This is a genomic window from Cryobacterium sp. TMT2-4 (assembly GCF_004402575.1).
In the GTDB taxonomy this organism is placed as follows: domain Bacteria; phylum Actinomycetota; class Actinomycetes; order Actinomycetales; family Microbacteriaceae; genus Cryobacterium; species Cryobacterium sandaracinum.
The window spans coordinates 57672-114083 of record NZ_SOGE01000017.1 but is presented as its reverse complement, the minus strand read 5'-3'; the positions used below and the strand labels follow the sequence as shown (position 1 = coordinate 114083).

Genomic DNA, 56412 nt, shown 5'->3' with positions numbered 1-56412 from the left:
GGATGCCCGTCACCTCGCCCGGCTCGACCCATTCGACCTGCTCCTGGTGGAGCAGCCGCTGAAGGAGGACGACCTGCTCGGCCACGCCAACCTGGCGAAACGGATCAGAACCCCCATCTGCCTCGACGAGTCGATCGAATCGGCCCGGGATGCGGCCACTGCCATCACCCTCGGTGCCTGCAGCATCATCAACGTCAAGCCGGCGCGGGTGGGCGGCTACCTGGAGGCCCGTCGCATCCACGATGTGGCGGCCGCGCACGGTGTGCCCGTCTGGTGCGGCGGAATGCTTGAAACCGGAATCGGCCGGGCGGCGAATGTGGCCCTGGCCGGGCTGCCGAACTTCGTGCTGCCGGGGGACACCTCGGCCTCCAGCCGATACTACGAACAGGACCTGACCGCGCCGTTCGTGCTCGAGAACGGGCACCTGCGCGTTCCCACGGGACCGGGCATCGGCGTGGAGGTGCTGACCGATGTGCTGGCCGGCGTCACGGCATCCGTCACTGACATCAGATTTTAGACCTGACGGCTGACGGATGTCCCGCAGCGCAGCGAGCTTGAGCGAGCAGCTAGCCTGAGGGAGAAAGCCTGCACCGCACCGGACCCCTGGAGGACACCAATGCTGTTGACCGCCGACCTGTACGACCAGCGCGGGGAAGACCTGCAATCCGTTTCGCTCCAGTTCCTGAACCTGGGTGGCCTCGCCCGGTTCAGCGGCCCGATCCGCACCGTGACCTGCTTCGAGGACAACGCCCTGCTCAAGTCGGTGCTGTCGACGCCCGCCGCCGGCGAGGTGCTCGTCATCGACGGCGGCGGCTCGCTGAATACGGCGCTGATGGGCGACATGATCGCCGACCTCGCGGTGCAGAACGGCTGGGCCGGCGTGGTGATCAACGGTGCGATCCGCGACCGGGTGGCCATCGGAGGGATGCCGCTGGGCGTGAAGGCCCTCGGCAGCAACCCGCGCAAGAGCTCGAAGGCCGGCGCTGGAGTCACGGATGCCGTCGCCCGGTTCGCCGGCGTGACGTTCACCCCCGGCCGCACGATCTACTGCGACGAAGACGGGATCCTCGTCGAGCGGTGACGCCCAGCGGACGCGACACAGCACGCGCCCGGGCAAGACGCGCGGCGCCACCCGAGGAACCTCACTCAGGTGGAGCCGCTGGTGCGGGGGGCCGACGTCATTGTTGTTCGTTCTGAGTACGCAATTTCAGACCTACTCGGCAACGGTACTTCGTCACCGGTCACCTTGTCACCATCTGCGAGCTAACGATTCGTACCGGCCGGGCGGCGCAGCGCCGCCCGGGCCGGCGACCTCGGCGCAGCTCGGCTCAGCGCGGCGCAGCTCGGCTCAGCGCGGCTCAGCGCGGCGTCGGGCGGTTGGCGCTCACGACCTGGCTGCGCTCGGTGAGCTCGACGACGCGCTGCGTGCCGTCGTCGAGGGTGACCTCCACCTCGAAGGCGTGGTCGAGCGCTCTGCTGCGGCGGAAGTCCGTCACGGTGCCACTGCCGACCTCGGCCAGGGCCGCCTGGCCGGCAGTCGTGCGGTCGACGCTTGCGAGTTCCGCAGCGGTCAGCACGCGGGGTTCGGCCACGGATGCCGCGTCGCCGCTCCAGCTGGGTGCACTCACCCACACGACGGTGAAGGTCTCATCGAGCTGAACCGCGACCTCGACGCCGTTCGGAAGTCGGGTGTCGACCGTGTAGGACTCGGAGGACTCGGAAAGCGCGTGAGACTCGGCGGGGCCGCGCTGGGCATCCGTCACCGTGGCTGGCCCGACCTCGGTCAGGGCCGCGCGACTCGCACGCGCCAGCTCGGTGTCGGTCAGGGTGGTCTCGTCGTCGCCGAGACCCGTGGCGGCCGCGATTCCGGCGGCACCGGCACCCACGGCGACCGTGGCGGCCACCGCAGCCGCGATCCAGGTTGACTGTCGGATTCCGGGCACCCTGATTGCATTCACACCCCCAGTCTGGGGGACTCCGGGCGGCTTGGATGCCACCGTTCCTGCCGCCGCGCCCTCCACCGTGTCAATTTGCCTTAGTGGCTAAACTAAATGCATTCGACGAAAGGTGTGACTCATGTCCGGCTCCTCTCCCACCCCGGCTCGCGATGACTCCACGGGCATCTGATGGGCAGCATCCTCGTCACCGGTGCCTCCGGAACCGTCGGCCGGGCCGTGGCCGCGGCGCTCGCGTCCACCGGCGAGAGCGTCATCTCCGCGGTACGGAACCCGGCCGGCTCCGAATTCGCCCTGGACCCGCCGGCCGGCACACCCCGTGCCTTCGATTTCTCCGACCCGACCGGGTGGGCCGGCGCCTTCGCCGGAGTCGACCGGCTGTTCCTGCTGCGCCCGCCCGCGATCGCGAACGTGGCGGACACCCTGATCCCGGTGATCGACACGGCGCTGGCGCACGGCATCCGCCAGATCGTCTTTCTCTCCCTGCAGGGTGTTCAGTTCAACCCGGCCACTCCCCACCACGCCGTGGAGAAGCACCTGCGGCGTCAGCGGGCCCCGTACACGTTTTTGAGACCGAACTTCTTCATGCAGAATTTGTCGACCGTGTACCGTGACGGCATCCGGGAGCGCGGCGAGATCTATCTTCCGGCGGCCAGGGCGCGCACCGCATTCGTCGACGCCCGTGACATCGGGCGCGTCGCCGCGCGGGTGTTCACCGAGCCGGGGCACCTCGGCAGTGCCTACACGCTGTCGGGCGAGCAGTCGCTGGATTACTACCAGGTGGCGGACATCCTCTCGGAGGTGCTCGGGTGGCGCATCGTTTATGCGCGGCCGAGCGTCGACGACTACCTCTCCCGGTTGGCCGAGCAGGGCGCAGAGGCCGACTTCATCGCCGTGCAGAAGATGATCTACCGGGTGGTGCGCCTGGGGGTTTCCGCGTGCCCGAACCGGGTGATCCGGCGGCTCTCGGGCGATCCGGCAACCACCTTCCGGCAGTTCGCCACAGACCACCGCGACGTCTGGTCGTAGGCCGCACCGGTACCCGCATCGGCACCGGCATCGCGGGCGAACCCGGTGCGCCAGTCGCCACGCCGTCGACACCCCCCTTCGGGGACTGCGTGCTCCCCGTCCCCAGTCGCTAGATTCGAGTCAGCAAAGGGGATTGCGATGACGGTGGACAGTGCCACGATGCAGGAGAGCCTCGCGGCGCTGTCAGTCACCGAGCAGCTGCTGCGGGTTCAGGGGAGCGTGCCCCGACGGTCGCGGTTCGCGGGGTTCTTCGGTCTATCCCCGCACGGCGCTGACAGCATGTCCTGGTATCTCGGGGCCAAAGGAGAGATTGTGGTGGGCTCCATCCTGGCGACGCTCCCACCCGAGTGGACGGCGTTGCGCGCCGTGCCCGTCGGCTCCGCGACCGCCGAGATCGACCACCTCGTGGTCGGACCCGGCGGAATCTTCACGATCACCACGAAGCACCACCCGAGCAATGACATCCGTGTCGCTCGGGACACACTGCGGGTCGACGGCGAGTCCGTGCCGTATTTGCACAACGCCGCATCCGAGGCCGAGCGCGTCACGAGCCTGGTGCGAGAACGGATGCCGCTGGTCGCGCCCGTGCAGCCCGTGATCGTGTTCGTAGACCCTCGGCTGCTCACCATCGAGCAGAAGCCCGAGCAGGTCAAAGTGCTCGACGCGGACGAACTGCGCCGGTGGCTGGTCAGGCTCCACCCCGTGCTGTCGGCCGGTGAGGTGCAGGAGGTGGCGGACCTTCTCGACAGCCCGCACGTGTGGCACGTGCTGCCGGACACAACCCCCGATGATGTGCGCGAGCGGTTCACGGCGCTCGATACGCGGGTGCGATCGGCCGGCATCCGACGGATGCTGTGGGTCCTGTTCGCCGCGGCGGGCGCCATCGCGGCCGGTTACGTCGTGTTCCGGCTCATCGAAGCCGCGCTCGCGACGGCCTGAGCCAGAACGACGCTCCCGAAGCGGGGGCCTACTCGGGCAGGCGGCGGCGGACCTCGTCCGTCAGCGCGTCGAGCGCGGTGCAGATGGCCACCAGAGACTCCTCCACCCCGCGGGGTGTCGCGGCATCCTCTTTGATCGTGTTGATGTGGGTTTCGAGCAGCCCGAGCTGAGTTTGCACGACCTTCATGTTGTTTACCATCCGACCATCGTAGGTGGCCGGTTCGGGCCCGTCCCCAAAGGGAGTGCCACCCGTTGGGGTGAGCCGTTACAATCGACGGTGGGGGATCAGAAAAGATGACGTTGGAAAGTACCAGAATGCGCCAGCGCTTCGCGGCCCAATTCATGATCGAAAAGCTGCTGCGCGAGCAGAGCGGCACTCCTCCACGAACCCTGTGGGCCCGGTTTCTGGGGCGTTCCCCGCTCGGCGTGAACTGTGAGGGCTGGTACCTGGGCGCCCAGGGCGAGATCGTGGTCGGCGAAAAGTTGGCGACGTTGTCGCCGGAGTGGGCGGTCTTCCACGCGCTGCCGATCGGCGGACACGGCTGGGACATCGACCACGTGCTGGTGGGCCCCGGCGGCGTCATCACCATCAATACCAAACAGCACCGCCGCCAGCGCGTGCTCGTGGAGGAACGCAGCGTTCTAGTGGACAGTCGGCCGGTGCCCTACCTGCGTCACGCGAAATTCGAGGCGGAACGGGTCACGACGCTGCTGGAAGACCGCCGTCCGCTCCCGATTCCCGTGATTCCCCTGGTCGTCCTCGTCGGTGCGCGCAGCATCGACGTGCGGTCATCGCCGGTGCCGGTGACGGTTCTCGATGCCGCCGAGCTCGTTCCGTGGCTGACGTCCCTGCCGATCGTGCTGGGCCCGGCGGATCGTCTGCGCGTCATTGAACTGCTCGACGACCCCGACATGTGGATCGATGTGCCGCTGGGTTCCGGCGAGGGCCTGATCGAAAGTTTCTCTCGGCTCGACTCCGAGGTGCGCGCCGCCGCTCTGCAGCGCACGGTGCTGTTGCCGCTCGAGCTGGCGGTGGCAGCGGTGGCCGCCTTCATCGTGCTGAACTCGGCGATGACGTTGGTCGTGGGGATACTCGCGTCCCCGTGAACCCCCGCGACAACCCCCGCGACAGACCCCGTGAGACCATCGAAAAAAACATGATTTCGGGCTCCCTACACCCTGAACCTTAACGCTCGGGGTCATTCTCACAGGCGACAGGCGTACCCTCGTCAGACAGCCTCTCACGAAGGCTGGAAGGGGAGTCAGTGGTGTACATCCGCGTGGAGACCAGCGTCGCGGTGCAACAACTCGCCAACGGTCTGCACGATGCGGGCCGAGATCGTCCTTGGGTTGTGGTGTCGTCGCCGTTCGGCACCAGCCTGCCCGAAATCGGAATCGACCAACTCGCCGGCCAGATCGGCGACGTCGCGCGCGTCTTCCTGATCGAGACGGGCGAGCTCACCCGCCAGCTCGGCGATCTGCTCCCGGCCCAGTTCCAGGTCTACGGCAGCGCCGGCCGTTCCTTCCCCGTCGGCGACGCGTTCGCCGACCTGGCCCGTTCCCGGCTTCGGTTCACGCACGGCGACCCGCAACACGCCACCGATCAGCTGGTGACGGATGCCCTCGCCCACGCGCATCAGGCCGGCCTCTTCGCGCTCGCCCCGGCATCCGTCATCACCGTGGACGGCACCGTCAAGGGGTTCATGCTGGGCGGTTCCCGGGCCCTGGTCGAACTCGACGGCGGCGGCATGGCCACCGTCTGGCAGGAGCTGACCTACCCGCCGGTACCCCTCGACTGGACTTTGCAGACCGGTCAGCGCATCCAGGGCGCGCTCGACGCACCCACCCATCGTCTCAATGTCGAGATCAAGCCGCCCTCCGTGGCCACGATCGCGAAGCGCTACCCGCACGGCAGCATCACGCTCGCTCTGGTGCAGAAAGTCAGTGCGCAGCGGGCGGTTCTGGCCCTGCACCCGCATCTGGCGCTCACGATCACCCGGGCCGATATCTCGGCCAACTCGCTTGACAAGGTCGATGCCCTGCTCTCCGAGGGTGACGTCGTGGCGGCCCGGGTCATCCACCTGCCGAGCGGTGCCCTGCACCTGTGCCTGAGCGACGTCGACGACGACGAAACCGTTCTGCCGTCGCTGTGTGCCGTGCGGAATGGACCTCCCTGGCTGCAGGAAAATCGTCCGCTGCTGCCTCAGGTCGAGGAAGACGCAGGCGCCGCCGCAGTGGTCGAACTCGACAGCCAGTCCGCGCTCGTGGGTGCCTCCGCATCGGCCCGCCGCGCCGCGGGGGTCGCCCGTATCGGCATTTCCGGTGGTTCCGGCGTTTCCGGTGCTGCCGGGGTCTTCGATGCGGCCGGCGTCTCCGGGGTCACGGTCCTGATCACAGCAGGCCCGACATCGGACCGCCTTCACCCGCGCCCATCGCCGGGGCCGGGCCGCGTGCACGCCCTGCGTCCGGTTACAACGGGGGCCACCCCGTTCCGGGTCACGCCCACGCCCATTCCCGCGCCACACTCCGCGCTGCAATCGACCCAGCTGTCCCTCGCCGAGGCGAAGTCCCGCATCGTGCGTCTCGAGAACCAGCTTTCCGAGGCCGGCGCCACCGATTCCGACCTCGCCAAACTGCGCGAGCAGGCCCGCTCCGCACAGTTGCAACTGCGCGATGCCCTCGTCGAACTCGCCACCCTGCGCCACACGGTCGCGGAGCTGCGCGACGACCAGCGGGCCCAACGACGGATGCTGCGCGAATCCCGCCGCACCGTCCCCACCCACTCCGCGGTCAGCGAATACGAGTCGCGGCGAGCCGCCTGGGAGGAACCCTCCGGCTGGGTGCGGCATGAGATCCTCCTCGCCTGGGTCGACCGGGTTCCGGAATCGGACCGCGAGGAATGGAAGCTGCCGCACAGTTACGTGCTGGGGGAGCGGTTCACCGAATCTCTCGCCGGGCTCGACGACGGCCAGCTGGCCAAGGCGTTCAAGGCATCCGTCGACGTGCTCACCGGCCGGGTGAAGACCCTCAAGGGGCGGCACCTGCACGCGCTGCGCCAAGGCGCAGGGCCGGCCGACCCGCACCTGCTGCGCTGGGACGGCGCCCGCTGCATGCGCGTCTCGATCGAGCAGAACACCCCCGCCGCGCGCCGAATGCACTTCTGGCAGCTCCCGGATGGCGGCATCGAGCTGGGCCGCATCGTCACCCACGACGACATGGAAGCCTAGGCCTCGACCGGGACGGACTGCATCAAGCCCATCGTCCGGACGGATTCCCACCCGCTGGTGCACTGGGGTCACTGCGTCACCGGCACTCTGGAAACGGTGTCGGATGACGGCACGGAGGCCGACGCGGGTCAACCCGCAGCAGGGGGTCAACCCGCAGCGTGAGTCGACCGCAGCGTGGTTCGACCGCAGCAGGGAGCCCCGAGCCGGCCTAACCCAGCGCCGCCAGCGCCGACCCGTATTTCACCGCGAGCCTCTTCTGCGCGCTCGCGTCCAACTGTTCCACCCGCCAGGGCTCCAGGTTGTCGGCGATGTCGGCGCGCTTCACGGCGAGAGCGATCGGGTTGGCGCGAATGCCGGCGTAGTAGTCGGCGTCGCTGACGGCATCCGTTCTGGTGAGCACCGTGACGGCCTCGACCATACCGCCCGGGATGCCCGCTTTGAGCAGGTCGTGGCGGGTGATGTTCGAGTCTTCGAGCACATCGTGCAGCCAGGCGGTGGCCTGCTCGAGGGGATCGTTGAGGCGCTCGGAAACGCGACGGGGATGGTCGATGTAGGCGGTGCCGAGCTTGTCGACCTGGCCCAGATGTGCGGTTGTGGCGATTGTTTTTGCCGCGGCGACGTAGGTACCGCCTGTGGTGACCGTCATGGAGACCCCCCTCTTAGCACTACAACAGAGCAGTGTGAGCGGCTCCGCCCACGACTGCAACGTTAGCCCGGGCCTTCGCCCGTTGCTAGGAGTTCGGCGCCGGGAAAGCGCGCTTCGGCATCCGTCACCCCGAGTCTGTGCCGGACGCACCCCTCGATTTGGGGGGCCCTCGAGCGGCGAAAGTTTTAGCCTCGCCGGTTGCGCGCCGAACCTGGCTGATAGGTTTCTTTCAGGTGACCGACTGGTCGCTGGAGTGACGGTCACCTTCACGTCAATCGCAAGGGCACACCCGTCGTGAGGCGGGGTCGCAAAGGCACGGAACCCTCGGGTCAGCCGGCCTACCGAATGAAAAGGAACCGCCCCAGATGAACCTCACCTCCCTCGAGGCCGACACCAGATGCGGCCGTTCAGCCTCGTCTCTGTCGTCTCGTGGCGCGGTGGACACACCTCCGTTTTGTCGTCCCCTTGGGTAGGCGCACGACTGCAACGGTGGAAGCCGGGCGAGATTAGGGATCTCGTCCTGATCTGGCAGTGCGATCGGGAATCGATTCGGGTTCGGTTCCCGATCGCATGCTTGTTTCACTCCCTGGCACGGCCCGCGCTGAGAAGCCCGGCTCGCCGAACCGAGAACGACTGACTCACCCGGGAACACCACTCTCAAGGACTGCACCGACGCAGGCACTGAACCGCACATATGCAGAATCAAGGACCGGTAACAGAACCCGCCGCCGAGCACCTCCGTGCACGCCGGGCCCCTCCCGGTCAACCGGGCCTCTTCGCCGCTCCGATCGCCGAGGCTGGAAGGTTGTGGCGGCCCCGCCGCTGACCAGGCGGGTCACCGCGCCCAGGCTCATGCTCGGACTGTTCAACCTGCGCTGCTGCTGCGCTGGTGCTGCTGCGCTGCTGCGCTGCTGCGCGGGTGCTGCGCCGCTGCGCCCGTGGCGCGCCTCCAGCGCAGCGGAGTAAACCCCGCGCGGGGTTCCGACGCCGCCCGTGAGCCGCCCATCGGCATCCGTCGTGAGCGGAGCCGGTGCGTTCGTGGCTAACTCAGGAGATGCGGGCGGATGCTGCCCGGCAGCCCCGGAAACGCGGGAAAGTTTCGGCCGCGGTGGCGGTTTCTCCTGAGTTGGCCACACTCGCGCGGGCGGCTGTGGACTGGTGCCCGAGAATCGGGCGACGACGGATGCCGCCGAACCGGTTCCCGAATACGGCCGACCGGTGGTTACAGGGCCGGCTTCGTCACAGAGTTGCTCTGCAACGTGACGGCGGTCTGGGCCAGCAACCGGCCGGTGATCGACGCGCCGGTCTTCATCGCGATCATGGTCTTGCTCAGGATCGTGCCCTCGAAGTGCGCGGTGGTGCCGAGCGAAACTGCACCGGCGGTCTGCCAGTACACGTTCTTGGCCTGCACTCCGCCGACCAGGGTCACGTTCTTGGCCGAGGCCAGGTCGATGTTGCCGGCGATCTGGAACACGAAGACGTCGTCCGGGCCGCCGGTGAGGCGCACATCACTGGAGATGGTCACGTCGGTGTTCCACTTGTGGAGGTCGGGCTTGAGCGTGAGACCGTCGATTTCGCCGGCACCAAGGTCGATGAAGTCAGGGTTCGTGCGCCCCGCCGCGTCTGAATAGGCGATTTCCATGTCACCGACGGATGTCCTCAGGAAGCTCGGGTCCGTCACCGCGCACGGCGGACCGGCGGCGTCGACAGTGAAATGGTGCCAGTCATGACCTCAGGGCAGGTCAGCAGCACCGCGTCGCCGGTGATCGGGCTGGCCCCGACGTTGCCGTTGACTGCGGATGCGTAGACGTTCGTCACGCCGGTCTTCGACAGGATCGCGAAGGAGTCCGCCGTGCCGAGCTCGACCGGACTCTGGGGGAGTGAGCCGGCGACGGCCGCTCCGCCCAGTCCGGCGCTGCCGACGCCGACCACGGCGACGACGACAAGCAGTGCCAGAACCCGCCTGCGGGCCGTGGATGCGCGGGCTAGGGAAGTGCCGACGGATGATTCGTAGAAGTGGAACATGGTGGTACTACCTGTCGCCAGTCCCGCACGATGCGGGTCTGGGACAGGGCCGCTGTGGGAGCGGTCCCCGACGCTACACGTCGGGTTTCTTCGCGCCGACAGGGCCTACCAGGGCCGACTTCACCCCGAATAGAGCCCCCGGTCCCACGGCAAGCGGGCGTCCTCCACGCACACCATCGCACGCCCCACGGGACCGCTTCCAACGAATCGAATCTGTCTGAATCCGGGACTAGGGGCAGTTTTCACGCACTCCGCCAACAGGGGTTCCGGCCTCCTGAACTTCACCCAATCGTTGCCTACACGCCATCACCTCCGGCTTCGATGCGCTCCTCGAAGGTGAAGCCGCGCTTCTCCTTCTTGCGCACATCCGTCACGTAGCGACCGAGGTTCGCGCTCATCGCGGCGACCTCACTCGACGCGGCAGCGAAGGTCATGGAGCTGGCGGAGTCGAAGCCGAGTGCGGCCCCGGTGAGCACGGCGTCCTGGTTGGCGCCGAGGAACACGAAGTCCCAGCTGTACGATTCGGTCTGCCGGTTGATCAGCGCGCGCACGGCATCCGCGGAGTATTCGCTGCTCGAGTTCTCGCCGCCGTCGGTCACGACCACGACCTGCACGGTGCCGGGACGCGCGTGCTCGGGCAGCACCCGCAGCGTCTCGCCGAACTCCGTGACGGCGATGCCGATCGCATCGTGCAGCGCCGTCATGCCGCGCGGGTCGAGCTCGACGGTGATATCGCTCGGGTCGGCGAGGGTGTGGGTGTGCTCGATTTCGTCGTCGAAGGTCACGATATCCACGGTGAGCAGGCCCGGCTCGGCGGCCTGTGCGGCAAGCATCGCGGTCAGGCCGCCGACCATGTCGTCACGGATGCCGGACATCGAGCCGCTCCGGTCGATCACGAGAAGCAGAGCGGTGTAGTTGGGATCAGTCATCTGTACCTCCTGGTTGAGGCTCCCTCGTGGGGAGTACTTCAGAGTCTCAGGAGCCACTGACAGTGCCGGCGGTGGTGCGGTGGTGCGGCGGTGGTGCCGGCGGCGGTGCGGCAGTGGTGCGGTGCGGCAGTGGTGTGGTGCGGCGGTGGTGCCGGCGGCGGTGTGGCAGTGGTGCGGTGCGGCGGTGGTGCGGTGCGGCTCTGGCCATCCGCTGCCGAGCTCGACACCTTCGGTCGAGTGCGACAGGTCTGCGGGCCGAACTCGACCGGAACTGTCGTTCCCGCGAGCCCGCAGGCCTGCCCAGCCTGGCAAGCACGGATGCTCGACGTCGAACCAATTCGACGGAGATTCTGGCGAAAATTCGGCTTTCCGGTGTGTTTGGGATGGATTTTGGCAAAATCTCCGTCGAATTCGTTCGGGGCGCGGTTCAACGAGCCGGAGACACTTTCGGGGGGAGTAGGTTGCCATCACGTGGCGCAATCCGCGTGACACGCGGCCACGCGGCCACGCGGCCACGCGGCCGTAGGGCCGTAGAGCCGCAGGGCCGTAGATCACCGGGTCGCAGAACTCACAGAGGGGTGGAAGAACAATGCTCGAGAGCAGTGTGGTGTGGTTCAACGAGATCGGACTGGGTGACATTTCGCAGGTCGGCGGCAAGAACGCGTCGCTGGGCGAGATGGTCCGTGCCCTCAGCGACGATGGCGTGAAGGTGCCCGACGGATTCGCGACGACCGCGAACGCCTATCGCGCGTTCATCGCGGCGAACGGGATCGAGCCGGCACTGCGGCGCCAGCTCGACCTGTTCCACGACGGCCGCGCCTCGCTGCGCGTCACGGGCGAGGCCCTGCGCGAACTGTTCCTGGGGGGTGAGTTTCCCGCGGACATTGCCGACGGCATCCGTGCCTCGTATCGGGAACTGTCGGAGAAGGCCGGGCATCCGAACCTGCCCGTGGCCGTGCGCAGCAGCGCCACCGCCGAAGACCTGCCCGACGCCAGCTTCGCCGGTCAGCAGGAGACGTTCCTCAACGTGACGGGCGAGCGCGATCTGCTCGACGCCTGCCGCCGCTGCTACGCCTCGCTCTTCACCGACCGGGCGATCAGTTACCGCGAGGTCAAGAAATTCGACCACCTCGAGGTGGCGCTCTCGATCGGCGTGCAACAGATGATCCGAGCCGACGTCGGCGGCTCCGGGGTGATGTTCTCCATCGACACCGACACCGGCTTTCCGGGCGTGGCCGTGATAAGCGCCGCCTGGGGGCTCGGCGAAACGGTGGTGCAGGGCACGGTCAATCCCGACAAATATCTGGTGTTCAAGGCGCTGCTCGACCAGCCCGACTGCACGCCCATCATTGAGAAAACTCTCGGCGAGAAGGCCCGCAAGATGGTCTACGCAAAGGGCGGCAGCGCCCGCACCCGCACCATCGACACCCCCGATCGGGAGCGACAGGCGTTCGTGCTGACCGACGCGGAGATCGTGAAGCTGGGCCGTTGGGCCGTGATCGTGGAGAACCACTACGGCCGGCCGATGGACATGGAATGGGCCAAAGACGGCCTGACCCGCGAACTGTTCCTGGTGCAGGCGCGCCCGGAAACCGTGCACTCGCAGGCGAGCGGCACCCGGTTCACGGTGAGCACCCGGACCGAGACGGGGCCGCTGCTGGTGACCGGGGTCGCGATCGGCGACAGCATCGCGAGCGGCGTGGCCTGCGTGATCAAGGACCCCGCCGACATCGAGAAGTTCGTCGACGGCGCCATCCTGGTCACCGAGATGACCGATCCGGACTGGGTGCCGATCATGACCCGCGCGGCCGGCATCGTCACCGACCACGGCGGTCCCACCAGCCACGCCGCGATCGTCAGCCGCGAGCTGGGCGTGCCAGCCGTCGTCGGCACCGGGATCGCAACCGACACGCTCACGGATGGCCAGATGATCACGATCTCCTGCGCCGAGGGCGACGAGGGCTACGTTTTCGAGGGCAAGCTGGCTTTCGAAACCGAGGAGATCGACCTTGGCACCGTGCCGAAAACCCGCACCAAGGTCATGGTCAATATCGCCAGCCCGGCCGCCGCCTTCGAGTGGTGGCGGTTGCCTGCCGACGGCGTGGGGCTGGCCCGGATGGAATTCATCATCAACAACCTGATCAAGATCCACCCGATGGCGCTCGTTCACCCGGAGCAGGTGACCGACCGGGCCGCCATCCGTCAGATCGAGGAGCTCACCCGGGGATATATGGACCCGAAGGAATACTTCGTGCAAACGCTCGCACTCGGTATCGCGAAGCTGACCGCGCCGTATCATCCTGACCCCGTGATCGTGCGGATGAGCGATTTCAAGACCAACGAATATGCGCACCTGATCGGCGGGTCGGTCTTCGAGCACTCGGAGGAGAACCCGATGCTCGGCTTCCGTGGCGCCTCCCGCTACTATGACGAGCGCTACCGGGAGGGCTTCGCCCTCGAGTGCCGGGCGATCAAGCAGGTGCGGGAGAAGATCGGCTTCGACAACGTGATCGTGATGGTGCCGTTCTGCCGCACCGTGACCGAGGCCGACCGTGTGCTCGCGGTGATGGCGGAGAACGGGCTGGTGCGCGGCGAGTCCGGACTACAGATCTACATGATGTGTGAGATTCCGGCCAATGTGATCCTGGCGGAGCGTTTCGCCACCCGGTTCGACGGCTTCTCGATCGGCTCCAACGACCTTACCCAGCTGGTGCTGGGCGTCGACCGCGACGCCGAGGACCTCGCCGCCCTCTTCGACGAACGCGATGACGCCGTGAAGCAGATGATCCGCGAGGCCATTCAGAAGGCCCACGCCGCCGGGATCAAGATCGGCATTTGCGGGCAGGCGCCGAGCAACTACCCCGACTTCGCGGCCTTTCTGGTGGAGGAGGGCATCGACTCCATCTCGCTCAACCCGGACAGCTTCCTCAAAACCGTGGGCCGAATCGCGCAGGCGGAGCGGGACCACGACACGGCGTAGGAGGGATGCGCCGGACTAGGGACACGCCGTCGGAGGGGCGCGGCGGCAGAGGGCGCTTTGTCGCGCAGGAGAGGCGGCAGCAGAAGACGGATGCCGGTGCGCGGCATCCGTCTTCGTGTGACGTGTTCGATGTGGTTAGCGCTCGGCCTCGTCGAAGTCGTCGAGCACGGCCTGCTCGTATGCGGCCTCGGCGGCTTCCGCCTTCTCACGGGCGTCGGCGACGCGCACGCTGATCTCGTGCTCGGATGTGCGCAATCGTGCGGCCGCCCGCGGGCTGGCCGTGTCGAGCAGGTCCTCGAGGGTGTCGGGGTCGAGGTGCACGGCAGCCAGCGCGTCGACTTCGGACCGGGCGACGGCGGCCGTGCTCCGAAGGATGCGAAGCCTCGATTCCTGCACGAACTTCCGCGAGAGGCGGTCGGTGGCCTCCGCGGGGGTCCGTTCGACGGGAACCATGCTCTGCTCGGACCCGTTCTGGTTGGTGTTGTACCGCTCGGCCCCGTCGCCGCTTTCCGTGTTGCTCATCGTGTCTCCTTTTTTCCGCTGGCAGCCTAGCGCGGCAGGTGTCTGCGGCAAATGGGAGCGGCGGGCGGGGCCTGCGGGGTGCGTGTTGGCGTCGGCGGGGCCACTCCCTCGTGACACTCGACCGCACGTGTCGGTTTCGGCACCGGAGACCCGCTGCTGCGCTGAGAGTCGCCGTTGCTGCCCAGCGTCGCCGGTAGAGCGGCGTCATTGGGCAGAAACGGCGACGCTGGGCGGTTCGCGGACGAGACGGACCGCCGAGTGATCGGAACGCGGCCCGAGGAGACGGCCCGCGCCGCCCGCTCAGCGGCTAGCGCCCGCCCGGGGCGGCGCCGGACCAGGCATTCCGCAGCAGCAGAGTCAGGTCGTCGGGGGTGACCGCGCGCGGGTTCGACGCGGGAACGGCCGGCAGGACCAGTGCCACGGCCCGGGCGATGTCCGACTCCTGAAACCCGAAGTCCCGCAGCGCAGTCGGTGCGTGCAGGCTGTCCCGCAGGGCGAGTAACCCTTCGACGGCGGTGCGCGAGCCCAGGGCGGCGGCTATCCGCGCCTCGGCCTCGGTGGCGGCGGGCGCGTTGAGGGCGACCACATGCGGCAGCACGATGGCGTGCGTCTGCGCGTGCGGCAGCCCGAAAGTCCCGCCCAGCACGTGACAGATCGTGTGATGCAGGCCCGAACCGGCGCTGGAGAACGCGCTCGCCGACAGATACGCGCCATAGAGGGCATCCTTCCGGGCGGCCAGGGCTCCGTGGATGCCGCCGCCCCCCAGAACCGGATCGCTCCCCGATGTGTCCGAGCCGGCCGCCTCCGCGGTGTGCGGTCCGACCCCGGGAGCCACGGCGATTCGCGGCAGGGCGTGGGCCAGCATTCGGATTCCCTCAGCGGCGAGCAGCGCGCTGACCGGGTTCGCGCCCGGGGCCCAGAAGGCGTCGACGCCGTGGGCGAGGGCGTTCAGCGCGCTGGACACGCTCAGCTCGCGAGGGAGGGACAGCGTGAGGTCGGCGTCGTAGATCACGGTGCCGGGCAGGACCCTCAGATCGAACCCGGTGGTCTTCACCCCGTTTTCGACCAGCCCCCAGACCGCGGTGGCCTCCGAACCGGAATAGGTGGTGGGCACCGCCACGATCGGCAGTCCGCCGGTCCGCTCGCTGCGCAACGCGAGAATCTTGGCCAACCCGATCGCCGACCCGCCGCCGAGGGCAACGATCACGTCGACGCGAGCCGCCTGGGCCGCCCGATGGGCGCGCTCGGCCGACTCCGCCGGAACGTGCTGCACGACCTCATCGAACACCAGCACCGAACGGATGCCGGCGAGCACCGCCGCGGACCGCTCCAGTTCCCGCCGGGTCGCGATCATCATCACGCGCGGGGCGCCGGGGGTGCCGCTGGCGCCCAAGGTGCCCGCCGTAGCGATTACGCTCGCCGTGCTGGTGCCGGTGCCGCCGGCCTGCCCCGTGGCCGGCTGCTCGCCGAGCACCTTGCCGAGCACCTCGCCGAGCAGCTCGCCGGCCCGCCCGGTGCCGAAGAGCACGCGCTGTCGCTGCGTTCGATACTCGAAATCGAGGTCCGGCTCGACGGGCTGCTCCCTCACGGCACGCCTACGCGCGCGTCTGCATGGGGCGGGCCAGCCAAGCTCGGGCGGCGGCGACATCCGTGGCGGCGATGCCGTGACCGCCATCGCGCAGCTCGCGGTCGACCTGGGCGCCGCGCCCGATGAGGGTGGCGACGGCCCGGTCGGCGCTCGCGAGCGGGGCCATCAAGTCGGAGCGTCCGTTGAGCATCAGCACCGTCGTGTCGGCGAGGTCCGTGGCGAGCGCGCGATCGTCGAGCGGGAACATGCCGGAGAACGCGACGACCCGGTCGAGAACGTCGGGGTGCAGCAGGGCCGTGGCCAGGGCGATGTTGGCCCCGTTGGAGAAGCCCACGGCGATAATGCGGCGCCCGTCGAGGTCGTAGTGCTGCCGGGCTTGGGCGATGAAACCCGCCAGTTCGCCGGCCCGCAGCACCACGTCCTCGACATCGAACACGCCCTCGGAGAGGCGGCGGAACCAGCGCAGCATGCCGCCCTCGGTGACGCGACCGCGCGGGGCGAGCACGGTCGCGCCGGGGTCGAGCGCGTCGGCAAGGGTGAGGATCTCCTGCTCATCGCCGCCGGTGCCATGCAGCATCAACAGCACGGGGGCGGAGACATCCGTGGGGTCTGAGCCGGGCGGGCCCGAGTCGCCGGATGCCGTCGGCGAACCCGCCCGGAAAACGTGCACCCAGTCGAGATCGGTCTGTGGGGAGTCGCGTTGCTCGGTCATCGAGGGTCCTACTTCTCCGCGACGAGGGCCGGGTTGTTCTCGCTCGGCAGGGTGATCGGAACGACGGCGCGCTCGATCTGGTCCCGGCTGGGCTCGAGCCACGGCGGCAGCTTGAGCGAGCGGCCCAGTTCCAGCAGTGGCTCGTCGATGTCGAAGCCGGGGGTGTCCGTCGCGATCTCGAACAAGACGCCGCCGGGCTCGCGAAAATAGATCGACGTGAAGTACTGCCGGTCGAGGATCGCCGTCACGCCGTAGCCGCGCGCGACGAGTTCCTGGCGCCACTGCTCCTGCGTGGTCTTGTCCGGCACCCGGAACGCGATGTGGTGCACGCTGCCGCCGGCGGTCAGGCCGACCTGCCCGTTCGGGTCGGCGAGGATGTCCACGATGTTGCCGGGGGCTCCGTCGCCGGCACCCACCCGGATGCGGTCGGTTGTCTCCTCGATCACGTGCATGCCGAGGTCGCGGGTGAGCACCTCGACGGTGCCGGTCGGGTCGGCGACGGTGAGCACCGAGGAATGCTGGCCGCGCACCGCGTACTCGGCGGGCACGGATGCCGAGTCCCACGGATTGCGCGGATCAACCGTCGACGAGGCCACGAGGTCCAGCTGCAGGCCGTCGGGGTCACGCAGGGAGAGGCGTTCCTCGTCTGCGGAGCGGCGCACGAATTCGGATTCGACGCCGAGTTGCCTGAAGTGGCCGGCCCACCAGCCGAGGCTGCCGGCCGGCACCGAGAAAGCGGTGGACGTGGACTGGCCCGAGCCGGGGCGCCCGCTGGAGATGCCCGTCCAGGGGAAGAAGGTGAGCAGCGAACCCGGGCGGCCCGCGTCATCCCCGTAATAGAGGTGGTAGGTGCCGGGGTCGTCGAAGTTGACCGTTTTCTTTACGAGCCGCAGGCCGAGGCCGGTCACGTAGAAGTCGATGTTGCGCTGCGGTGCACCGGCAATCGCGGTGACGTGGTGCAGTCCGGAGGTGTGCGGAGTCACGGGGTCCCTTTCTGGCGGGAAGCTGGTCGGTGTGCTGTTGGCGTCGAGTCTGGCATGCGCTTTCTGAGCTGCGCAGTCCGGCGTGATGCCGACTTCTATGCAAACACATGTTTCTGTGGATTCATTCCCAGGCACGTGCAGCTCCCGCGCGAGGGCGAATGCGCCGCTCGGGCCGCCTCGGGCCGGGCCGACGGGACTACTCTCCCGGGCCGACATCCCAGGAACGCTCCGGCAAGTCCTCGAGCCAGTTCCCGACCGAATCGTCGTTCGCCAGGGAGATGCTGCTCTCAGCGGGACACGCCAGCCCCGGCGGAACCGAGCACGACGCCTCGGAGATCAAATCCCGGCCGTCGACATCCTTCGGCGGTTGTGCACCCGCGTTCCCAAACATCGAACCCCCTCAGTCGGCTTTTCCGGTGCGGTCGCCGGGGTCCGGGGCAACAGTTTGAAGCTACGCTCGCGGAGGATTCGCCGTCAAGCACTTCGAGAAACGGATGCTGCCGCGATTCTGCCGCCGCCCCGTTCCGCCGTCTCCGCGCTGGCGCTGACCCGCGCCCCGGGAACCCGCCCGGAGGCCAACGGAGACCGCAGCCGGGCCAGGGCCTGCAGCTCGATCTGCCGCACCCGGTCGTAGGACACACCGAAGTGCGCTCCGATCTCCCGCCGGGGCTTCGGGATGTCGCCGCCAAGGCCGTACCGCATGCTCAGGACGCTGGCTTCGCGGTCGGGCAGGAGGGAGAGGTGGCAGGCGAGGCGCTCCAGCAGGAGGATGCGGCCGGCGGCGTCGCACGGGTCGAGCGCCGCGACATCCGCAATGGTGTCGCCGAAGGGCACGTTCTCGAGGCCGCTGCCGAGGTCGGCCCAGACCGGGGCGTCGATCGACCGCGGCTGGCCGGTGCGGTTCCGCAGCGTCAGGATCTGTTGCGTGGTGAGCCCGCTGGCCTGGCCGAGTTCCGCGATGGTGCCGTCGCGGCCGAACTGCTGCCGCAGCCGGTGCTGCACCTGGTTGAGGGCGGTGAGCGCCTCGACCTGGTAGGCCGGGAGACGGATGGTTCGGGCCTGGTCGGCCAGCGCGCGTTGAATGCTCTGGCGGATCCACCAGGTGGCATAGGTCGAGAACTTGAAACCGCGGGTGTGGTCGAAACGCGGGGCCGCCCGGATCAGGCCGAGATTGCCTTCCTGGATCAGGTCGAGGAGGTCGAGCCCGCGGCCGGTAAAGTGCCGGGCCACGGACACCACCAGCCGGAGATTCGCGCAGATCAGGTGATTCATGGCCCGCCCGCCGTCGGCCGCGAGCCAGCGGAGCTCCTCCCCGAGGTCGGCGGCCCCCTCGCCGGAAGCATTCGGCCAAAGCCGTGAGAGTCTCTCCGCTGCGAGCAGCCCGACCTCGATGCGCTGGGCGAGCTCGATCTCATCCGTCTTGGTCAGGAGCGGCACACGGCCGATCTCGTGCAGGTAGGCGCCCACGGAATCGGCGGAGAAGCGGTGACGGGAACGGGAACGACTCGCGGCGATGGTCATGCCGGTACCGTAGGCGCGGGCCGGAATCGGGACCTCGGGGCCGACACAGCGTGTGCAGAATCACCGCACGGGTCCGGCTGTGCAGGAACCCCGTGCGCCGACCGACCTCGAACGGGGAGTTTCGCTCGGGGCCCGGATCGACCATGATGAGCGGGCAGAGCCGCATCGAGTGGAGGGACGCGACTATGAGTGATGCAGAGTCAAACGATTCCGGCGAGAACTTTCTGCCCGGCCGTGACGGCGACAGCGGCGGCGGCAGCGGTGACGACAGCGGTGATAGCGGCGGCGACAGCGGCGACAGTGGCGGCGTCAGCGAGAGCGAGGTCGACGGCTACGAGGTCTACCACCCGCCGGCGGACCGCTTCCTCACCGCCCAGATGTGGTGGATCGCGAGCGAACTGGTGCGGCGGCATCCGCATCTCCGCATCTCCGGGGTGGAGGTCGACGAGGCCGACCGCCTCCTGATCGTGCATGACGAGCAGGACGGCATGAGCGTGCAGTGGGACCTCGAGGGCGGCTGCAAATTCCTGGTCGACGGGGTGGTGCAGAAAATCAGCTGGATCCAGATGCTGGCCGCGCTCAACCCGCACACGATCGTCAAGCGTATCGAGGTGGCGACCGGACTCGGCATCCCGAAGACCACACCGGCCACGTCCGCCCGGGCGCTGACCTACCGGGTGATCGCCAGCGCGCTGGCCACCGCGACCAACGACCGGTACGAGTGGTACGCGGTTCCGGCGCCCATGCTGCACGACGAAGATCCGGAAAACCCCGGATGCGAGTTCTTCCGCGACTTTCCGTCCACCGTTCGGGCGCGGGCCGAGTATGTCGCGATGACCCTCGATGAGTTCGAGGCGGGCGGTCGCAGCGTGTACTTCTACCAGCCGTTCTGGGCGCTGCTGCGCGACCTTGAGCCGATCGCGATCTTCGACTCTGCCGGGGTGGTGCACACGACCTCGGGCGCCACGGCACTGATGCCCCTGTATGAGAGGCTCGACCGCAAGCTCGCGCTCGTGACCGCGCGCGTGCTCGCCGACTACTTCCCCTGAATTGGGCGCGGGCACTCGGGCAGGCGAGCTGGCCTCCGCTGCGGAGAGGGCGAGCGAGCCGGTTAGCGGATGCTGCCGAGCTGGGTCAACTTCGCGTGCAGAGTCGAATCGCTGGGCTCCACCACGTGGGTGCCGTCCGGGAACAGGATCACCGGGATCTGGGTGCGGCCGCTGATCGCGTGGGCACGGTCGGCGCCGTCCCCCACGAGCAGGAGGTCGACGTAGTCGTAGTCGACGTTCAGCGTATCGAGCAGTTTCTTCGAGCGGCGGCAGTCGCCGCACCACTCCGCCCCGAACACGGTCAGGCGCTGGGCGTCGGAAACAGGGGGAGCGGCGAGGTCGGTCATGAACCCATCCTAGGTCGGCACCCTGAGTGCCCCGCGGGTCGGCGTGCGTGCGCCTCGTTTTGGGGCAGAGGGCCATCGTCGATGCCCTCGAGAACCGGGTTTTTGAGGCAGGCCGACTGCTAGGTTCAGTCTGAGCACGAACAGTTGGGGGACTGAACATGCATTCAGACCAGGATGCCGCACAAGACTCAGGGGGACAACCGGCCATCGACGTGCCACGACCAGCAGCGCCTCACGCAGCGCCGGCGCCAGAACAGGCGCCAGAACCAGCGCCAGATCCAGCGCCAGAACCAGCGCCAGAACCAGCGCCAGAATCCTCGATCGACGACCTCCTCGCCGACTGCGAGCGATCGAGCGCGAGCGGGAGCCATCTCGACGGTGTCGGGCAGGCCGAGGCGGTGCTGGCCCGGGCCGGCGCGACACTGCTGCAGCAGGCGAAGGCCCGTGAACTGCTGGCGCTGCATCGGCTGCGACTGGGCGACTATGAGGCATCCGTTCAGCAGGGACTGTTGGCGCTGGAGTTCCTGGACGGCACCGGCGATCTGCTGCGGCAGTCCAAGGTGCACTGCACCCTGGTGCTGGCTTACAGCGACACGGGGCTCTACGAACCGGCGCTGCGCCACGTGCTCGCGGCAGTGGAGACGGCCCGCGGCAGTGGCAGCGCCCTGGCCGAATTCTGGGCGCTCAGCCGTTCGTCGATGGTGCACGAGGGCATGGGCGAGTCCGAACGGGCGCTCGAACTGGGGCGGCAGGCGCTGGGCCTCACGCGCACGATCGACGACCCCGAGGCGCGGTTCGTGGGTCTCAACAACCTCGGTGACACCTGCCTGATCCAGGCTCAGAGGCAGAGCGCCCAGGGCATGAACGTGGAGATGGGCCTGAAGCAGGCCCTCCTGCTCGTGCGGGAGGCCGTGGCCGTGGCCCACGCCCAACGGCACAACTTCTACGAGAGCATCGCCCGCACCAACCTGGTCAGCATCCTGATCGAACTCGGCGAGCACGAAGAGGCCCGCGAGCAGGCCGGCCGGGCCCGCCGTCTGGCGAAGGCGCACGGGTTCCGCAGTCTCGAGGAGAACAACGACGCGCAGTTGGCCGAGGTGGCCAGGGCCGAGGGTGACCTCGATGGGGCAACCGCGATGATGAACGCCCAGCTGCTGGTCGCCGCCCTCGACGACGATCCGGCTCTGCACATCAAGCTGCAGCAGGCCTTGTTCGAGATGCACAAGGAGTCCGGCCGGTTCGAGCAGGCGCTCGGGCACTTCGAGAAGCTGCACGCCCTGATCCTGAAACGCACGACCGAGACGGCCGGCATCCAGTCCCAGATGCTGATCAACACCCTGGGGATCGAGCAGGCCCGCCACGAGGCGGAGCGGTCGCAGCTCGATGCGGCACGGCTGCGCATCCGTGCCGACGATCTGGACCACCAGGCGAACACCGACCCGCTGACCCGACTGCCCAATCGCCGGGCGCTCGACCGCCAGCTGCCGCCCCTGATGGGCCGCTCCCGTGACACCCGGCAACCGATCTGCGTGGCCATGATCGACATGGACCACTTCAAGCGGGTCAACGACGAGCACGGGCACGCCACCGGCGACGAGGTGCTGAACGCCATGGCCACCCTGTTGCGCGCCGTCACCCGGGACAGTGATATGGCCGTGCGCGTGGGCGGCGAGGAGTTCTTGCTCGTTTTCGCGGACACCACCCTGGAGTGTGCCGAGCAGGCGTGCGAGCGCCTGCTGGCCTCCGTTCGCGGCTACCACTGGGGTGCCCTGGCGCCCGATCTGGCCTGCACTGTGAGCGTCGGCCTGGCCGAACTCTCCCCGGGCGAGACCGTGGCGGACTGGCTCGCGCGCGCCGACGCGGCCCTCTACCAGGCCAAGGATTCCGGCCGGGACCAGATGGTTACCGCCGTGGTGCTGTCGGTGGCGTAGAACCCGAGGAGCCCCCCATTCAGAGCGCCGTGCCCGGCCTTGAACCAATTCGACGGAGATTTTGCCGAAAGGGTCGGTTTGAGGCCGAAAACAGGGTTTATGGGCAAAATCTCCGTCGAATTCGTTAGGGGCGGAGGTGCTGCAGGGCCGTGGGCGGGGAAACGAACGACCCCCGATTCACGGCCGGCACTGACCCTCGAATGCGGCGGCGACGGATGCGGCGTTTCGCCCGTAGGCTCGACGTGGGGGTTTGTGCCTCGGGGGGCCCGGAAAACGGGCCAGCCGGAGCCCGACTTCATTGACTGCACGATCGCACGATTGCACGGGGGAAACGCTTGAAACTGACGTCCGCACAACTGGACCGCGCCGCCGGCGTTCTGCTGGGCATGGCCTGTGGCGACGCCCTCGGCGCCGGCTACGAGTTCGGCCCGCCGCTCGCGAGCGACGCCGTGGTTACGATGAGGGGCGGCGGCGGGTTCGATTGGGCTCCCGGAGAGTGGACCGACGACACCTCCATGGCCGTGCCGATCGTCAACGCGATCGCGGCCGGTCAGGACCTCCGCGACGAGGCCGTGCTCGACGAGATCGTGGCTGCCTGGGTCGAGTGGGCCCGCACGGCACCGGACGTGGGCAACCAGCTGCGCGCGGTGCTCTCCCGAACCGAGCCCACGGCATCCGCGGTACGCGTCGTCGCCCGTGCCCATCACGACCGGCACGGCCGCAGCGGCGGCAACGGTTCGCTCATGCGCACGGCGCCCGTGGCGCTCGCCTACCTCGACGACCCGGTGGCGCTCGCCGGCGTCGCCCGCACGATCAGCACGCTCACCCATTATGAAACGGATGCCGGCGACGCCTGCGTGCTCTGGTGCCTGGCCATTCGGCACGCGGTGCTCGAGGGCACCCTCGACGTTCGGGTCGGCCTTGACGCCCTGCCCGCCGACCGCCGCGCGCTCTGGGAGGCGCGCTTCGTCGTGGCCGAGGCCGGCGTTCCCTCCGACTTCAGCCGGAACGGCTGGGTCGTGGAGGCGCTGCAGGCGGCCTGGTCGGCGATCATTCAGCCACGGAGCACGCCGGGTGGCGCTTCCGGCGCGGGAACCGTCTCCGCCACCCCCGCCGGGCACCTGCAGGACGCCCTCGAGATCGCCGTGCGCGGCGGCCGCGACACCGACACGGTCGCCGCGATCGCCGGCGGGCTGCTCGGGGCGCGCTATGGCGCATCCGCGGTGCCGGCCGCCTGGCGCCGCATCGTGCACGGCTGGCCGGGCGGATTGCGCGCCGACGAACTGGTGCGCCGCGGTGTGCTGGCCGCCCGCGCGAACGGTGGGCGATCCCGATGGTCGAGCGTGTCGGGGTCCCCGGTGCTGGCCGAGCGCCGAGACCGGGCCAGCACCGACCGGAACGAGCCTGGTGCAGCCAAGCGCCGCGGCGTGGCCGTACTCGACCGTCGGTCCCGCAAAGACCGTGTCGCCACCACCTGGCCTACCGCCGATCACCTGCCCTACTCCACCTCCGGCGACATTTCCACCTTCGTGCGGCACCCGCACGACGATGGTGTCTGGCTCGGTGCGATCGGCATCCTGGGTGACCTGCCGGTGGAAATCGACGCCGTCGTGTCGCTCTGCCGGGTCGGCCGCACACAGGTTCCCGGCCGCATCCGTGCGGAGAACAAGGTTGCGGTCTGGCTGATCGACGAGCCAGCAGAGAAGGCCAACCCCAACCTCGACTTCGTGCTCACGGACACCGTCGATGTCATCGCGGCCCTGCGCGCCGAGGGACGCACCGTGCTCGTGCACTGCGTGCAAGCGGTCAGTCGCACGCCCGCGGTTGGTGCGCTCTACGCTGCGAGACACCGGGGGATCCCGATCGAGCAGGCGCTGCGCGAGGTGACGGATGTCCTGCCGCACGCGCATCCGAACACCGCGTTTCTGCAGGCACTCAAGTCCGAGGCGTGAGCGATCGGCCTGCAAAAACAAGCCGGTCTCAGGGCCGATGGCCATCCGGGTCGAGGGGAGACGCGGCATCCGGTTGCAGGCCCAGGTCGATGCTCTCCGCGGTCGCATTCGTGAACGGGACCGCGCCCAGCGCCTCCGAGGAGGTGCGCACCGGCCCGACGGTGCGCTGGCGCAACGGGTCACGACGCAGATCCACATAGAGCGACACGCACAGCCCGATGATGATCAGAACGAACGGGGTCGCCGCCAGGATGGTGAACGTCTGCAGGGCACCCAGCCCGCCCACGAACAGCAGAACCGCAGCGACGGCGCCGGTGAGGATCGCCCAGAGGATCACCAGCGGCTTCCAGGGCTCCTTACGACCGCGACTCGACAGCGTCCCGAGCACGAGAGCGCCCGCATCCGCCCCGCTGACGAAGAACACGGCGGTGAGCACCATCACTACGAGAGCCGAGCCGATGAAGAACGGATACTGCTGCAACGCCGCGAAGAAGCCGGCCGCCGCACTGCCGGTGCCGGCGATGTCGACACCGTTCAGCTGCAGGTTCAATCCCATGCCGCCGAAGACGACGAACCACAGGATGCTGACCCCCGTCGGCACCAGAAGCACGCCGAGAATGAACTCACGTATGGTGCGGCCGCGGGAGATCCGGGCGATGAAGGTGCCCACGAACGGGGTCCAGGAGATCCACCACGCCCAGTAGAAGATCGTCCAGCTCGCCAGCCACTCCTCGCCGCCGAACACCGCCGAGTGGAAGCTCATCGGTACGAGATCGGCCAGATAGACGCCGATCGACGACGGCAACAGGTTCAGGATGAAGACAGTCGGGCCGACCACAAAGACGAACACGACGAGTAGGGCCGACAGCACCATGTTGGTGTTACTCAACCACTTGATGCCTTTCGCCACCCCGCTCGCCGCGGAGAACACGACCCCCACGGTCAGCACGCAGATAATGATGATCGGCACGACCGTTCCGGGTTCCTCCTCGAATTGCCCGGAACGAAGCAGTGAGACACCGGCCGCAATCTGCAGTGCGCCCAGCCCGAGCGACGTCGCCGAACCGAACTGGGTGCAGATGATCGCCAGGATGTCGATCGGCTTGCCCCAGCCCTTGCCCTCGATCCGTTCCTTGCCGAACAGGGCTTGGAACGGAGCGCTCATCAGGTTGCCGCGGCCCATCCGGTAGGTGGAGTAGGCCAGGGCCAAGCCGACCACCGAATAGATCGCCCACGGATGCAGACCCCAGTGGAAGAAGGTGTACGCCATGGCCGCGTTGGCAGCCTCCGGGCTGTTCGCCGGTGCGTCGACGAACGGCGGCGGCGTCGCCAGGTGGGTGACCGGCTCGTACACGCCGAAGAACATCAGCCCGATCCCCATGCCTGCACTGAACATCATGGAAACCCAGGAGACTGTCGAGAACTCGGTGCTCTGCCCGTCGCGGGAGAGCGGAATGCTGCCGTATCTACCGAAGGCCAGCACCAACGAGAAGATGACGAAGCCCGACGCCCCGAGAATGAACAACCAGCCGAGGTTGCCGGTTACCCAGCCGAGAACGGATGCCGAAACGTCGCCCACGGTCTCGGTGAACATCACCCCGACCAGACAGATCACCACGATGATGCCGGCGGAAACGCCGAAAACCGTTTTGTCGATGGTGCCCAGGCCCTCTCGGTGCGGTTCACTGACCGCGTCCCCGAGTTCCGACTCGATGCCATCTGCTGAATCCTTGGACATATCGCTCCTCGGTGATCGAACACCCGTCGATCGGACAGTTCCCGTCACGTCACTGCCGCGGGAGGTGCGAGAAGAAAACTGCTTGCGGCTCGCCTAAACGCTACGCGGATGGCGCGGCGATTACTATAGTGTCCGCTATGGCTGACCTCGGAGAATTCGCACCGGCCCAACCGGCCCTCTACACCGGCAAGGGCGATTCCGGCCGCACCACCTTCGGCCGGCACGGCGACGTGGCCAAGACCGACGTGCGTGTCGCCGCCTACGAAGCCTGCGACGAGGCCAACGCGGCCGTCAGCTTGGCCATGGCTGCCGGTGGCCTGCCCATCGAGGTGACCAGTACGCTCGCCAGCGTGCAGAACGACCTGTTCGATTTGGTGGCCGACCTGTCCGTGCCCCTCGACGACCCCGAGCCGGCGCCGGCACGCATCCGCGAGTCGCACCTTGTCCGGCTCGAGCGTGCCGTCGATCACTTTGCGCAGCAGGCCGCCGACCTGAGCGGCTTCGTGCTCCCCGGCGGAACGGTCGCAGCCGCACTGCTCTACCAGGCGCGTGGCGTCGTGCGCCGTGCCGAGCGAGCGGTGTGGGTTGCCATCGACCTGCACCCGACCTCCGTCGACCCGCTCACCGCGCGGTACCTGAACCGGCTGTCGTCCCTGATGTTCGTGCTGGCCCGGGGAGCCAACGCCGAGCACGGCGACGTGATGTGGGTGCCCGAGGCTTCGGCTCGGGCGATGGCGCAGGAAGAGGTCGGCGACGACCGTCCGGAGACGGGTGCCGGCGGCGCCTGACGGTGCTGCTCTCCGAGATCGGCGACGCGGCCTCCCGCGTAACCTCCGACCTGGCCGCAGGCAAGCCGCAAGCGGCAGCACGATGAGCACGAGTACCAGCACCAGTACCAGTACCAGCAGCAGCAGCAGCAGCAGCACCAGTACCAGTACCAGTACCAGTACCAGCGCCAGCGCCAGCGCCATGAATCCCCCGGCGGATGCGTCCGCGGTCGACGGTCAGCGGTGGACGCTCAGCGGGTGACGGTCAGGAAGACATCGCCGGACTCGAGTTGGGCGCCGGCCGTGACGGCATCCGCCAGCGTGATGTTCTCCGCCTTCTGTTCGAGGATGATCACGGGCACGATCGGGTTGCGCCCGGTGGCCTCGATGGCCGACACGTCCCAGGTGACGATGATGTCGCCGGCAGAGACGTGGTCGCCCTGCTGTGCGCGCAGGGTGAAGCCCTCGCCGTGCAGTTCGACGGTGTCGATACCCAAATGCACAAGCACACCCAGACCGTCGGGGGAGACGATCACGTAGGCGTGCGGGAATACCTTGAGCAGCGTGCCGCTGATCGGGGCGATGGCGTCGACCACGCCGCGGGGCGGGTCGATTGCGGCGCCCGGGCCCACGATGGCCTGGGCGAAGGTGGGGTCGGGCACCTCGGCGAGCGCCACAGCGCGGCCGGGCACAGGGGAAAGGACGATGACGGGGGCGACCACGGAGGCGCTCACGGGTGCGGCCGGGCTCATAGCAGGTCCTCGATGTCCTCGGCCAGGTTGTCGGCTTCGGGGCCCACGACGACCTGCACAATGGTGCCGGAACGGAAGACACCGTGCGCTCCGGCGGCCTTGAGCGCCGCCTCGTTCACGGCCGCGGGGTCGGTCACCTCGGTGCGCAGGCGAGTGATGCACGCCTCGATTTCGACGATGTTGGTTTTTCCGCCGAGGGCGGCCAGGATCTGCGCGGCTTTGCTAGTCATCTTCTGTTCCTTCTGTGGTGGGCACTGCGACGGGCTCATCGACTTTGATTCGATCGAAGGCCCGGGCCGCACTCGGTGTTGACAAGTGGGGTGCCCTGCCTTCATGATCTAACTATTGGATCGTACCAGTACGGACCACTCAGTGGAAGTGGTACTACACCACTCGGGCTCGACGCCGACCGAACCGATCAACAAGTGAAAGGCAACGCCATGAGCCAGACCCAGGAGGAGAGTTCAATGCTCGCAGCCGGGCCGGTGTCCAAGCAAACGCAGCTGCGCTCGATCCTGCAGGATCTGGTCGAGGAGACCCTGGCTCCACACGCCGCGATTGCGCCCGAGCGCAAGCTGATGGCGAAATACGGCGTCAGCCGGTCGACCGTGCGGGAGGCCATCCGTCAGCTGGTCGAGGAGGGTCTGCTCTACCGCATCCAGGGCAAAGGCACCTTCGTGGCGGGCGAGCGCGTGCAGAGCGATCTGCACCTGGCCTCCTTCACCGAGGACATGCGCCGCCGCGGCCTTGTTCCGGCAACACTCCTGCTGGCCACCGCGCTGATCGAGGCACCGCTCGATGTGCGGGCGGCACTCGGTCTGGGCGCGGGCGCCCGGGTGCAGGTCGTCGAACGGCTCCGGCTGGCCGGCGGCACCCCGATGGCCCTCGAACGCGGCTACTATCCGGCGGAGCTGCTGCCGAATCTTGGCGAGCAAGACCTCACCCGCTCCCTGTACGCGACGTTCGCGACCGAATACGGCCTGCGCATCGACAACGCCGAGCAGGCGGTCTGGGCGGATGCTGCCGGTCCCCAACTCGCGGAGACGCTGGGCGTCACCGCGGGGGCGCCGCTCATCGTCTTCCGGCGCACCTCGTCGGCGGGGTCAGCCGCCATCGAGTACGTCACGTCCTGGTACCGCGGTGATCGCTACCAGATTCACATGACCCTGAATCTCCGGCACCAGCTCTGATCTCCGGCCCGGCATGAAGCCGGGCCCACACACCACACCCATCACAGGAGGAATTCATGTCCAGCATCACCGAAGACGCCGGGACGCGACGAAAAATACCGGGCCTGGGCCAGGCTCAGCGAGTCGGCCGCAGCCTTATGTTGCCCATCGCGGCGTTGCCTGCCGCCGGGCTGCTTCTCCGCATCGGTCAGCCTGACCTGCTCGGCGCCATTCCGGGCTTCGAAACGGGCGGAGCCGTCATCGCCTCGGCGGGCGGGGCGCTGTTCGGGGCCCTCCCGTTGCTCTTCGCGGTCGGCGTCGCGATCGGCTTCGCGAAGAAGTCCGATGGCTCGACCGCCCTCGCGGCCGTGGTCGGCTATCTCGTCTTCTCCAAGGTCGGTGAGGCGATGTCGCCTCTCGTACTGGGGCTGCCGGCCAAGGGTGACCCCCAGGTTCTCGTCGATTACAGCGTGCTCGGCGGCATCCTGATGGGTATCGTCTCTGCGGTGCTCTGGCAGAAATATCACCGCATCTCCTTGCCCAGCTACCTCGCCTTTTTCGGTGGTCGACGCTTCGTCCCGATCATCACCGCCGTGGTGGCGCTCGCACTCGGTGTTCTGCTCAGCTTCGTCTACCCGGCCTTCGCCGGCGGATTGACTGCCTTCGGCGATGTCGTCACCTCCAACGACATCTGGGGCGGCTTCCTGTACGGCACCACCAACCGGCTGCTCATCCCCGTGGGGCTGCACCACATCCTCAACTCCGTGGTGTGGTTTGTGATCGGCGACTACAACGGCGCCAGCGGCGATATCGCGCGGTTCTTCGCCGGCGACCCCACCGCCGGAACCTTCATGACCGGGTTCTTCCCGATCATGATGTTCGCCCTGCCCGCTGGAGCCCTGGCCATCTGGCATGAGGCGAAGCCGACCCAAAAGAAGATCGTCGGTGGCATCATGCTCTCCGGTGCCCTCACCGCCATGCTCACCGGCGTCACCGAGCCCCTGGAGTTCTCGTTCATGTTCGTGGCGTTCCCCCTCTTCGTCATCCACGCCTTCCTCACCGGAACGTCGATGGCCCTGGTGAACGCACTGGGTATCCGCGACGGTTTCAGCTTCAGCGCGGGTCTGTTCGATTACGTGCTCAATTTCGGCCTCGCCGAGAAGCCGCTTCTGCTCATCCCGATCGGACTGGCGTATGGCGCGATCTACTACTTCCTGTTCCGCTTCGTGATCCGCAAGTGGAATCTGAAGACCCCCGGCCGCGGCGACGACGAGGTGCCCGACGCCAGTGCGCCGGACTCCGCCTCCTCGACGTCGGTCTAGTCCACACAATCCAGAATCTGGAGTACGAAAAATGGCTGAAGTAGTTTTTGTTGACAGTAAGGCCGCGGCGGGAACGCTCGCGGCGGCATCCATTCGCGCACTGATCACCCAGAAGCCCGACGCGGTGCTGGGCCTGGCCACCGGCTCGACCCCGCTCTCGGTCTATGCGGCGCTCGCCGCCTCCCTGGCGGAGAACCCGATGGACGTCTCCCGGGTGCGCGGCTTCGCACTGGACGAATACGTCGGCCTGCCCGCCGACCACCCGGAAAGCTACCGCTCCGTGATCACCCGCGACGCCGTCGTGCCGATCGGCCTCACCCCCGAGAACATCCAGGTGCCGAACGGCGATCTGGCCACGATCGAGACCGCGGGCGTCGACTACGAGGCAGCCATTCGCGCCGCCGGCGGCATCGACGTGCAGATTCTCGGCATCGGCCGCACCGGGCACGTCGGGTTCAACGAGCCGGGGTCGTCGTTCGCGTCGATCACGCGAATCAAGACCCTCGCCGAGAAGACCCGCGTCGACAACGCGCGGTTCTTCGCATCCCCCGACGACGTGCCGATCCATTGCATGACGCAGGGTCTGGGCACCATTCTGCGGGCCCGGCACCTCATTCTGCTGGCCTTCGGCGAGGAGAAAGCGGATGCCATCGCCGCCGCCGTCGAGGGACCGATCACGTCGAGCAAGCCGGGATCCGTCATCCAGCTGCACCCGCATGTGACGGTCATCGTCGACGAGGCCGCCGCCTCCCGGCTCGAGAACCTCGCCTACTACAAGTACGCCTGGGCCAACAAGCACGCCTGGCAGGGGATCTGACGCAGCACTCCCTGACTCGACCCTGACCCCCGTTCCCTGCAACTCGCTGACTCCTGGAGACACCCTCATGACCCCGCCCGCACCCATCCAGGTCGACTCGATGCTCCTCGCTGCCCGGGCCGTGATCGCACCCGATGCGGTGCACACGCCGGGGTGGGTAGACATCCGTGCGGGGCTGATTGTGGCCTGCGGCGCGGGGGAGCCGCCCCGCCCTCCCGACCAGGTCTTCGAGCAGAGCACCCTGGCGCCCGGCTACGTCGACATCCACACGCACGGCGGCGGCGGCAGCAGCTTCAACGACGCCGACACCGACGCAGCCGTGGCACGGATCACCGCGACCCACCGGGCCCACGGCACGACCACGATGATGGCCAGTCTCGTCACCGGTCCCCTCGACGAATTCGAGCGCACTGTGGCAGCCCTGGCCGGGCTGGTCGAACGGGGAGTGCTGGCCGGAATTCACCTGGAGGGCCCGTGGCTGAGTCCGGCTCACCGCGGGGCCCACGACGAGAGCTTGTTGCGCGAGCCTGATACTGAGACCGTCGACCGGTTGATGCGGGCGGGGCGAGGCACCGTGCGCATGGTCACCATCGCGCCTGAACTTAAGGGCGGGCTAGCGGCCGTGACGCAGATCGCGGGCCACGGGGCCGTGGCCGCGATCGGGCACACCGACGCGAACTACGACCTGACGCGGCAGGCGATCGCGGCGGGGGCCACGGCCGGCACGCACGTATTCAACGCGATGCGGCAGATCCACCAGCGTGAGCCCGGCCCGGCTCTCGCCCTGCTTGAAGACCCGAACGTCTTCGCCGAGCTCATCGCCGACGGCGTGCACCTGCACCCGGCCGTCGTGCGGTTCATCATCGAAAGCCCGTCGCGGCCCGTCTTCGTCACGGATGCCATGGCCGCCGCCGGCGCGGACGACGGCGCCTACAAGCTCGGCGGCCTCGACGTGAGCGTCGCTGACGGCGTGGCGCGCCTGGCCGACGGCACGATCGCCGGCAGCGTGCTCACCCTGAGCGAAGCCGTGCGCTACGCCGTGCACACCGCCGGAGTGCCGCTGGCCGTCGCGGTGCGGGCGGCCACCCAGAACCCGGCCGACATGATCGGCCTCCCCGACCGCGGTCGGCTCGCCGCCGGCCTCCGCGCCGACCTGATCGTGCTCGACGCGGGCCTATGCGTCACGGCGACGATGCAGGCCGGGGTGTGGTGCGCGGAGTAGCACCCGCTCCCCTCCAAAGCCGCGCCCGCTCCCGCCCGCCCTCCCCCGTCCGGGTCCCACCCTCTCCCGTCCTCGTCCGGGTCCCGTTCGCTCCCGTCCGGGTCCCGTCCGGGTCCCGTTCGCTCCCGTCCGGGTCCCGTCCGGGTCCCGTCCGCTCCCGTCCGGGTCCCGTCCGCTCCCGTCCGCTCCCGTCCGCTCCCGTCCGCTCCCGCTGCCGTTCCTTCGCCAAGCCCCGAACGAATTCGACGGAGATTCTCATGAAAAAGTGCCTGGGAGGCCCATTTTCGGTCGTTTCAGGCAAAATCTCCGTCGAATTGGTTCGCGCAGGCTGAACAGAGGGCTCCTGAGCGGAGGGCTCCTGAACAAAGGTTCACTGAGCGCGGATGTCCCGCGCCACCACATCCCACTTCGGCTGACTTCGCCCGCGCGGTGGCGCTCGGCCTCGGTTGGGGGCTGCTGCCCGAGCAACAATGCCTCACCGAGCTCGGCGACGGCCAGCTCGTGGAACTGGCACCCGGGCACCCGATCGACGTGGTGCTCTACGGGCAGCGCTGGCACATTGTCTTCCGGCTGCTGGGCGAGGTGACGGATGCCGTGGGCAGGGTCGCAGCGGCCAGTCTGCACCCGTCGGGTCCCGCGCGGACCCGGGCAGTATTGAGCATGTGCGGCGGTCAAACCTGGGGGAGGTGGATAGCTCGCGGTCAGTCTCTCGCCCACACCTCGACTTCGCTGATTGAGGTGTCTGCCGCCCGGTCGCCGCCCACGCCGCCCACCGCGATGGCGATCGTGAGCACGATCTCTGTGGTGCTGCCCTTCGGGATTGCCAGGCTTTGATACGCGGCATAGTCGGCGACCGGCTTCTGACGAAGCATGGAGGGTTGGATGCTCTGGTCGGTCTTCACGGTGAACTGCCTCACCCGGGCATTGCGGAGGAACAAGGCCTCCGACTTCGCATAGCCATTGATCACGCAGACGAGCTGCACATCGGGTGTGCCAGGCAGAGTCAGAGTTAGCGTCTCGTTCTTGCCTAGTCCGTCAACGCCCTCCACCCACGACGTGCCGAGATCCCCATCGATCGCCAAAGCGGCTGGATGCTCGACAATAATGGGGTCGGATTCCGTCAGGGCACTGGAACTCTCGGCGCCGACCCCTGACACCAGGTGCAGCCCGCGGGGATCATCGCAGTCGGCCTCGGCGAGCGCGCTCTTGAAGAGCGGAGTGAGCGCAAGGAGCAGCAGGGACGTGGCGACAGCCGTAAGGATGCCGATTAGCAGCCCACCCACAACGCCCGGCCAGCGGCTTTGCGGCGGTTGCACGACGCCGACCCACATCCTCGGTTCGTTGGCGTTTCCGCGAGAAGCCATCTCCGCTCCAGTTCACTTCGTGTGACACCGGTATTGACGATTCCAGGAAGTCCAGAACACGCGGGATCGCATGTGTCAGGACGAATGCAATGCTTTGGCCGGAGCCTACGCGCAGGAGCATCGCTTCGGTCGGAAGCCTCGAGGGGTGTCGCCAAGCCGCTTCTGGTCGGCAAACGGATTGCCGAATGGCCACCACGGCTGCCCCTCGGCCCTCACCGCACACCCCCGACTACTCCTCCACAAAACCACTTTGACCAGCTCATTCACACTCCTGTGCCACGGCCGTCGAATGTCAGTGGCACCCCGTAACGTGACTGCTATGACCACCTCAGTCAGCACCTCGCAGGCCCAGCTCGGCTCGCGTTTCGACGCGATAGCCGCCGTCGACCGCAGCCTCGCGCGGGGCTTCGCGCAGCGGGCCGACCTGATCGATGACGCCCGCAGGTTCAGCGAAGCCACGGCCGCGAGCGCTCCCCGCAACACGAGCTCCCGGTGGGACCCCGACGAGATCGCCCGGCGCGAATTCTCGAGCGAACTGGCCTGCACCTTGCGCATCCCCGCACCCACCGCCGAGGGTCTGATCGCCGAGTCCCGGGCCCTGGCCGAAGACCTCCCCGGCACCCGGGCGGCGCTGCAAGCCGGCGAGATCAGCTACCGGCACGCCCAGGTGATCATCGGGCAGGCCCTCTCGGTGCCCGCCGCGGCCCTGTCCGATTTCGAGGAGGCGCTGCTGCCGGCCGCGCGCGCTCTGACGGCGGCCAAGCTCAAGCACAAGGCCCGCGTGCTCCGCGAGCGACTGCACCCGGAGTCCATCACCGCCCGGCGGGAGAAGTCCTTCGCGGAACGCACCTCCTGGGTGCAGGCGGAGCCCGACGGAATGGCGACGCTGAGCCTGACCACGAGCGCCGACGTCGTGCACGCCATCTTCGCCCGGGCAAACGATGCCGCGCGCAGCCTGCAGGGGCCGGGGGAGCCGCGTTCCCCCACCCAGATGCGCACCGACGTGATGACCGACCTGCTGATCGACGGGGTGACTCCGTCGGGAATCGGCACGGGCATCCGTGCCACGGTCCAGATCACGGTCCCGGTGATGACCCTCCTCGGCCACAGCGAAGAACCCGGCTACCTCGAGGGCTACGGGCCGATTGACCCCGACACGGCCCGCGACCTGGCCTCGCGAGCACCGAGCTTCACGCGCATCCTGGTTCATCCCGAAACCGGGGTCGTGCTCTCGGTCGGCCGCACACGCTACAAGGTGACGAAAGAGCTCCGGCGGTTTCTCCGCCTGCGCGACGAAACCTGCCGCTTCGCCGGTTGCAACCAGCCCGCGCGCGGCGCCGATCTCGACCATACCCATGAATGGCAAGACCTCGGCCACACCGCCCACGACAACCTTGCCCATCTCTGTCCGGGCTGCCATGCGTTGAAGACGGAGACCGGGTGGACGGTGAAACAAGAGCCAGGCGGCATCCTCACCTGGCACTCACCGACCGGACGCCCATTCGTGACGGAACCGGCCACCCCGATCGCCACTCCGGGTGCACCCGCGGGTGCGTCTCGGGCCGGCGCCGGGCCGCCGAGACCCGCCCGGCCACCGCTGCCCGATGAGGCCCCGTTCTGACCGGCATCGTTTCGATGCAAACGGATGCCCGACCGCCGCTACCAGGTGTCTGGACCACCGCTACCATCAAGCGCTACTCGCCACAGGGCTTGCCCGGGATTGACGAAGGCGCGTCGTGGCAACTCGATGGTTTGCGCGCGACCGTGGGAGAGCGCGTACGTTTCCGGCAGTGACCGTCTGCGTCGTTTTAGCCGTATCGAACCTGGTCGACCAGCCGCTTCAGCGAAACCTGCAACGGCGCGAACCCCTCCGGCTTGCGAGTCACCGTGGCCTCGTCCAGGTAGACGTCCCGGCGAATCTCGAGCATCACCGAACTCACCCGCGCATCGCTGCGGTAGTGCTTGAGCGGCACGTACGAGCCCGCGAACGGCGCATTGGCGTGCGCGTCGAGGTCAGGGAAGCATCCGCCAACCGTGGCCAGAAGGTCGACGGATGCGTGGAACGGCTCCGACCCGACGCAGAGCGGTGCCCGGTAGCCGCCGCCGTGCAGCTCATCCGACAGCTCGGCCTCCGGGTAGGAATGAACGTCGAAGATCACGGCTCGCCCGTGCACGGCCAGTGTCGCGTCCACGCGCTCGGTGAACCGGGCCGAGTAGGTGGTGAAGTAGTCCATCAGGAGCTTCTCGTCGGCGGCGGACACCCGCCGGATCTCCTCGCGCCGTGGGTGTAGAGCACGCCCATGCCGACCGCGTTCATCTCTTCGGTGTCGCCAGGGAACCGCTCGACGTCGACCGCGAACCGCGAGAGCCCGTTGATGACCGCGCTCGCACCCGTGATGGCCCCGACGAGTTCGTCGGTGAAGTGGTCGGTCATGATGTCTTTCTCCGCCTCCGACTCGGCCGGTGAGATGACGTAGGAGTGCAGGTGCTCCGCCGGGATCGCACGCCCGCCGTGCGGTGCGTGCAGGATCACGGGTGACGTCGCCGAGTTGTCGATCAGGCGGAACAGCGCGGTTTCGGTGTGGGTGGTCATCGGGTGCCTCCAGGCCGTGGCGCTCCCGGTCGGAAGGAGTTCAGGATCTCAGGGGCCACCGACATTCGGTCACTGATGCTCCGTGGCCCCTGCTCTAGGGTGAAAGGAATGCACCACAGGAGACGTTCCGAGCAAAGACAAACTCCTGTTCTGGGCCTACCTTGGCGCGCAAGCGGGGTCATCTCGGGCTGCGATTGGAGCAACAAACAGAACGAGGGGGCCGCATGACTCGTGCGAATGGCAACTGGAATCAGCCGATGAGTTCCGGAACGGACCCCAGGCCAAGGTGGTCGACTTCTGGCGTTTCGGGATGGGAGATGCGCGAACGAACAATCTGCGCGGCTGCCTGGCCGAGTACGTGGTTGGCCTCGCCGTAAACGCAATTCCCGCGAGTCGAGTCGAGTTGGACGCGTACGACGTGCTGGCGCTCAGCGGCACCCGCATCGAGGTCAAGACCTCAGGCCTTGTTCAGGCCTGGAATAAGTCTGATCCGCGTTCTCAAATAAAACCGCGTTGGAAAGTGCGAAAGGGAAACGCCCACACTGACATTGGTGGGAAGCCGAAGCGACTTCACGCCGATGTGTATGTCTTTGCCTTGGTTACGTCGACCTGTTCGGCCGATTACGACCCGCTCGACCTCGATAAGTGGGAGTTCCGGGTGGCGAGCCGCTGGCAGATCGACGAGTTTGATCGGTCCACATTCACGCCGAGCAATTTGACCGTCGATGGAATTCAACCGGTTCGTTGGGCCGGACTCAAGGATGCCATAGCCGCGGCTGGGCCCCAGTCCGTGACCGACGAGATGTCGCTATTCGTTGCCATCAAGTTGGCCACGGAGCACCTCGGAGAGCGTAGCCAGGCTGGAATTGGGTCTTAGCACATGGAATCAAAGCTTTTCTGGCAACCGCGCGCGCTTCTGAAGGAGTTGGAATCAGCAGGAGATTGGCCGCGTCTTGCGACAGTTTTCGTGACGCTCGAGTAGTCATCGATTCTGTAAGGGCGGCCCGCCCGTTCTGGGGCTGTAGTCAGCGTTCCCCGCCCGCTAGATTCGGCCCAGGGAATCGGGGGATCCATGAGTATTGAGGCGCCATCGATGAGGCAGCCTTCCACGCTCTCCCGATTAAACAGTGACGTAAAGGCGCCGTGGCATTCAGGACGACGGGTTGTTGAGACCGCTCTCGTTTTGTGCCTGATCCTCCCTCTTTCGGCGTGCTCAGGTTCGCGTCCGAATATACGAGAGGAGGCAATGTTTGAGGCCAGGATCACCGTAGAGAAGGTCTCCGCCCTAGCCATCGAAAGCGCCATTGGCCACAACCTCGACAGCTACTTGGATGCGGTGTCCACAGGAGACGTCTGGCCCAAGCCGGCGTTCGCCACAATCCGCGAAGACACAGATGAACAGACACCCGGTTGGGCTCGCGGAGCGGCGTTCGGCGCGGTAGTCGATCGATCAATGTCCTACCCGAAGGTGCTGGTTAGCTACGCCGCATCGGGGCAAAGCTCCACCGGAAGTGGATTCAATTCGAGGGTTGCCAACGTGTTGGTCTGCGTCAGCATCGAGGTCGAGTTCGTGGGCGACCGGGTTGATGTCTATATGCCCCCTTCTATCGCTGCCGTGGAATGTCCCGCCGACGTACAAAAATACTTCGGCGGGAACGAATTGGTCACGCTTGACGAGGTGTTCGCCGCATCTCCATGACGTTAGCGGCGGCCCAAAGTCACCGACTTTCGATAGCGCCAACCGCCACGGTGGCTGAAGACGGCTGTGAGGGGTCGCAAATCGGCCTTCCTGAGTCGATTGAAGGTCGATTTGTGACCCCTCACGGCTTCGGTAGGGCGAATCAGGAGCCTCCGAATCGGTGTGGAGTCTGTTCCAGACCTGGCGCAGGCATCCATATTCACTGCCGGGACACCCCCACTGGGGACAAAAAAGCAGGCCAAAGCCCTCTTTCGCGGCGCGCCCCCACCTAGGCTTGAACTTTGCAGTAAAGCCAATCAGTTGGGGGACTGAAGCGTGAGTTCGGATAATGTGTTGCTCGCAACGGGGGCGCTGGTCGCGGCGCACTGCGGGATCCTGATGGGCACGGTGTGTCTGCCGTTCGCGGCGTCGTTCCTCCTGGACGGAATCGTGCAGCTTCTGCGAGGCGACGGCCCGAAGCTGTTCTTGGGCAGCCTGGGCCTGGTGGTTCTGCTTGCCGGTGCCGGATACGCCCTGTGGCAGTTCGGAGCCGGCTACCCCGGAGTGGAAATGGAGAGGCCGGCCCTCATGGTCACGGTTTCCCTCTACCTGGTCGCGGTCTCCACTGTGCTGGCGCTGATCGGGTTCGTGCTGCGAACGGTGAGGCTCCTCCGGGACGCCCGGCGGGAGGCGGACAGGCTGCAGTACATGCAGATGTCTCCCCTGTGACGCCGGCTGAGCACCGCGCTGCCTCGGATTGACCGGCTCGTCTCGACCCTCAGTCGCGGAAGGTGAGCGCCAAAGCCCGATCGGCCTCGACACTCGCCCGGTGAAGTTCTTGATTAGCGGCCATTTCGGGGCGACGGCGGATGATGAGCCAGGCGATGCCGAGCCCGATGAACCACACCGGCGTCACGACCAACGCCTGCAGCGTATCCGTCTTCTGGGTGAGCGCCCAGATCAGGAATACGAAGAACGCGAGCAGGACATAACTCATGTACACGCCGCCGGGCATTTTGAACTTGGATGCTGCGTGCAGCGCCGGGCGGCGCTTGCGATACACGATGTAGCTCACCACGATGATGGTCCACACGAAGATGAACAGCACCGACGCCATTGTTGTCACCACGGTGAACACGGCCATGATCGATGAACTCGAATACAGCAGCACAGCCGATATGAGCAGGAACATGCACGAGAACAGCAGGGCGTTGGCCGGCACCTTGTGGCGGGTCAGACGTTGGAACCGCCCCGATGCCGTGCCCTCGACCGACAGCCCGAAAAGCATTCTGGATGTTGAATACAGACCGGAGTTCGCTGAGGATGTCGCGCTCGTGAGCACGACGAAGTTGATCACGGCCGCGGCCCCGCCGAGCCCTGCGAGGGCGAACATCGCCACGAACGGGCTCACATCGGCGCGGACCTCACGCCACGGCGTGACCGTCATGATCATGATCAAGGCGAGAACGTAGAACAGCATGATGCGAATGGGAATGGAGTTAATTGCCTTGGGAAGGTTCTTCTCCGGGTGCTGCGCTTCGGCGGCCGTGGTGCCCACGAGCTCGACCCCGAGGAACGCGAATACGGAGAGCTGGAAACCGGCGATGAACCCCATCGGGCCGGTCGGGAACATCCCGCCGTCATTCCACAGGTTGGTGAAACTCGCCGGGGTGCCGTTGGGGGACTGGAACTGAGTGAACACCATCACGAGGCCCACGACGATAAGCGTGACAATTGCCACGATTTTGATCAGCGCGAACCAGAACTCGGTCTCGCCGAACGCCTTGACGCTCGTGAGGTTGAAGCCGAGCAGAATCGTTACCGCCACGAGCGCCGGAATCCATAGCGGCAGATCGGGCCACCAGAAGCTCGTATACAGCGCGATCGCGATCAGCTCGGCGATGGCGGTGACGATCCAGCACACCCAGTACGTCCAGCTCGTGAAGAAGGCGGCCCACGGCCCGAGCAGGTCACCGGCGAAGTCGCTGAACGACTTGTATTCGAGGTTGGAGAGCAGCAACTCGCCCATGGCCCGCATGACGAAGAACAACATGAAGCCGATGATCATATAGACGAAGATCACGGACGGCCCCGCGAGGGAGATCGTCTTCCCCGAGCCCATGAACAGGCCCGTTCCGATCGCACCGCCGATGGCGATGAGCTGGATATGACGGTTCGAGAGCGATCGTGCCAGGTGTGGTTGCGCGTTCGGGGCTGGATGCGTGCTGGTTTTCACTTGCGACATCGGAGATACTTCCTTGTAGTCCAGGCAATGGGCACAGTGTCGGGGTCACCGATCTCTGCAGAAATTGTGGGTCGCGGATGCCGGGGCCGACCGATCAGGCCGTACCCGGCATCCGCGACCAGTGCTGCTAGACCAGCGCGAGCTCGACCTCTGAGACGAGGTCGGTCCAATCCGTGAGCGGTAGGTCGAGGGCGACGCTGACCGAGCGGTTCGCGACCTTTCCGGCGGCGATGTTCAGGCCACCGGCAAGGGCGGCGTCCCGCTCGAATGCTGCACGCACGCCACGGTCGGCAATCGACAAAGCGTAGGGCAGAGTCACGTTCGTCAGCGCGAGGGTCGACGTCTGCGGGACGGCGCCGGGCATGTTGGCGACGCAGTAGAAGATCGAACCGTGCACGGGGAAGGTGGGGTTCTCGTGCGTTGTGGCGTGTGTGCCCTCGAAGCAGCCGCCCTGGTCGACCGCGATGTCCACGAGCACGGAGCCCCGCTTCATGCGCGACACGAGCTCGTTGGTGACGAGCTTGGGGGCCTTGGCGCCGGGGATCAGCACGGAGCCGATCACGAGGTCGGCCTCGGTGACGGAACGGTTGATCTCGTAGGCGTTCGAGGCGATGGTCTTCAGACGTCCGGCGTACTGGGCGTCGAGTTCGCGCAGGCGGTCGATGTTGATGTCCAGGATGGTGACGTCAGCGCCCATCCCGATGGCCATGGCGGCGGCGTTGGAGCCAGCGACGCCGGCACCGATCACAGTCACCTTGGCGGCCCGCACCCCGGGCACCCCGCCCATCAGCATGCCCGGGCCACCACCCGGTCGGGTCATCGACGCGGCGCCGACCTGAACGGCGAGGCGTCCGGCAACCTCGCTCATCGGGGCAAGCAGCGGCAGTGAACGGTCAACCTTCTGCACGGTCTCGTAAGCGATCGCGGTCACGCCGGACTCGAGCAGGGCGCTGGCGAGGGCGGGCTCGGCGGCGAGGTGCAGGTAGGTGAAGAGGATCAAGCCCTCACGAAAGTACGAGTACTCGGCCGCGATCGGCTCTTTCACCTTGAGGATCATGTCGGCGCTGGCCCACACCTCGAAGGCGGTCTTGACGATGGTTGCACCGGCGGCTTCGTAGTCGGTGTCAGCGAAGCCGGAGGCGATTCCCGCGCCGGCCTGTACCAGCACGGTGTGGCCGTGAATCTTGGCTTCGTGCACTCCGGCGGCGGTGATGGCCACGCGGAACTCGTTGTTCTTGACTTCGGTTGGAACGCCAATGATCATGGGGAACTCCTGCTTCTTGTAGACGCCTGCTGATCGACTTTGGTCAGCTTTAAAATGATAAACCCGGATTTAAAAGCCGCCCCGGCTCCGCCATGGGGACAACGGAGGCCGAGGGCAACTCCGTCGCGCGGTGCACAAGGCATAAAATTGCCGTTTACACAGGTGTTTGTCTTTCCCGAGGCCGGTGGCCAGGGGCGGATTCATCGTGCAGACACCCCGCAGTCGGCTCGACATCTGTAGCGCCCAGGTGCGTCGATCGTCTCCTGACGTCCACGCTGCTCCGTTAGATTGAATCTATGAAAACGGCCGATATTGACCAAGCAGTGGTCAACATCGCCGCGCGAATTGACCGGGCTCTCTCGCTTGAAGACCTCGACGGCGGGCTGCTCGCGTATAGCGCGCATCAACCCACGGCCGACCGAGTGCGCACGAACTTTCTGCTGAGCAAGGTTGTTCCGCCCGATGTCAGCGCCTGGCAGCTCAGCCACGGTATCGCCTCGGCAGTGAAGCCGGTTCCCGTGCCGGCCAACGCCGACCTCGGAATGTTGGGCCGCGTGTGCGTGCCGCTGCTGGCACGTGGATTCCGGGTGGGGTATCTGTGGGTCCTCCAGCTCGACGACGAGCAAACGCCCGAGGTGATTCTGCGTGAGCTGCGGCTCATCCGCCCGGAGATGGACGCCCTCGCAGAGATGCTGCTCAACCGTTCCAGCGCCGATTCTAAAGCGCGGCGCACCGACGAGGCCCAATTCCTCGCCGCGTGCTTGGGGGACCGCAATGCCGGCGTGGCGGTGGACGGTTGGCCTGGTGTGCACGGGCGCGGACCCTGGCGGCTCGCCGCGCTGCTCGAGCGCGGTGACAACGCGCAGCGCGATCCCGCCAAGAGCGGCCTGCTGCACCGTCTCGCCGCACTCTATGCCACGCTTGGCATCAATACCGTGCTGTTCTCGGCCGGCACCGAAACGCATGCCGTTCTGCTGCTCCACGACGAGATTGACGGCTTCGACCTGTCCGAGGTTCGAATGCGCTTTGAGTTCGAGGTGTCCCGCCGCGGTGGGCAGGTGGCTGCACCCGCCCTGATCGGGCTGAGCGAGCCCTTCACCGACCTGCGACGGCTGCCCGGTGCCTACTCCGAGGCGCGGAGCGCCGTGCAAGCGGCCAGGGTTGATACCCAGCTCGGCACGCTCGTATCGTTTCGCGCTACCGGGGTCTACCAATTCCTGGCCGTCGCAAGTCGAGACGTGTTGCCGTCCGAGTCAGCGCTCTTCTCCGAACTCCGGGCACTCGACCGAAACGGGGAACTGCTGCCCGTGCTCGAGATGCTCTACGACAAGAACGGGTCCGTGGCCGAGGTCGCAGAGCACCTGCATTTGCACCGAACCAGTATTTACAACCGGCTGGCACGCATCCGTTCCGCATTGGGCGTCGACCCGCTCGGCGGGCAGGCGCGCCTTGAGCTGCACCTGGCCCTCAAGGCCGACCGCTGGGCTGGCCGTCCGCGCCTCTGACGGGCCTGCCCGGATTGGTCTTAGACGTTTCGGTAGACGCGGGGAACGCGGGGACTGATGCGGGTGACCACTTCGTAATTGATGGTGCCGGCGGCCGCCGCCCACTCGTCAACGGATGCGTCGTCGTCGCCGGGGCCGAACAGCACCGCTTCGGCACCGATCACCGACGAGCCGGAGGCCACGAGTGCGGCCTCACCGAGGTCGATGACCATCTGGTCCATGGCGATGCGCCCGACCACGGGATAGGTCACGCCGTTGACTCGCACCGGGCCTCCCGTGGCGATGCGCGGAATGCCGTCGGCGTAGCCCAATGGAATCAGGGCGAGCGTCGTCGGGGCCGTGGTGCGGTAGTCGAGCCCGTAGGAGACGCCCTGTCCGGCGGGAACGTCTTTGCACACCGATACGAGCGTGCGCAGGGTCATCGCCGGGCGCAATCCGAGGTCGTTCGAGGTCTGGTTGGCGAACGGCGACAGGCCGTAGATGGCCAGCCCCGCCCGCACCAGATCGAAGTGCGTGTCGGGGCGGGACAGCGTGCCGGCGCTGTTGGCGAGGTGCCGCACCATCGGGCTCAGCCCCGCCTCCTGCGCCACAGCAACGGCCGTCGTGAATGCCGCAACCTGTTCGTCGGTCTCGACGCGGTCGGGTTCATCGGCCACCGCGAGGTGCGAGAAGATGCCCACGACGGTCACAGATCCGCTGGCTTCCGCCTGTCGGGCGCGGGCCACGAGGTCGGCCCACTCCGTGGGGGTGCTGCCGTTGCGGCCCAGACCGGTGTCAATCTTCAGGTGAATGCGTGCGGTTTTTTGCTGCTGCTGCGCAGCCAGGGCGATGAGCGGCAACTCCCAGCCGGAGTATCCGAGATCAATGTCCGCGGCGATTGCCGCGGCGAAGTCGCTGTCTGTGGTGTTCAGCCAGGCCAGTACCGGCACCGGGATGGCCGCAGCGCGCAGTGCCAGTGCCTCCGATATGTGTGCCACGCCGAGCCACTCCGCTCCCGCCTCGAGCGCCGCGCGAGCGACGGGGAGAACCCCGTGACCGTAGGCGTCCGCTTTGACGACCGCCATCAGCCGGGCTGGGGCGGCGAGCGCAACGAGGTGGCGAACGTTGTGTCTGATCGCGTCGAGGTCGATCACGGCTGCGCGCTCCGGCAGCCGTTCGGTGGCGGTGGGCACGGCTGCTGATTTCACACGTTGCAGCCTAACCCTCGGGTGCGAAGGCCAACTCTTGGCGGAGTGGCACGACCCAACGGTTGCCGCTGGCCGATCATGCAGCTTATGCGCCCCCTACGAAGCCAGGTCGCGCAGCAGAAGCTCAACCAGCAAGCGCTGACTCCGTTGTGACGGCAGTGCGTGGACATACTCGCTGATCCGAGCCTCGGCTTCGACCTCACCCGGCACCAGGGGGAGCAGCTCACCCCGTGCGGCCGCCCGAAGCTCAGGCCCGGTCATTGGAGCGGGCAGGTCAACCTTGAGCGCCGGGAGGGGTTTGAGCCCGGCGTGCCGCATCGCTTCGCGATAGACCTCGCGCACCCTTTCTAGAGCGATGGACTTCTCCGGCTCGCGCAGGATGAAAGCCCGGTTGCTGGTGTGGCGGGTGTTCCAGGTTTTCAACCCACGGGCATCCGCGTAGTCGCCGAATCGCATCTTCTTCATGAACTGGTTCACGCTCCGGTGAGCGTCTCCGCCATGGGCAACGATGGAGCGGATGTTGGGGTGCAGATCAAGAACTCGCTTGAGCACATCGAGCCCGTCGTCAATCAGATTGTTCGGCAGGCCGTTCGGGTGTGTTTCGTGCACGTGCCACGGGTACGCGTTCCAGGGCACGATCTGGGCGTCGGTGAGGCCAACGGTCTCGTAGATGTCGCCCATCCGAGCGGCCGAGCCGTCATTGTTCTCTCGGGACAGCATGCCGGAGCCCTTGGCTCCGCCGGCCTGCGGCCCAGGGTTCGAGGAGAGGGCAAGGATGACGGCGGTTGAAGCACCGTAATGGGGCGCGATGTACGGAACAGAGAAGCCGGGCAGCTCCATCATCAATTGATCGCAGAGTGCGTTGATCGCGGCCACCTGCGGCTCGCGGATTCGGTTCAGCTGGTCGTCGCGAAATTCTGGGTCGGCCATCCGTCGGGTCATGCCTGAAGCCTAGAGGCGTCTGTCTCACCTCCAATTCGCGGCGCCCCCAACTGGGGTCAGCAGGGCAGATCACAGGCGTTCTTGGTGATGTCGGCGCACCTAGGCTGGCACTGGAAGTGATCGGCAAACAGTTGGGGGACTGAACAATGAGCCCGGATTCTTTTGGAGCCTTGTTAGCGGCATACGGCGGGATCATCGTGCTGACGGTGTTTCTGCCGTTCATAGCCTCCTTTATTTTGGATGGCGTTGTTCAGGTACTGCGGAGCAATGGTTTGAAGTTCTTCCTTGCCGCTCTCGGCCTGACCGGGGTCTTCGCGCTCGCCGGCTACCTTCTTTGGCAGTACGGGATCAACAACCCGCCTCTGCCGTCGTCGACCCTGGAGAGCATGGGGACCATGGCTCAGATGCTGCTGACATTTTCGACAGTCCTCGCGCTGGCCGCATTCGTGAGTCGCACGGTGAAGCTGCTCTGGAAGACTCGGCGAGCGGCATAGTTATGGTCTGTTCCGCCCAGCGCAGTCGCCCGTGACCATCCCCAACCGAGCCCAGACCTGGCACCCGTCGGCCCTCGGCAAGCGCGTCACGAAATCCCGGGACTGGCGACTGACCCTGACCGGCCCCGAACTCACGATCACCCTCGACGGTGAGCCCGTCGCCCGCGACATCGGCTCCTTCGGCGGGCTGACCGTGACCCCCGGTCGCCTCTGGTCACACCTCGAGCTGGAGCATCCGGACCGGCGCTTTCGGTTCCGCGGCATCCCGAACCGGCGCGCGGCATCCTTCGCGACGGCCTTCACAGCGGCACAGGCCGAGGCCGTGCGCGTGCTCAGGCTGCTGCAACTCGTCGACGAATTCGATCAGGCCGCCAAACAGGTGCGGCTCTTCACCGAAGCGCTCGGCACCGCCGTCGCCGTGCAGCTCAAGACGAAGGGCTGGCTCACCACAGAGTTCTCCGCCTACTGGGCCGCGCGCAAAGCCGCCGTCGGCTTCGGCCAGCTGCTCGACGACCCCGATCTCCGGCCACACATCACGGAACTCTCCGCGGTGTCCCGGGAGACGGTTAATATCTGGCGCGACGACCTGCCCGAGTTCGTCGCCGCCCAGAACGAGCGGCACCTTGCCGCCGAGCTCGACGACTGCCAGGACTTCTTCGACACGGTCGAGAAGTCACCGCTCACACCCGAGCAGGCGCGCGCGGTCGTCTGCTTCGACAACCGGATGCTGGTCGTCGCCGCAGCCGGATCCGGCAAGACCTCGACGATGGTCGCCAAAGCCGGCTACGCGCTGCACCGCAACCTGATTCCGGCCGACAAGATCCTGATGCTGGCCTTCAACAATGCCGCGGCGAAGGAGCTGGGCGCGCGCACCCAAGAACGGCTGGCGCCTCTGGGCCTCGATGCCGGCAAGGTCGTCGCGAAGACGTTCCACGCGTTCGGCCTCGAGATCATCGGGAAGGCCACCGGTCGCAAGCCGTCGCTGGCGCCCTGGCTCGAGGGTGGGGGAGACATCAAACAGCTGGGGCGCATCGTCGATGTTCTCCGCGCGACAAACCCGCCGTTCCGTCTCCACTGGGACTTCTTCCGGGCAGTGCTCGCCCGTGACTACCCCGACCCTGACGCAGAGCTCGGTGAAACGGACAAGCCACCGGCCTTCCGCACGGCGCAGGGCGAGCAGGTCAGAAGCACCGGTGAGCGGATGATCGCCGACTGGCTCTACTTCAACAGCGTCGAGTACGTGTACGAACGCTCCTACGAGGTCGACACGGCCGACTCCGAGCACCGGCAGTACCACCCGGACTTCTACTATCCGCAGATCGACGCGTATCACGAGCACTGGGCGGTCGACGAGAACGGGCAGGCGCCGGAGGAGTTCGTCGGCTACCTCGACGGCATGCAGTGGAAGCGCGAGACCCACCGCCGCCACGGCACCACGCTTCTGGAGACGACGAGGGCACAGCTCTGGAGCGGCGAAGGCCTCAGTCATCTGGAGAAGGAGCTGACCGAGCGCGGCATCCGTTTGCAGGCAAACCCCGAGCGGCTCCTCGCCGGGCAGACACCCACAGATTATGGGCGCCTGCTTCAGACGTTCCGCTCGTTCCTCACCCACGCCAAGAGCAATCGCCTCAGCGACGACCAGCTGCGGCAACGCCTCGAGGAGCAGTCACACGGCGAGGTGCGCTTCCGCGACGCCGCGTTCCTGCGCCTGTTCGCCCCGATTCGGCGGGAGTGGGACAAGAAGCTGGCCGCCGAGGGCTGCATCGACTTCGAGGACATGCTCAATCTGTCAGCGGATCACCTGGAGGCCGGCGACTGGGAGAGCCCCTACGAGCTGGTCATGGTCGACGAGTTCCAGGACGCCAGCCACGCTCGGGCCAGGCTCACCCGCGGCCTAGTCGCCCAGCCCGGCTGTCACCTGTTCGCCGTCGGTGACGACTGGCAGAGCATCAACCGGTTCGCCGGCGCCGACCTGTCGGTGATGACCGACTTCGAGCACCTGTTCGGGCCCAGCGAGGTGCTGCGGCTGGAGCGCACGTTCCGGTTTCCGCAATCGATAGCGGATGTCTCCAGCCGGTTCGTGCTGCAGAACCCCACCCAGCTGATCAAACGCGTCGTGTCCTCGACCCCGGAATTCCCGCCGACGATCGGGGCCGTCTCTGTCGACACCGACAAGGCCGTGAAGGCGGCCATCCACCACCGGCTCAAGGCGCTGCACACCCAGATCGCCCGGGGCCGAATCCCTCAGCCCGTGGGCGTCAAGGTCACCGTTTTCGTCCTGGGGCGGTACCGCCACCAGAGCGACTGCCTGCCGGACTGCCGCGACCTCGCTGACCTTCTGGACGTGGAGTTCATGACCATCCACGCCTCGAAAGGCGCCGAGGCGGACTACATCGTGATCCCGGGTATGGTCTCGGGCAAGTGGGGCTTTCCAAGCACCATCCCGAACGACCCAGTGCTGCGCATGGCGATGCCCGCGGCCGAAGACTTCAAGCGGGCCGAGGAACGGCGACTGTTTTACGTGGCCATGACCCGTGCCCGGCGGGGCGTGCTGCTGGTCACCGTCAAGAACAGGGAGTCACCCTTCCTGATGGAACTGATCCGGGACCACGGGATCGTGCGCACCAACGCCATCGGCGAGGCTCTCGATTCCACCGTCTGCCCCCGGTGCGGCCGTGCGTTCATGGTCGAGCGCCCGGGCAAGCGCGGGCCGTTCCTGGGCTGCCGGCGGTATCCGCGGTGCAAGAGCACCCTCGCGCTGACCTGAGCGCGACCGTGACGGGGCGTAAATGACCTCAACCGGGGCGCCATCCCGGTATCCAATCGGCTGGGGGCGGCCTAGCGTTCGCACTGTACTCGTCAACCCCGCTGTCCCCGCACTAGGAGGAGGAATCATGACCGCGAACCCACCAGCCGGGGTAGCTGGCATCCGCGTCAAGACTGCGCGCGACATCGAGTCGACCGGAGACATCACCGCCTCGGACCGCTACCTCATTGACAGCTCGGACTCGGGCGGCGTGATCGCGGTCGTGGAACACCTGCTGGCTCCGCGCACCCTCGCGGCCCCGATCCACCGGCACAGTCGGGAGGACGAGTACAGTCTCGTGCTTGCCGGGCGGCTCGGCGTCTTCGAGCAAGGCGACGAAATCGTCTCCGTGCCGGGTGAACTGGTGTTCAAGCCGAGAGGGCGCTGGCATACCTTCTGGAATGCCGGCGACGAGCCCTTGCGGGTTCTGGAGCTGATCGCACCTGGCGGAATCGAACAGCTCTTCCGCCAGCTGGCCGAACCTGGTGGCGAGTACGACCCGGCGACGCTCCCGGCGCTGGCGGCCGAGTACGGCTGCGATGTGGACTTTGAGGCCACGATGCTCCTGGTGCAGCGGCACGGGCTCGTGTTCTGAGGCGCTGGCGACCACGCACAGCGCAGGCGCACGATTCTCGCCCAGCCCCGGTTGTCCCGGTTCGGGGCGTCGAAGATGGGTGCGTTGGACCCGGCCTAACATGACGCCGAGTGACGCCCGGCCGTGGGCTCGCAAACCGGACTCACCGAGCAAGCTCAGGCCTCTCTGCCAGGCTCCGGACGGAGTGCTCGCCGACAACCGCATCGCCCGCGGCCGAATGCGGGGCATCGCGCCGCACGACATGACGCCGGTGAGGCCAACTGGGGCACTAGGCTGACGGCTGCAGCAAACGCAGGTCGCTCGACATGCCACGTGGCCCCAGCCAGAGGGCTCGATGATAGCCAGCATTCGAAGCTGCGACGACGTGATGTTTGCGGAAGGAAAGGCTGGCAATCGGGGTCATCGTTCGTGTTTCAATGGCCTCCATCTGGTCTGTCAAAACGAGTCCTCCCAGATCAAACTGAGAGTGGTGATTCGGGCAGAGGCACAGGATGTTGCTCAGAGCATCATGGCCAAGATGGGGTCGCCCCAACGGCCGGACGTGAGCGCCCTCGGCGTAGAACGCGTTGTTCGCGGTCGGGATTGCCTGCTCGCAAACCTGACACTCATAGTCATAGAGCTTCTTCACTACACGCGACAGCTGCGAGTCTCGAATCCGGCGAGACACAATGGTTGTGGCAAATTCCGGGTCGGGTAGATTCAGTGTTTGCGGCTCAAGCGGGGCTTGTTCATCGATTCGCTCAAGTCGGAAGCGAACGATTTGGAAGCCATCCCGACCCAGCTCCATCCACCATTGGGTGACCAAGTAGAGCCCCGAATAGACGTAGCCTGCCGGGGGTGCAAATGGAGAACCCTTGTGTTTTCCTCGCACGACACGAACGGGCAGAGCCTGGGCATGGCTCGTGATGAGACCAGCATTGCCTGAAGCGTTTGGAGACTGGTCCGCGATTTGGCGCGAGCTGTTGGGGTCTTTGCCGCCGTGACCGGAGTAGATGATGTAGTCGCCATTGTCCTCGTCGTCGATGTAGCCGCCAGAAATGACGATTGAGTCGGAGCCCTCCAACTTTGTGCCACTGATACCGGCTTGCGTCGGGCGATGGACGAATGCTTCGTGAAGTTCGCGGCGGTCGATGAAGAATTGGCCGACTGTGACCCCTGTCGGTGTTCCAAAAAACCTACTCATTGTGTAGCCCCCTTCTGTCACTCTATCGTTGAGATCGAGGAAATTGTGCAGGCTAGAGGCTAGTTATCTGGCAGCAGGGATGATTGCAGACATCGGGAACCATTCCACCCTCGCCCGCGTTACCCCTGACATGAAGTCAATTGTGTACAGCCAGACCGGTGACCCGTCCGTGCTTCAGCTCGTTGATCGGCCGGTGACCGAACCCGGAGCCGGCGAAGTGCGGGTGCGGATCGTGGTCAGCGGCGTGAATCCCACCGACTGGAAGTCGCGCCGCGGCTCGGCACCGGGCCAGGCGCTCGCGTTCGACGACGTCGTACCTGGCCAGGACGGCGCCGGCATCGTGGAGGCGGTGGGCGCCGACGTGCAGCACGTCGGCGTGGGCGACCGGGTGTGGCTAGTGCTCGCCGCGTACCAGCGCGCGAACAGCGGCACGGCCCAGGAGTACGCCGTGCTGCCCGCGGAGCGCGTCTTCTTGCTTCCCGCGAATGCGAGTTTCGACCAGGGCGCGAGCCTCGGAGTGCCGGCGATCACGGCGTACCGCGCGTTAACGGTGGCCGAAGACGGACCGCGGCGGCTGCACCCGGGTGCCCTCGCCGGGAAGGTCGTGCTCGTGGCCGGCGGAGCTGGTGCGGTCGGGCACGCGGCGATCCAGCTGGCCCGGTGGGCGGGGGCATCCGTTGTCACGACCGTGAGCGGACCGGCGAAGGCGGCGCTCGCCACGGCCGCCGGCGCGCAGCACGTGCTCACCTACACCGACTCGGATGTCGTGGCCCAGATCCGGGCGATCGCGCCGGAGGGGGTGGATCTGATCGTGGAGGTCGCACCGGCCCAGAATGCGCGGCTCGACCTGGCCGTCATCCGTAATCGTGGGTCGATCGCGGTCTATGCCAACAATGGCGGCGACCAGGTGACGCTCGATGTGCGCCAGCATTTCAGCCTCAACGTGCGTTACCAGTTCGTGCTGCTCTACACGGTGGGTGCCGACGTGATCCGGGCGGCGGCCGAGGACATCACCGCGGCCCTCGTCGATGGCGCACTGACTGTGGGGGAGGCGGCGGGGCTGCCCCTGCACCGCACCGACCTCGCGCACACGGCGGATGCCCATGCCCTGGTCGAGAGCGGCGTTGTCGGGAAGGTGCTGATCGACGTCTCGGCGGGCCGGTAGGAACTTGCGCGCCGGGCTTACACAAGATGGAATGTGCGAGCCCGGCCGGTTGTCAGTAGCTGCCAGCGCCTTCGGCCGAAGACGCACCGGAGAGCAGTGCCGCGCTGCCCGAGACACCAAGCCGGGTCGCGCCGGCTTCGATCATGGCCAGGGCATCGTCGAAGCTGCGTACCCCGCCCGAGGCCTTGACTTCGGCTCGGTCGCCCACGGTCTGCTTCATCAGGCGCACCGCGTGCACGGTCGCTCCGCCGGCGGGGTGGAAACCAGTGGAGGTCTTGACGAAGTCGGCTCCCGCGGCGACGGATGCCTGGCACGCGCCGACGATCTCGGCATCGGTCAGCGCAGCGGATTCGATGATCACCTTGAGTACCTTCAATGCCGGAACGCTCGCGCGCACGGCCGCGATGTCAGCCTGCACGTCTTCAAAACGGCCGGCCTTGACGGCACCGATGTCGATGACCATGTCGATCTCGTCGGCTCCTTGCTCGATGGCGAGGGCGGCCTCGGCGGCCTTGATGGCGGAGTGGTGCTTGCCGCTGGGGAAACCGCAGACGACCGCGACCTTGAGGTCGGTGCCGGCGGGGATGCTGAGCGGCAGCATCGACGGGGACACACAGATCGAGTAGGTGCCGAGCCTGACGGCCTCCGCGATGAGTGCGGTCACGTCTGCTGCCGTGGCCTCGGGCTTCAGGAGGGTGTGATCGATGTGCTGGGCGACCATGGCGGCGCTGAGGGGGACGGTGGGGGTCGAAATCATGGTGTGTCCTTAGTTGGTGACGGGTGCGGGTTCGGGTTCGCCTCGGCGCTCCAGGACCACGACGAAGACGCGGTAGAGCACCAGGCCGAGGGCGGCGACCGCCGCGAGAATCAACAACACCGTTCCGTAAGAGGCCGCCTGGTCGGTGCCGGCGATGCCCCCGAGCAGGTTGGGCTTCAGGTCCATCAGGGTTGCGGTGTAGGCGATGCCGATCGGCACTGCCATGTTGATGGTGAGGTTGTAGAAGCCGATGGCGATACCGGATTTCTCGACCGGCACCCGCCCAATGGCGGTCGATACGAGGGGGCCGTACATCAACGCGAAGCCCATGCCGAACAAGACCATCGAGATCACGAAGATCCCGATCCACTTGTCCACCACCAGAGCCGGGATCAGCATCGAGGCGGTGATCACGATCAACGCCGTGGTGATGGCCTGCTTGGATGTGAGGAACCGGGCGATTTTGCCGGTGGCCGAGCCGACGATCACAGCGGCGATGTAGCCGGGGATCAGCAGCAGGGAGACCTCACCCAGGTTGTAGCCGTAGATGTCGGATACCAGGAAAGGGAAGAGGAAGGTGTAGCCGAGCTGGACCGAGTAGATGACGAATACCACGATGATCATCAGCGAGTATTGAGCGTTGGCGAAGAACGCGATGGTGATCACGGCGTTGTCGTTGGTTCGGATGTGCCAGATGAACAGGATCAGCCCCGCGACGACTGGCACCAGGTACCAGGGGTTGAAGTTCTGCATGAACAGGATGATGCCGGTGGCGAACACCGCGATCAGGAAAAGCCCGAGCACGTCCACGTGGCTGTCGTTCGTTTCCTCCGCAGCAACCGTGCGGAGCACGAGCGGGATGGTCAGCAGGGAAAGCAACGTGACCAGGAAGAAGGCCGCCCAGCCGATGTAGGTGGCGATGAAGCCGCTGCCGACGGTGCCGATCAGTAGCGACAGTTGGAAGGCTGCGGTGCTGAAGCCCAGGTACTTCTTCTGCTCGTCGCCCCTGAAGTGCTTGGTGACGTAGATCACGTAAAGGGTCTCGGCGGCCGCCAGACCGGCGGTCTGGATCAGCCGGCCGATTAGGACCAGCCAGAAGTTGGCCTGGAAGATGAAGCCGACGATCGACCCGATCGTCATCACGAGGATCGCGAAAATGATGAGTTTCCGGATACTGATCGAGTCGGCCAGCGCGGCGTACACCACGGCACCGATACCGATCAGGATGCCGGTCAGCGTGGCTTGCAGGCTGACAGTGTTGACGGGCAGGTTGAGATCCAGCGCCAGCGCCGGCGACATGAACTTGAAGCCATTGTCCAGCACCAGCGAAAACACGAAGAGGAACAGCAGGATGGGGACGGCCCGGGTCGGGTTGAAGACCGGAGTTGGACGCTTGGCGTGAGTCGCGTTGCTCATCAGATCAGTTCCAGCGCGATCTCGATCATTCCTGTGAAGGCGGTCTGCCGTTCCTCGGGGGTGGTCTTGGCGTTGGTGACGAGCTGGTCGCTAACAGTGAAGATGCCAAGCGCATCGACGCCCCCGGCCGCGGCGTTGGCGAACAGACCTGCCGACTCCATCTCGGCGGCCAAGATGCCCATCTTCATCCACTTCCCCATGGCGTCTGGATCGGCGCCGTAGAACAGGTCGGACGAGAGCACATTGCCCACGTGGGTGCGTTGACCGCGCTCGTCGGCGATCCGTTTGGCGTGCTCGAGCAGCCTGTACGACGACAGCGGCGCCCATGAACCGGGCAGGTTGAACTGGTGCAGGTAGTTGGAGTCGGTCGACGCGCCCTGGGCGATAACTACGTCGTAGAGCTCCATGTTCTTCTGCATGGCGCCGCAGGTGCCCACCCGGATCAGGTTCTTGACCCCGAAAAAGTGGATCAGCTCATAGCTATAGAGCGAGATGGAGGGGATGCCCATACCCGTGCCCATTACGGACACGGGACGCCCGCGGTAAGTGCCCGTAAAGCCCAACATGTTACGAACCTCGTTGAAGCACCGGATGTCGTCGAAGTAGGTCTCGGCGATGAATTTTGCTCGTAGCGGGTCCCCCGGAAGGAGGATCGTCTCGGCGATGTCCACCCCTTTCGGATCAATGTGCGGCGTGCTGCTCGTGGGGGGATACAGACCCTTCATCGTTGACGGTGATCCGACCCTCGTGGTGGTTGAACTCATGTTGACCCCTTCGTCTGAATAGTATGAAGTTATACCTCTCAGGTAGCATATCAAATGTGATACGTTCGGGGTGACAAGGAGGTCTCGTGACGACCCGTTTGGAACCGCACCCGTTCTTTCACCAGCAGCTCTACCTCACCGTCGGCCAGCCGATTCGAGTCGCCGTCTACACGCGGCTCGCAGATGGAATCCGCTCTGGTGTGTTCCGGCTCGGCGAAATGCTGCCGAGGGAAACAGAGCTCTCGGCAATGCTCGGCGTCAGCCGCACACCCGTACGCGAGGCGCTGATGCTCCTCGAAGAAGACGGGTTACTGGTCACCCGTCGCGGAGTTGGACGATTCGTAACGGACTTCATCCCGCACGGCGGACTGGAGCAGCTGCGGCCATTTGAGATCGCCTTAGCCGACCCGAACATGACGTTGACTGTCCAGCCGGTGCGCTTCGAGTTGGAAGGGGTTACAGACTTCGTGTCCCACCGACTCTCGCTCGACCCGGCTGCCAACGCCTGGATCCGCGAGAGCGTCTTGCTGCAGGATGGCGTTCCCGTTGCCACTGTTCAAGAGCATCTCCCCGCTGGGCGCTACCTCAGTGATGTGAGCGCGCGAATCGCATCCGAACTCTCGGAGATCGCCGCCGAACCACGGACACTCCTCGCATCCATGCAGGCCAACGGCCACGTCTTCACAAACAGCGTGTGCCAGATCGTCGCAACCGACGCTGGCCCCACGCGAGCGAAACTGCTGAACATAGGGCCGTCAGCGGCGGTCCTCATCCTCACCCAGACAGCGGAGCACGGCGGAGTTCCGATCTACGCCGCAAAATGTGTCGTCGCGCCCGGCCACGGGTCACTGTCGGTAAGGCAACACAACCCGAACTAGGGGTGCTTTTCGGCGACTGGGCTTAGTCGCGGGCGATGCGCAAAGCTGCGGTCTCTATCGCGCAACAGTGAACCCTTATCGAATGTCGACGATCTGCTTGCCGAGCGACATCAGCGCCACCGGAATCAGCTTGAAGTTGGCGATCCCGAACGGGATGCCGATGATCGTGAAGCAGAGCGCGATGCCCGAGAAGAGGTGCCCAAGGGCGATCCAGAAGCCGGCCAGAATCACCCACACGACGTTGCCGAGGAAGGACCCGACGCCCGCGTTCGGCTTGTCGACCACGGTCTTGCCGAACGGCCAGAGCGCGTAGACGCCGATCCGGGCCGCTGCGATGCCCCAAGGGATGGTGATGATCAGCACGAACATGATCAGCGCCGCCAGCATGTAGCCGAGGAACAGCCAGAAGCCCGAGAACACGAGCCAGATGACGTTGAGGATGGTTGTCATAGTGATTCCATTCTCTCCCTGGTGGCCGGGTCGCCGGGCCGACAGTGTGGCTCACCGAGCGCGTGATCCTGCCGATTCCCTGAGCCGGGTGGCGGCGAGGGTGGCGTGCGCGGCGGCGATGACCGCGTCGAGGTGGATGCCGCGGCGGCGGAGAACCTGAGGGCCGCTGCCCGACTCGCCGAACTCCTCGATCGACACCACGCACCCGTCGAGGCCCACCCAGCGGTACCAGGCATCGCCGCGGCCCGCCTCGACGGCGATCCGGGCGCGCAGGGCCGCCGGCAGCACCGACTCGCGGTAGTCGGCGCTCTGCTCGGCAAACCACTCGACGCACGGCACCGACACCACCCGGGTGGAGATGCCCTCCTCGACCAGCCGGGCGGCGGCGTCGATCGCGAGGTGAACCTCACTGCCGGTGGCGAGGATGGCCAGGTCGTCGCCGTCGCCGTGCTGCCAGCGCACGTAACCGCCGGCCGTGACCCCCGCGGGAGTGGTGTCGTTGCTTTCGAGCACGGGCAGGTCCTGCCGGCTGAGGATGAGGGCGACCGGCCGGTCGGGGGAGGCCAGAACACGGCGCCAGGCGGCGACGACCTCAATGGAGTCGGCGGGGCGCACCACGTCGAGGCTCGGAACGGTGCGGAGCGACGCGATCTGCTCGACCGGCTGGTGGGTGGGGCCGTCTTCGCCGACGGCGACGGAGTCGTGGGTGAAGACGTACACCGCGCCGAGGCCCATCAGGGCGCCGAGACGGATGCTGGGCCGCATGTAATCGCTGAAGACCAGGTAGGTGGAGGCGAACGGGCGCCACGGCCCCTGCAGTGCGATGCCGTTGAGAATGGCGGCCATGGCGTGCTCGCGGATGCCGAACCGGATGAACTCACCCGCCGGATTCGCGGCGGAGAAGCGGTTGCCGTCGACCTCCACCGTGGTGGAGCCGGCGAGGTCGGCGGAGCCGCCCCACAGCGGGACGGAACCCTGCAGCGCGCGGAGCACGGCACCGTTGG

At 66.8% G+C, this 56412-nt stretch carries 53 protein-coding genes and 1 riboswitch (2 of these 54 running past the window's edge); of the genes, 25 read left to right on the top strand and 28 right to left on the bottom strand.

Annotation, left to right across the window (positions count from 1 at the left end; all coding sequences use genetic code 11):
• On the top strand, nucleotides 1-517 hold the 3' end of the coding sequence (gene menC / locus E3O54_RS05420) for an o-succinylbenzoate synthase (RefSeq protein ID WP_104099346.1). Its footprint begins 593 nt before the window's first position; 517 of the gene's 1110 nt are visible here — the last part of the coding sequence; its start codon lies off the left edge, out of view; the stop codon is at nucleotides 515-517.
• A 99-nt stretch (nucleotides 518-616) separates the two neighbouring features.
• Entirely contained in the window at nucleotides 617-1081 is a 465-nt protein-coding gene (gene rraA / locus E3O54_RS05415) for a ribonuclease E activity regulator RraA (RefSeq protein WP_104099347.1), read from the top strand.
• A gap of 277 nt (nucleotides 1082-1358) precedes the next feature.
• Here rraA and E3O54_RS05410 read toward each other — a convergent pair whose 3' ends face one another.
• Nucleotides 1359-1958 carry a hypothetical protein gene (locus E3O54_RS05410; protein WP_134401113.1) on the bottom strand — a complete coding sequence of 200 codons (600 nt, stop codon included), beginning with the start codon at nucleotides 1956-1958 and terminating at the stop codon, nucleotides 1359-1361.
• Nucleotides 1959-2126: 168 nt separating this feature from the next.
• Here E3O54_RS05410 and E3O54_RS05405 point away from each other — a divergent pair, with 168 nt between their 5' ends.
• A complete protein-coding gene (locus E3O54_RS05405) occupies nucleotides 2127-2984 on the top strand; it encodes an SDR family oxidoreductase (RefSeq protein WP_134401112.1) in 858 nt (285 codons plus the stop codon).
• Nucleotides 2985-3122: 138 nt separating this feature from the next.
• On the top strand, nucleotides 3123-3923 hold the full coding sequence (locus tag E3O54_RS05400; RefSeq protein ID WP_134401111.1) for a nuclease-related domain-containing protein: 801 nt from the start codon (nucleotides 3123-3125) through the stop codon (nucleotides 3921-3923).
• Between the two features lie 28 nt (nucleotides 3924-3951).
• Here E3O54_RS05400 and E3O54_RS16245 read toward each other — a convergent pair whose 3' ends face one another.
• Nucleotides 3952-4122, bottom strand: coding sequence for a hypothetical protein (locus E3O54_RS16245; RefSeq protein WP_166784810.1), 171 nt, complete (start codon nucleotides 4120-4122; stop codon nucleotides 3952-3954).
• 116 nt (nucleotides 4123-4238) lie between these two features.
• Between E3O54_RS16245 and E3O54_RS05395 the strand changes: the two genes are divergently transcribed.
• Both E3O54_RS05395 and E3O54_RS05390 read left to right on the top strand, forming a co-directional pair.
• Complete coding sequence (locus E3O54_RS05395) at nucleotides 4239-5030, top strand: nuclease-related domain-containing protein (protein WP_166790082.1); 792 nt, start codon at nucleotides 4239-4241, stop codon at nucleotides 5028-5030.
• 158 nt (nucleotides 5031-5188) lie between these two features.
• Complete coding sequence (locus tag E3O54_RS05390) at nucleotides 5189-7150, top strand: hypothetical protein (RefSeq protein ID WP_134342163.1); 1962 nt, start codon at nucleotides 5189-5191, stop codon at nucleotides 7148-7150.
• Between the two features lie 208 nt (nucleotides 7151-7358).
• Here E3O54_RS05390 and E3O54_RS05385 read toward each other — a convergent pair whose 3' ends face one another.
• From E3O54_RS05385 to E3O54_RS05375, 4 genes are all read right to left on the bottom strand, one after another.
• Nucleotides 7359-7796: a phosphohydrolase gene (locus tag E3O54_RS05385; protein ID WP_134401109.1), complete on the bottom strand. Its 438-nt coding sequence runs from the start codon at nucleotides 7794-7796 to the stop codon at nucleotides 7359-7361.
• A 272-nt stretch (nucleotides 7797-8068) separates the two neighbouring features.
• A riboswitch (cyclic di-GMP riboswitch) is annotated at nucleotides 8069-8142 on the top strand.
• 876 nt (nucleotides 8143-9018) lie between these two features.
• Nucleotides 9019-9438, bottom strand: coding sequence for an ice-binding family protein (locus E3O54_RS16610; protein WP_198411433.1), 420 nt, complete (start codon nucleotides 9436-9438; stop codon nucleotides 9019-9021).
• A gap of 35 nt (nucleotides 9439-9473) precedes the next feature.
• Entirely contained in the window at nucleotides 9474-9821 is a 348-nt protein-coding gene (locus E3O54_RS16605) for a hypothetical protein (RefSeq protein ID WP_198411432.1), read from the bottom strand.
• A gap of 296 nt (nucleotides 9822-10117) precedes the next feature.
• A complete protein-coding gene (locus E3O54_RS05375) occupies nucleotides 10118-10750 on the bottom strand; it encodes a vWA domain-containing protein (RefSeq protein WP_134401108.1) in 633 nt (210 codons plus the stop codon).
• A 589-nt stretch (nucleotides 10751-11339) separates the two neighbouring features.
• Between E3O54_RS05375 and ppsA the strand changes: the two genes are divergently transcribed.
• A complete protein-coding gene (ppsA, locus tag E3O54_RS05370; RefSeq protein WP_134401107.1) occupies nucleotides 11340-13730 on the top strand; it encodes a phosphoenolpyruvate synthase in 2391 nt (796 codons plus the stop codon).
• Between the two features lie 135 nt (nucleotides 13731-13865).
• Here the strand turns inward: ppsA and E3O54_RS05365 are convergent, their stop codons facing one another.
• The 5 genes from E3O54_RS05365 to E3O54_RS05345 all read right to left on the bottom strand — a co-directional run bounded on the left by E3O54_RS05365 (nucleotide 13866) and on the right by E3O54_RS05345 (nucleotide 19056).
• Nucleotides 13866-14252, bottom strand: coding sequence for a hypothetical protein (locus E3O54_RS05365; RefSeq protein ID WP_134401106.1), 387 nt, complete (start codon nucleotides 14250-14252; stop codon nucleotides 13866-13868).
• A gap of 307 nt (nucleotides 14253-14559) precedes the next feature.
• Nucleotides 14560-15840, bottom strand: a complete 1281-nt coding sequence (locus E3O54_RS05360) for a maleylacetate reductase (protein ID WP_241976759.1) — start codon at nucleotides 15838-15840, stop codon at nucleotides 14560-14562.
• A 7-nt stretch (nucleotides 15841-15847) separates the two neighbouring features.
• On the bottom strand, nucleotides 15848-16552 hold the full coding sequence (locus tag E3O54_RS05355; protein WP_104099467.1) for an alpha/beta hydrolase: 705 nt from the start codon (nucleotides 16550-16552) through the stop codon (nucleotides 15848-15850).
• An 8-nt stretch (nucleotides 16553-16560) separates the two neighbouring features.
• Nucleotides 16561-17535, bottom strand: a complete 975-nt coding sequence (locus tag E3O54_RS05350; RefSeq protein WP_104099468.1) for a ring-cleaving dioxygenase — start codon at nucleotides 17533-17535, stop codon at nucleotides 16561-16563.
• Nucleotides 17536-18009: 474 nt separating this feature from the next.
• Nucleotides 18010-19056 carry an RNA polymerase sigma factor RpoD/SigA gene (locus E3O54_RS05345; protein WP_134401105.1) on the bottom strand — a complete coding sequence of 349 codons (1047 nt, stop codon included), beginning with the start codon at nucleotides 19054-19056 and terminating at the stop codon, nucleotides 18010-18012.
• A gap of 185 nt (nucleotides 19057-19241) precedes the next feature.
• On the opposite strand from E3O54_RS05345, the gene E3O54_RS16240 reads away from it, so the two are divergent.
• Nucleotides 19242-20105 (top strand): hypothetical protein, encoded by an 864-nt coding sequence (locus E3O54_RS16240; RefSeq protein ID WP_166805203.1) that lies wholly within the window; start codon nucleotides 19242-19244, stop codon nucleotides 20103-20105.
• 62 nt (nucleotides 20106-20167) lie between these two features.
• Here the strand turns inward: E3O54_RS16240 and E3O54_RS05340 are convergent, their stop codons facing one another.
• Complete coding sequence (locus E3O54_RS05340) at nucleotides 20168-20452, bottom strand: glutaredoxin family protein (protein ID WP_134374113.1); 285 nt, start codon at nucleotides 20450-20452, stop codon at nucleotides 20168-20170.
• Between the two features lie 398 nt (nucleotides 20453-20850).
• Here E3O54_RS05340 and E3O54_RS05335 point away from each other — a divergent pair, with 398 nt between their 5' ends.
• Together E3O54_RS05335 and E3O54_RS16805 are read left to right on the top strand one after the other, a co-directional pair.
• Nucleotides 20851-22383 (top strand): GGDEF domain-containing protein, encoded by a 1533-nt coding sequence (locus E3O54_RS05335; RefSeq protein ID WP_134401104.1) that lies wholly within the window; start codon nucleotides 20851-20853, stop codon nucleotides 22381-22383.
• Nucleotides 22384-22718: 335 nt separating this feature from the next.
• Nucleotides 22719-24335: an ADP-ribosylglycohydrolase family protein gene (locus E3O54_RS16805; RefSeq protein ID WP_241976758.1), complete on the top strand. Its 1617-nt coding sequence runs from the start codon at nucleotides 22719-22721 to the stop codon at nucleotides 24333-24335.
• A 28-nt stretch (nucleotides 24336-24363) separates the two neighbouring features.
• Here the strand turns inward: E3O54_RS16805 and E3O54_RS05325 are convergent, their stop codons facing one another.
• Complete coding sequence (locus tag E3O54_RS05325; RefSeq protein WP_134374109.1) at nucleotides 24364-26073, bottom strand: BCCT family transporter; 1710 nt, start codon at nucleotides 26071-26073, stop codon at nucleotides 24364-24366.
• A 137-nt stretch (nucleotides 26074-26210) separates the two neighbouring features.
• Here E3O54_RS05325 and E3O54_RS05320 point away from each other — a divergent pair, with 137 nt between their 5' ends.
• Complete coding sequence (locus E3O54_RS05320; protein ID WP_134374107.1) at nucleotides 26211-26861, top strand: cob(I)yrinic acid a,c-diamide adenosyltransferase; 651 nt, start codon at nucleotides 26211-26213, stop codon at nucleotides 26859-26861.
• A gap of 230 nt (nucleotides 26862-27091) precedes the next feature.
• Here the strand turns inward: E3O54_RS05320 and E3O54_RS05315 are convergent, their stop codons facing one another.
• The gene (locus E3O54_RS05315) at nucleotides 27092-27592 is read right to left on the bottom strand and encodes a PTS glucose transporter subunit IIA (RefSeq protein ID WP_104099477.1); all 501 of its coding nucleotides are present in this window, start codon (nucleotides 27590-27592) and stop codon (nucleotides 27092-27094) included.
• Entirely contained in the window at nucleotides 27589-27861 is a 273-nt protein-coding gene (locus tag E3O54_RS05310) for a glucose PTS transporter subunit EIIB (protein ID WP_255408595.1), read from the bottom strand. The genes E3O54_RS05315 and E3O54_RS05310 overlap by 4 nt, the downstream gene beginning before the upstream one ends.
• A 171-nt stretch (nucleotides 27862-28032) precedes the next feature.
• On the opposite strand from E3O54_RS05310, the gene E3O54_RS17215 reads away from it, so the two are divergent.
• The 4 genes from E3O54_RS17215 to nagA all read left to right on the top strand — a co-directional run bounded on the left by E3O54_RS17215 (nucleotide 28033) and on the right by nagA (nucleotide 32122).
• On the top strand, nucleotides 28033-28782 hold the full coding sequence (locus E3O54_RS17215) for a GntR family transcriptional regulator (RefSeq protein ID WP_134401103.1): 750 nt from the start codon (nucleotides 28033-28035) through the stop codon (nucleotides 28780-28782).
• Nucleotides 28783-28838: 56 nt separating this feature from the next.
• A complete protein-coding gene (locus E3O54_RS05300; RefSeq protein ID WP_104099479.1) occupies nucleotides 28839-30083 on the top strand; it encodes a PTS transporter subunit EIIC in 1245 nt (414 codons plus the stop codon).
• Between the two features lie 31 nt (nucleotides 30084-30114).
• Nucleotides 30115-30900: a glucosamine-6-phosphate deaminase gene (gene nagB, locus E3O54_RS05295; RefSeq protein WP_104099480.1), complete on the top strand. Its 786-nt coding sequence runs from the start codon at nucleotides 30115-30117 to the stop codon at nucleotides 30898-30900.
• A 67-nt stretch (nucleotides 30901-30967) separates the two neighbouring features.
• Entirely contained in the window at nucleotides 30968-32122 is a 1155-nt protein-coding gene (gene nagA, locus E3O54_RS05290) for an N-acetylglucosamine-6-phosphate deacetylase (protein ID WP_241976757.1), read from the top strand.
• A gap of 701 nt (nucleotides 32123-32823) precedes the next feature.
• On the opposite strand, the gene E3O54_RS05285 is transcribed toward nagA, so the two are convergent.
• A complete protein-coding gene (locus tag E3O54_RS05285) occupies nucleotides 32824-33486 on the bottom strand; it encodes a hypothetical protein (RefSeq protein WP_134401102.1) in 663 nt (220 codons plus the stop codon).
• 319 nt (nucleotides 33487-33805) lie between these two features.
• Here E3O54_RS05285 and E3O54_RS05280 point away from each other — a divergent pair, with 319 nt between their 5' ends.
• Nucleotides 33806-35107, top strand: coding sequence for an HNH endonuclease signature motif containing protein (locus E3O54_RS05280; protein ID WP_166785872.1), 1302 nt, complete (start codon nucleotides 33806-33808; stop codon nucleotides 35105-35107).
• A 187-nt stretch (nucleotides 35108-35294) separates the two neighbouring features.
• On the opposite strand, the gene E3O54_RS16790 is transcribed toward E3O54_RS05280, so the two are convergent.
• Nucleotides 35295-35747, bottom strand: a complete 453-nt coding sequence (locus E3O54_RS16790) for an N-formylglutamate amidohydrolase (RefSeq protein ID WP_241976756.1) — start codon at nucleotides 35745-35747, stop codon at nucleotides 35295-35297.
• Nucleotides 35720-36079: an N-formylglutamate amidohydrolase gene (locus E3O54_RS16785; RefSeq protein WP_241976755.1), complete on the bottom strand. Its 360-nt coding sequence runs from the start codon at nucleotides 36077-36079 to the stop codon at nucleotides 35720-35722. Before E3O54_RS16785 ends, E3O54_RS16790 begins: the two co-directional genes overlap by 28 nt.
• A gap of 286 nt (nucleotides 36080-36365) precedes the next feature.
• On the opposite strand from E3O54_RS16785, the gene E3O54_RS05270 reads away from it, so the two are divergent.
• The 3 genes from E3O54_RS05270 (at nucleotide 36366) to E3O54_RS05260 (ending at nucleotide 38486) form a co-directional block, all read left to right on the top strand.
• The gene (locus E3O54_RS05270) at nucleotides 36366-36956 is read left to right on the top strand and encodes a hypothetical protein (protein WP_134401101.1); all 591 of its coding nucleotides are present in this window, start codon (nucleotides 36366-36368) and stop codon (nucleotides 36954-36956) included.
• 369 nt (nucleotides 36957-37325) lie between these two features.
• Nucleotides 37326-37778, top strand: coding sequence for a hypothetical protein (locus E3O54_RS05265; protein ID WP_134401100.1), 453 nt, complete (start codon nucleotides 37326-37328; stop codon nucleotides 37776-37778).
• A 315-nt stretch (nucleotides 37779-38093) separates the two neighbouring features.
• Nucleotides 38094-38486 (top strand): hypothetical protein, encoded by a 393-nt coding sequence (locus E3O54_RS05260; RefSeq protein WP_134401099.1) that lies wholly within the window; start codon nucleotides 38094-38096, stop codon nucleotides 38484-38486.
• A gap of 49 nt (nucleotides 38487-38535) precedes the next feature.
• On the opposite strand, the gene cycA is transcribed toward E3O54_RS05260, so the two are convergent.
• Both cycA and ald read right to left on the bottom strand, forming a co-directional pair.
• The gene (cycA, locus tag E3O54_RS05255) at nucleotides 38536-40002 is read right to left on the bottom strand and encodes a D-serine/D-alanine/glycine transporter (protein ID WP_134393754.1); all 1467 of its coding nucleotides are present in this window, start codon (nucleotides 40000-40002) and stop codon (nucleotides 38536-38538) included.
• Nucleotides 40003-40129: 127 nt separating this feature from the next.
• Nucleotides 40130-41266: an alanine dehydrogenase gene (ald, locus tag E3O54_RS05250; protein WP_134401098.1), complete on the bottom strand. Its 1137-nt coding sequence runs from the start codon at nucleotides 41264-41266 to the stop codon at nucleotides 40130-40132.
• Between the two features lie 296 nt (nucleotides 41267-41562).
• Between ald and E3O54_RS05245 the strand changes: the two genes are divergently transcribed.
• Nucleotides 41563-42771 carry a CdaR family transcriptional regulator gene (locus tag E3O54_RS05245; RefSeq protein ID WP_134374091.1) on the top strand — a complete coding sequence of 403 codons (1209 nt, stop codon included), beginning with the start codon at nucleotides 41563-41565 and terminating at the stop codon, nucleotides 42769-42771.
• A gap of 20 nt (nucleotides 42772-42791) precedes the next feature.
• Here the strand turns inward: E3O54_RS05245 and alr are convergent, their stop codons facing one another.
• Nucleotides 42792-43958 carry an alanine racemase gene (alr, locus tag E3O54_RS05240; protein ID WP_241976754.1) on the bottom strand — a complete coding sequence of 389 codons (1167 nt, stop codon included), beginning with the start codon at nucleotides 43956-43958 and terminating at the stop codon, nucleotides 42792-42794.
• 96 nt (nucleotides 43959-44054) lie between these two features.
• Nucleotides 44055-44900, bottom strand: coding sequence for a uracil-DNA glycosylase (locus E3O54_RS05235; protein WP_134401096.1), 846 nt, complete (start codon nucleotides 44898-44900; stop codon nucleotides 44055-44057).
• A gap of 146 nt (nucleotides 44901-45046) precedes the next feature.
• Here E3O54_RS05235 and E3O54_RS05230 point away from each other — a divergent pair, with 146 nt between their 5' ends.
• The 3 genes from E3O54_RS05230 (at nucleotide 45047) to E3O54_RS05220 (ending at nucleotide 48795) form a co-directional block, all read left to right on the top strand.
• The gene (locus E3O54_RS05230) at nucleotides 45047-45394 is read left to right on the top strand and encodes a hypothetical protein (RefSeq protein ID WP_134401095.1); all 348 of its coding nucleotides are present in this window, start codon (nucleotides 45047-45049) and stop codon (nucleotides 45392-45394) included.
• Between the two features lie 31 nt (nucleotides 45395-45425).
• On the top strand, nucleotides 45426-48161 hold the full coding sequence (locus E3O54_RS05225) for a UvrD-helicase domain-containing protein (RefSeq protein ID WP_134401094.1): 2736 nt from the start codon (nucleotides 45426-45428) through the stop codon (nucleotides 48159-48161).
• A 127-nt stretch (nucleotides 48162-48288) separates the two neighbouring features.
• Nucleotides 48289-48795: a cupin domain-containing protein gene (locus tag E3O54_RS05220; protein WP_134401093.1), complete on the top strand. Its 507-nt coding sequence runs from the start codon at nucleotides 48289-48291 to the stop codon at nucleotides 48793-48795.
• A 268-nt stretch (nucleotides 48796-49063) separates the two neighbouring features.
• On the opposite strand, the gene E3O54_RS05215 is transcribed toward E3O54_RS05220, so the two are convergent.
• Entirely contained in the window at nucleotides 49064-49978 is a 915-nt protein-coding gene (locus tag E3O54_RS05215) for a YDG/SRA domain-containing protein (RefSeq protein ID WP_134401092.1), read from the bottom strand.
• A 130-nt stretch (nucleotides 49979-50108) separates the two neighbouring features.
• Between E3O54_RS05215 and E3O54_RS05210 the strand changes: the two genes are divergently transcribed.
• The gene (locus tag E3O54_RS05210; protein ID WP_134401091.1) at nucleotides 50109-51143 is read left to right on the top strand and encodes an NADPH:quinone reductase; all 1035 of its coding nucleotides are present in this window, start codon (nucleotides 50109-50111) and stop codon (nucleotides 51141-51143) included.
• 52 nt (nucleotides 51144-51195) lie between these two features.
• Here the strand turns inward: E3O54_RS05210 and deoC are convergent, their stop codons facing one another.
• From deoC to deoD, 3 genes are read right to left on the bottom strand one after another with little or no spacing between them, the layout of a single operon-like run.
• Complete coding sequence (deoC, locus tag E3O54_RS05205; RefSeq protein WP_134401090.1) at nucleotides 51196-51900, bottom strand: deoxyribose-phosphate aldolase; 705 nt, start codon at nucleotides 51898-51900, stop codon at nucleotides 51196-51198.
• Nucleotides 51901-51909: 9 nt separating this feature from the next.
• The gene (locus tag E3O54_RS05200) at nucleotides 51910-53316 is read right to left on the bottom strand and encodes an MFS transporter (protein WP_134401089.1); all 1407 of its coding nucleotides are present in this window, start codon (nucleotides 53314-53316) and stop codon (nucleotides 51910-51912) included.
• Nucleotides 53316-54080, bottom strand: coding sequence for a purine-nucleoside phosphorylase (deoD, locus tag E3O54_RS05195; protein ID WP_255453823.1), 765 nt, complete (start codon nucleotides 54078-54080; stop codon nucleotides 53316-53318). Before deoD ends, E3O54_RS05200 begins: the two co-directional genes overlap by 1 nt.
• Before the next feature lie 86 nt (nucleotides 54081-54166).
• Between deoD and E3O54_RS05190 the strand changes: the two genes are divergently transcribed.
• Nucleotides 54167-54958: a GntR family transcriptional regulator gene (locus tag E3O54_RS05190; RefSeq protein ID WP_134401088.1), complete on the top strand. Its 792-nt coding sequence runs from the start codon at nucleotides 54167-54169 to the stop codon at nucleotides 54956-54958.
• A 75-nt stretch (nucleotides 54959-55033) separates the two neighbouring features.
• On the opposite strand, the gene E3O54_RS05185 is transcribed toward E3O54_RS05190, so the two are convergent.
• Together E3O54_RS05185 and tkt are read right to left on the bottom strand one after the other, a co-directional pair.
• Complete coding sequence (locus E3O54_RS05185) at nucleotides 55034-55408, bottom strand: YccF domain-containing protein (protein ID WP_134401087.1); 375 nt, start codon at nucleotides 55406-55408, stop codon at nucleotides 55034-55036.
• Between the two features lie 51 nt (nucleotides 55409-55459).
• Nucleotides 55460-56412, bottom strand: partial view of a transketolase gene (gene tkt, locus E3O54_RS05180; RefSeq protein ID WP_134401086.1) — the end only. It continues 1114 nt past the right edge of the window; 953 of the gene's 2067 nt are visible here — the last part of the coding sequence; the start codon falls outside the window, past its right edge; the stop codon is at nucleotides 55460-55462.

Bases quoted from the DNA above. Each gene is read 5' to 3' on its own strand.
- rraA (WP_104099347.1), top strand. From the start codon at position 617: ATGCTGTTGACCGCCGACCTGTACGACCAGCGCGGGGAAGACCTGCAA.
- E3O54_RS05405 (WP_134401112.1), top strand. From the start codon at position 2,127: ATGGGCAGCATCCTCGTCACCGGTGCCTCCGGAACCGTCGGCCGGGCC.
- E3O54_RS05400 (WP_134401111.1), top strand. From the start codon at position 3,123: ATGACGGTGGACAGTGCCACGATGCAGGAGAGCCTCGCGGCGCTGTCA.
- E3O54_RS16245 (WP_166784810.1), bottom strand. From the start codon at position 4,122: ATGGTAAACAACATGAAGGTCGTGCAAACTCAGCTCGGGCTGCTCGAA.
- E3O54_RS05395 (WP_166790082.1), top strand. From the start codon at position 4,239: ATGCGCCAGCGCTTCGCGGCCCAATTCATGATCGAAAAGCTGCTGCGC.
- E3O54_RS05385 (WP_134401109.1), bottom strand. From the start codon at position 7,796: ATGACGGTCACCACAGGCGGTACCTACGTCGCCGCGGCAAAAACAATC.
- E3O54_RS16610 (WP_198411433.1), bottom strand. From the start codon at position 9,438: ATGGAAATCGCCTATTCAGACGCGGCGGGGCGCACGAACCCTGACTTC.
- E3O54_RS16605 (WP_198411432.1), bottom strand. From the start codon at position 9,821: ATGTTCCACTTCTACGAATCATCCGTCGGCACTTCCCTAGCCCGCGCA.
- E3O54_RS05375 (WP_134401108.1), bottom strand. From the start codon at position 10,750: ATGACTGATCCCAACTACACCGCTCTGCTTCTCGTGATCGACCGGAGC.
- ppsA (WP_134401107.1), top strand. From the start codon at position 11,340: ATGCTCGAGAGCAGTGTGGTGTGGTTCAACGAGATCGGACTGGGTGAC.
- E3O54_RS05365 (WP_134401106.1), bottom strand. From the start codon at position 14,252: ATGAGCAACACGGAAAGCGGCGACGGGGCCGAGCGGTACAACACCAAC.
- E3O54_RS05355 (WP_104099467.1), bottom strand. From the start codon at position 16,552: ATGACCGAGCAACGCGACTCCCCACAGACCGATCTCGACTGGGTGCAC.
- E3O54_RS05345 (WP_134401105.1), bottom strand. From the start codon at position 19,056: ATGACCATCGCCGCGAGTCGTTCCCGTTCCCGTCACCGCTTCTCCGCC.
- E3O54_RS16240 (WP_166805203.1), top strand. From the start codon at position 19,242: ATGAGTGATGCAGAGTCAAACGATTCCGGCGAGAACTTTCTGCCCGGC.
- E3O54_RS05340 (WP_134374113.1), bottom strand. From the start codon at position 20,452: ATGACCGACCTCGCCGCTCCCCCTGTTTCCGACGCCCAGCGCCTGACC.
- E3O54_RS05325 (WP_134374109.1), bottom strand. From the start codon at position 26,073: ATGTCCAAGGATTCAGCAGATGGCATCGAGTCGGAACTCGGGGACGCG.
- E3O54_RS05320 (WP_134374107.1), top strand. From the start codon at position 26,211: ATGGCTGACCTCGGAGAATTCGCACCGGCCCAACCGGCCCTCTACACC.
- E3O54_RS05315 (WP_104099477.1), bottom strand. From the start codon at position 27,592: ATGAGCCCGGCCGCACCCGTGAGCGCCTCCGTGGTCGCCCCCGTCATC.
- E3O54_RS05310 (WP_255408595.1), bottom strand. From the start codon at position 27,861: ATGAGCCCGTCGCAGTGCCCACCACAGAAGGAACAGAAGATGACTAGC.
- E3O54_RS17215 (WP_134401103.1), top strand. From the start codon at position 28,033: ATGAGCCAGACCCAGGAGGAGAGTTCAATGCTCGCAGCCGGGCCGGTG.
- E3O54_RS05300 (WP_104099479.1), top strand. From the start codon at position 28,839: ATGTCCAGCATCACCGAAGACGCCGGGACGCGACGAAAAATACCGGGC.
- nagB (WP_104099480.1), top strand. From the start codon at position 30,115: ATGGCTGAAGTAGTTTTTGTTGACAGTAAGGCCGCGGCGGGAACGCTC.
- nagA (WP_241976757.1), top strand. From the start codon at position 30,968: ATGACCCCGCCCGCACCCATCCAGGTCGACTCGATGCTCCTCGCTGCC.
- E3O54_RS05285 (WP_134401102.1), bottom strand. From the start codon at position 33,486: ATGGCTTCTCGCGGAAACGCCAACGAACCGAGGATGTGGGTCGGCGTC.
- E3O54_RS05280 (WP_166785872.1), top strand. From the start codon at position 33,806: ATGACCACCTCAGTCAGCACCTCGCAGGCCCAGCTCGGCTCGCGTTTC.
- E3O54_RS16785 (WP_241976755.1), bottom strand. From the start codon at position 36,079: ATGACCACCCACACCGAAACCGCGCTGTTCCGCCTGATCGACAACTCG.
- E3O54_RS05265 (WP_134401100.1), top strand. From the start codon at position 37,326: ATGTTTGAGGCCAGGATCACCGTAGAGAAGGTCTCCGCCCTAGCCATC.
- cycA (WP_134393754.1), bottom strand. From the start codon at position 40,002: ATGTCGCAAGTGAAAACCAGCACGCATCCAGCCCCGAACGCGCAACCA.
- ald (WP_134401098.1), bottom strand. From the start codon at position 41,266: ATGATCATTGGCGTTCCAACCGAAGTCAAGAACAACGAGTTCCGCGTG.
- E3O54_RS05245 (WP_134374091.1), top strand. From the start codon at position 41,563: ATGAAAACGGCCGATATTGACCAAGCAGTGGTCAACATCGCCGCGCGA.
- E3O54_RS05235 (WP_134401096.1), bottom strand. From the start codon at position 44,900: ATGACCCGACGGATGGCCGACCCAGAATTTCGCGACGACCAGCTGAAC.
- E3O54_RS05230 (WP_134401095.1), top strand. From the start codon at position 45,047: ATGAGCCCGGATTCTTTTGGAGCCTTGTTAGCGGCATACGGCGGGATC.
- E3O54_RS05220 (WP_134401093.1), top strand. From the start codon at position 48,289: ATGACCGCGAACCCACCAGCCGGGGTAGCTGGCATCCGCGTCAAGACT.
- E3O54_RS05215 (WP_134401092.1), bottom strand. From the start codon at position 49,978: ATGAGTAGGTTTTTTGGAACACCGACAGGGGTCACAGTCGGCCAATTC.
- E3O54_RS05210 (WP_134401091.1), top strand. From the start codon at position 50,109: ATGAAGTCAATTGTGTACAGCCAGACCGGTGACCCGTCCGTGCTTCAG.
- deoC (WP_134401090.1), bottom strand. From the start codon at position 51,900: ATGATTTCGACCCCCACCGTCCCCCTCAGCGCCGCCATGGTCGCCCAG.
- E3O54_RS05200 (WP_134401089.1), bottom strand. From the start codon at position 53,316: ATGAGCAACGCGACTCACGCCAAGCGTCCAACTCCGGTCTTCAACCCG.
- deoD (WP_255453823.1), bottom strand. From the start codon at position 54,080: ATGAGTTCAACCACCACGAGGGTCGGATCACCGTCAACGATGAAGGGT.
- E3O54_RS05185 (WP_134401087.1), bottom strand. From the start codon at position 55,408: ATGACAACCATCCTCAACGTCATCTGGCTCGTGTTCTCGGGCTTCTGG.